The 47,907-nt window shown below is 69.3% G+C and carries 42 protein-coding genes and 2 pseudogenes; 24 read left to right on the forward strand and 20 right to left on the reverse strand.

What is annotated here, in order from left to right; all coding sequences use genetic code 11:
• Nucleotides 1–852 (forward strand): FGGY-family carbohydrate kinase (locus tag D3273_RS20470; protein WP_245501306.1); only part of this gene is annotated, 852 nt, incomplete at its 5' end.
• Between the two features lie 287 nt (nt 853–1,139).
• Here the strand turns inward: D3273_RS20470 and D3273_RS20475 are convergent.
• Nucleotides 1,140–1,772 (reverse strand): annotated as a pseudogene (locus tag D3273_RS20475) (tyrosine-type recombinase/integrase).
• 500 nt (nt 1,773–2,272) lie between these two features.
• On the opposite strand from D3273_RS20475, the gene D3273_RS29700 reads away from it, so the two are divergent.
• A complete protein-coding gene (locus tag D3273_RS29700; protein ID WP_281011356.1) occupies nt 2,273–2,407 on the forward strand; it encodes a hypothetical protein in 135 nt (44 codons plus the stop codon).
• 11 nt (nt 2,408–2,418) lie between these two features.
• Here D3273_RS29700 and D3273_RS20480 read toward each other — a convergent pair whose 3' ends face one another.
• A complete protein-coding gene (locus D3273_RS20480) occupies nt 2,419–3,135 on the reverse strand; it encodes a FadR/GntR family transcriptional regulator (protein ID WP_129228756.1) in 717 nt (238 codons plus the stop codon).
• 138 nt (nt 3,136–3,273) lie between these two features.
• Here D3273_RS20480 and D3273_RS20485 point away from each other — a divergent pair, with 138 nt between their 5' ends.
• The 6 genes from D3273_RS20485 to D3273_RS20510 all read left to right on the forward strand — a co-directional run bounded on the left by D3273_RS20485 (nt 3,274) and on the right by D3273_RS20510 (nt 10,332).
• A complete protein-coding gene (locus D3273_RS20485; RefSeq protein ID WP_129228757.1) occupies nt 3,274–4,206 on the forward strand; it encodes a dihydrodipicolinate synthase family protein in 933 nt (310 codons plus the stop codon).
• Between the two features lie 65 nt (nt 4,207–4,271).
• Nucleotides 4,272–5,648 carry an MFS transporter gene (locus tag D3273_RS20490; protein ID WP_129228758.1) on the forward strand — a complete coding sequence of 459 codons (1,377 nt, stop codon included), beginning with the start codon at nt 4,272–4,274 and terminating at the stop codon, nt 5,646–5,648.
• A gap of 30 nt (nt 5,649–5,678) precedes the next feature.
• Complete coding sequence (gene araD / locus D3273_RS20495) at nt 5,679–7,475, forward strand: L-arabinonate dehydratase (protein WP_129228759.1); 1,797 nt, start codon at nt 5,679–5,681, stop codon at nt 7,473–7,475.
• A 16-nt stretch (nt 7,476–7,491) separates the two neighbouring features.
• Entirely contained in the window at nt 7,492–8,208 is a 717-nt protein-coding gene (locus D3273_RS20500) for a ribonuclease activity regulator RraA (RefSeq protein ID WP_129228760.1), read from the forward strand.
• Nucleotides 8,209–8,326: 118 nt separating this feature from the next.
• Complete coding sequence (locus tag D3273_RS20505) at nt 8,327–9,490, forward strand: lactonase family protein (protein WP_245501307.1); 1,164 nt, start codon at nt 8,327–8,329, stop codon at nt 9,488–9,490.
• A 53-nt stretch (nt 9,491–9,543) separates the two neighbouring features.
• Nucleotides 9,544–10,332 (forward strand): HpcH/HpaI aldolase family protein, encoded by a 789-nt coding sequence (locus tag D3273_RS20510; RefSeq protein ID WP_129228761.1) that lies wholly within the window; start codon nt 9,544–9,546, stop codon nt 10,330–10,332.
• 457 nt (nt 10,333–10,789) lie between these two features.
• Here D3273_RS20510 and D3273_RS20515 read toward each other — a convergent pair whose 3' ends face one another.
• The 6 genes from D3273_RS20515 to D3273_RS20540 all read right to left on the reverse strand — a co-directional run bounded on the left by D3273_RS20515 (nt 10,790) and on the right by D3273_RS20540 (nt 17,015).
• The gene (locus D3273_RS20515; RefSeq protein WP_207210854.1) at nt 10,790–11,761 is read right to left on the reverse strand and encodes a CobW family GTP-binding protein; all 972 of its coding nucleotides are present in this window, start codon (nt 11,759–11,761) and stop codon (nt 10,790–10,792) included.
• Entirely contained in the window at nt 11,758–13,428 is a 1,671-nt protein-coding gene (locus D3273_RS20520; RefSeq protein WP_129228762.1) for an amidohydrolase, read from the reverse strand. Before D3273_RS20520 ends, D3273_RS20515 begins: the two co-directional genes overlap by 4 nt.
• Nucleotides 13,429–13,463: 35 nt before the next feature.
• Entirely contained in the window at nt 13,464–14,846 is a 1,383-nt protein-coding gene (locus D3273_RS20525; protein ID WP_129228763.1) for a sodium:solute symporter family protein, read from the reverse strand.
• A 58-nt stretch (nt 14,847–14,904) separates the two neighbouring features.
• Nucleotides 14,905–15,111 carry a DUF3311 domain-containing protein gene (locus D3273_RS20530; RefSeq protein ID WP_129228764.1) on the reverse strand — a complete coding sequence of 69 codons (207 nt, stop codon included), beginning with the start codon at nt 15,109–15,111 and terminating at the stop codon, nt 14,905–14,907.
• A gap of 82 nt (nt 15,112–15,193) precedes the next feature.
• Nucleotides 15,194–16,600: an NAD(P)/FAD-dependent oxidoreductase gene (locus tag D3273_RS20535; protein WP_245501308.1), complete on the reverse strand. Its 1,407-nt coding sequence runs from the start codon at nt 16,598–16,600 to the stop codon at nt 15,194–15,196.
• A gap of 16 nt (nt 16,601–16,616) precedes the next feature.
• Nucleotides 16,617–17,015, reverse strand: a complete 399-nt coding sequence (locus D3273_RS20540; protein ID WP_129228765.1) for a nuclear transport factor 2 family protein — start codon at nt 17,013–17,015, stop codon at nt 16,617–16,619.
• A gap of 384 nt (nt 17,016–17,399) precedes the next feature.
• On the opposite strand from D3273_RS20540, the gene tauA reads away from it, so the two are divergent.
• From tauA to D3273_RS20555, 3 genes are read left to right on the forward strand one after another with little or no spacing between them, the layout of a single operon-like run.
• Nucleotides 17,400–18,410, forward strand: a complete 1,011-nt coding sequence (gene tauA, locus D3273_RS20545; RefSeq protein WP_129228766.1) for a taurine ABC transporter substrate-binding protein — start codon at nt 17,400–17,402, stop codon at nt 18,408–18,410.
• 24 nt (nt 18,411–18,434) lie between these two features.
• Nucleotides 18,435–19,223 (forward strand): taurine ABC transporter ATP-binding protein, encoded by a 789-nt coding sequence (locus tag D3273_RS20550; RefSeq protein WP_129228767.1) that lies wholly within the window; start codon nt 18,435–18,437, stop codon nt 19,221–19,223.
• A gap of 1 nt (nt 19,224) precedes the next feature.
• A complete protein-coding gene (locus tag D3273_RS20555) occupies nt 19,225–20,142 on the forward strand; it encodes an ABC transporter permease subunit (RefSeq protein ID WP_129228768.1) in 918 nt (305 codons plus the stop codon).
• An 18-nt stretch (nt 20,143–20,160) separates the two neighbouring features.
• Here D3273_RS20555 and D3273_RS20560 read toward each other — a convergent pair whose 3' ends face one another.
• Nucleotides 20,161–21,633 (reverse strand): aminotransferase-like domain-containing protein, encoded by a 1,473-nt coding sequence (locus D3273_RS20560; protein ID WP_245501309.1) that lies wholly within the window; start codon nt 21,631–21,633, stop codon nt 20,161–20,163.
• A 191-nt stretch (nt 21,634–21,824) separates the two neighbouring features.
• Here D3273_RS20560 and D3273_RS20565 point away from each other — a divergent pair, with 191 nt between their 5' ends.
• Nucleotides 21,825–22,592: a sulfite exporter TauE/SafE family protein gene (locus tag D3273_RS20565; protein WP_129228770.1), complete on the forward strand. Its 768-nt coding sequence runs from the start codon at nt 21,825–21,827 to the stop codon at nt 22,590–22,592.
• Between the two features lie 719 nt (nt 22,593–23,311).
• Here the strand turns inward: D3273_RS20565 and D3273_RS20570 are convergent.
• Nucleotides 23,312–24,190, reverse strand: coding sequence for an aldo/keto reductase family oxidoreductase (locus D3273_RS20570; RefSeq protein ID WP_129228771.1), 879 nt, complete (start codon nt 24,188–24,190; stop codon nt 23,312–23,314).
• 94 nt (nt 24,191–24,284) lie between these two features.
• On the opposite strand from D3273_RS20570, the gene D3273_RS20575 reads away from it, so the two are divergent.
• The 7 genes and pseudogenes from D3273_RS20575 (at nt 24,285) to D3273_RS29715 (ending at nt 33,416) form a co-directional block, all read left to right on the forward strand.
• Complete coding sequence (locus D3273_RS20575; protein WP_129228772.1) at nt 24,285–25,193, forward strand: LysR family transcriptional regulator; 909 nt, start codon at nt 24,285–24,287, stop codon at nt 25,191–25,193.
• 416 nt (nt 25,194–25,609) lie between these two features.
• Nucleotides 25,610–25,666 (forward strand): annotated as a pseudogene (locus tag D3273_RS29830) (hypothetical protein); the annotation flags it as partial.
• Complete coding sequence (locus tag D3273_RS29835; protein WP_129228773.1) at nt 25,655–25,891, forward strand: calcium-binding protein; 237 nt, start codon at nt 25,655–25,657, stop codon at nt 25,889–25,891. The pseudogene D3273_RS29830 and the gene D3273_RS29835, both read left to right, overlap by 12 nt.
• A 103-nt stretch (nt 25,892–25,994) precedes the next feature.
• Complete coding sequence (locus D3273_RS29995; RefSeq protein ID WP_428977793.1) at nt 25,995–26,147, forward strand: hypothetical protein; 153 nt, start codon at nt 25,995–25,997, stop codon at nt 26,145–26,147.
• Nucleotides 26,148–26,381: 234 nt separating this feature from the next.
• On the forward strand, nt 26,382–27,854 hold the full coding sequence (locus tag D3273_RS20590; protein WP_129228774.1) for an MmgE/PrpD family protein: 1,473 nt from the start codon (nt 26,382–26,384) through the stop codon (nt 27,852–27,854).
• A gap of 371 nt (nt 27,855–28,225) precedes the next feature.
• Nucleotides 28,226–29,245 carry a helix-turn-helix domain-containing protein gene (locus tag D3273_RS20595; RefSeq protein ID WP_129228775.1) on the forward strand — a complete coding sequence of 340 codons (1,020 nt, stop codon included), beginning with the start codon at nt 28,226–28,228 and terminating at the stop codon, nt 29,243–29,245.
• Between the two features lie 214 nt (nt 29,246–29,459).
• Entirely contained in the window at nt 29,460–33,416 is a 3,957-nt protein-coding gene (locus D3273_RS29715) for a beta strand repeat-containing protein (protein ID WP_165359594.1), read from the forward strand.
• Nucleotides 33,417–33,975: 559 nt separating this feature from the next.
• On the opposite strand, the gene D3273_RS20605 is transcribed toward D3273_RS29715, so the two are convergent.
• The 6 genes from D3273_RS20605 to D3273_RS20630 form a co-directional block, all read right to left on the reverse strand.
• Nucleotides 33,976–34,809: an amidohydrolase family protein gene (locus tag D3273_RS20605; protein ID WP_165359595.1), complete on the reverse strand. Its 834-nt coding sequence runs from the start codon at nt 34,807–34,809 to the stop codon at nt 33,976–33,978.
• An 8-nt stretch (nt 34,810–34,817) separates the two neighbouring features.
• Nucleotides 34,818–35,807, reverse strand: a complete 990-nt coding sequence (locus D3273_RS20610; RefSeq protein WP_129228776.1) for an ABC transporter permease — start codon at nt 35,805–35,807, stop codon at nt 34,818–34,820.
• Nucleotides 35,808–35,838: 31 nt separating this feature from the next.
• Nucleotides 35,839–37,362 (reverse strand): sugar ABC transporter ATP-binding protein, encoded by a 1,524-nt coding sequence (locus tag D3273_RS20615; protein WP_129228777.1) that lies wholly within the window; start codon nt 37,360–37,362, stop codon nt 35,839–35,841.
• 75 nt (nt 37,363–37,437) lie between these two features.
• Complete coding sequence (locus tag D3273_RS20620) at nt 37,438–38,403, reverse strand: ABC transporter substrate-binding protein (protein WP_129228778.1); 966 nt, start codon at nt 38,401–38,403, stop codon at nt 37,438–37,440.
• A gap of 92 nt (nt 38,404–38,495) precedes the next feature.
• Nucleotides 38,496–39,509, reverse strand: coding sequence for a zinc-binding alcohol dehydrogenase family protein (locus tag D3273_RS20625; RefSeq protein WP_129228779.1), 1,014 nt, complete (start codon nt 39,507–39,509; stop codon nt 38,496–38,498).
• 34 nt (nt 39,510–39,543) lie between these two features.
• The gene (locus D3273_RS20630) at nt 39,544–40,584 is read right to left on the reverse strand and encodes an aldo/keto reductase (RefSeq protein WP_129228780.1); all 1,041 of its coding nucleotides are present in this window, start codon (nt 40,582–40,584) and stop codon (nt 39,544–39,546) included.
• A 172-nt stretch (nt 40,585–40,756) separates the two neighbouring features.
• Here D3273_RS20630 and D3273_RS20635 point away from each other — a divergent pair, with 172 nt between their 5' ends.
• Complete coding sequence (locus D3273_RS20635) at nt 40,757–41,449, forward strand: FadR/GntR family transcriptional regulator (RefSeq protein WP_129228781.1); 693 nt, start codon at nt 40,757–40,759, stop codon at nt 41,447–41,449.
• 351 nt (nt 41,450–41,800) lie between these two features.
• On the opposite strand, the gene D3273_RS20640 is transcribed toward D3273_RS20635, so the two are convergent.
• Together D3273_RS20640 and D3273_RS20645 are read right to left on the reverse strand one after the other, a co-directional pair.
• Nucleotides 41,801–41,989 (reverse strand): hypothetical protein, encoded by a 189-nt coding sequence (locus tag D3273_RS20640; RefSeq protein ID WP_129228782.1) that lies wholly within the window; start codon nt 41,987–41,989, stop codon nt 41,801–41,803.
• 206 nt (nt 41,990–42,195) lie between these two features.
• Entirely contained in the window at nt 42,196–43,239 is a 1,044-nt protein-coding gene (locus D3273_RS20645) for an aldo/keto reductase (RefSeq protein ID WP_129228783.1), read from the reverse strand.
• An 86-nt stretch (nt 43,240–43,325) separates the two neighbouring features.
• Here D3273_RS20645 and D3273_RS20650 point away from each other — a divergent pair, with 86 nt between their 5' ends.
• From D3273_RS20650 to D3273_RS20665, 4 genes are all read left to right on the forward strand, one after another.
• The gene (locus D3273_RS20650) at nt 43,326–43,985 is read left to right on the forward strand and encodes a TetR/AcrR family transcriptional regulator (RefSeq protein ID WP_129228784.1); all 660 of its coding nucleotides are present in this window, start codon (nt 43,326–43,328) and stop codon (nt 43,983–43,985) included.
• Between the two features lie 28 nt (nt 43,986–44,013).
• Nucleotides 44,014–44,427: a DUF1761 domain-containing protein gene (locus tag D3273_RS20655; RefSeq protein WP_129228785.1), complete on the forward strand. Its 414-nt coding sequence runs from the start codon at nt 44,014–44,016 to the stop codon at nt 44,425–44,427.
• Between the two features lie 7 nt (nt 44,428–44,434).
• Nucleotides 44,435–44,950, forward strand: a complete 516-nt coding sequence (locus D3273_RS20660) for a YdeI/OmpD-associated family protein (RefSeq protein ID WP_129228786.1) — start codon at nt 44,435–44,437, stop codon at nt 44,948–44,950.
• A gap of 92 nt (nt 44,951–45,042) precedes the next feature.
• Nucleotides 45,043–46,191, forward strand: coding sequence for a metallophosphoesterase (locus D3273_RS20665; RefSeq protein WP_129228787.1), 1,149 nt, complete (start codon nt 45,043–45,045; stop codon nt 46,189–46,191).
• A 97-nt stretch (nt 46,192–46,288) separates the two neighbouring features.
• Here the strand turns inward: D3273_RS20665 and D3273_RS20670 are convergent, their stop codons facing one another.
• Together D3273_RS20670 and D3273_RS20675 are read right to left on the reverse strand one after the other, a co-directional pair.
• Complete coding sequence (locus D3273_RS20670) at nt 46,289–47,041, reverse strand: SDR family oxidoreductase (RefSeq protein ID WP_129228788.1); 753 nt, start codon at nt 47,039–47,041, stop codon at nt 46,289–46,291.
• A gap of 42 nt (nt 47,042–47,083) precedes the next feature.
• The gene (locus D3273_RS20675; protein ID WP_129228789.1) at nt 47,084–47,554 is read right to left on the reverse strand and encodes a MarR family winged helix-turn-helix transcriptional regulator; all 471 of its coding nucleotides are present in this window, start codon (nt 47,552–47,554) and stop codon (nt 47,084–47,086) included.
• Nucleotides 47,555–47,907: the final 353 nt, after the last annotated feature.

A 47,907-nucleotide genomic window follows, 5' to 3' on the forward strand; every position in this document is an offset into this window, starting at 1 on the left:
GGCGGAGTCGACGCCGCTGTGGCGACTTACGCGGCCGGTGTGACCGAGCCCGGACACCACGTCGCCATGATCGGCACCAGCATGTGCTGGGGCTATGTCACTCCCTCGGCGGATGCCGGCCACGGCCTCATCGCCTTCCCCTACGTGATCGGGGACGACCTCTACGTTTTCGGCGGCGCCGCGACAGCTGGCGCTTCCGTCACCTGGTACCGCGAGCAGTTCTGCCAAGCCGAGGTCGCGGAAGGGCGCGCGACAGGCCGCGACCCGCATGCGATTCTTGAAGAACGTGCGGCCGCCGTCGCGCCGGGTTCGGACGGCGTGGTTTTCCTGCCCTACCTGATGGGCGAGCGCTCGCCCGTATGGGACGGTCAAGCCTCAGGCGCTTTCGTGGGGCTGAACCTGTTCCACACCCGCGCTCACCTGTATCGCGCCGTGCTGGAAGGCGTGACGCTAGCGCTACGGCATAACATGGAGTCGGGCGCGAAGGGCTCGGTTCCCCTCGAGCCGCGGCTCGTCGTGGTCGGCGGCGCGGCGCGTTCCGACCTCTGGATGCAGATCATCGCCGACGTCACCGGCTACCCGGTCTGGACGATTGAGGAAGACGTGGAGGCGGCGCTCGGCGCAGCACGGATGGCGGCATTGGGAGTGGGGCTGATCGCACGTGAGGACCGCGACAGCTGGATCACCCTCGTCGAGCGGGCCTCTCCCGACGCGGCCCGCAAGGCGCGCTACGACACGGTGTTCGGGATCTATGCGGGCCTCTATCCCGCGCTACGGAATTCCATGCATGCACTGGCGACCTTGCGCGGGATCGCTACACGGGAGGGGAGCCCCCCGCCGATGAGGAGCTGACTCATCGCCTTTTGCCACTTGGACATCTCCACACGCTGCGGAGAGCAATTTTTCGGGTCTTGCCGTCCGACGCCATCGCGGTCCTGAACGGCGAGCCGGTGAAGTGCAAAACGTCGTTCGTTCGAGCAACGCCTGCACATGAACCTCCGTTCCGATGGTCCAAATGCGCAGAAGCAGCCCTTTCGCTCTCCACACGTCCTCGCCTGTCATCACAGCCGAGCTATCAGTGGTCACGGATCAAGTAGGCTGCGCGGCCCGGACATGCATCCTGTCGGTCCGCGCAGGGTTCAGATCTCCGTTTTCTCCGCGAGCGCCAGGGCGTCTTCGACGTCGACACCCGGGTAGCGAACCGTGCTCTCGATTTTGGCGTGCCCGAGCAGGAGTTGCACGGTGCGTAGGTTACCCGTCTGCTTGTAAATCATTGCCGCCTTGGTCCGTCGCAGCGAGTGCGTGCCGTAGTCCTCGCGCCGAAGGCCGACCCCGTTGACCCACTCCTCCACGAGCCTGGCGTACTGGCGCGTGCTGATCGGCTTGGCATGGTCGATCCGGCTCGGGAACACGTAGTCGGTCACCGTGCCTCCCCGGCGCTCCAGCTACGCGTTCAGGCTCGCCTGGGCGTGGTCGAGCAGTTCGAACTGCACCGGCCGCTTCGTCTTCTGCTGGACCACGATGGCGCGGGAACGAACGCGTCCGCCCAGGACAATGTCACCGATCTTGATCTTGACGATGCTGCAGCCGCGCAGCTTGCTGTCGATCGCGAGGTCGAACATGGCGCGGTCGCGCATCCGCTTCTTGCTGTCGAGCCAGAACCGGATGGCCCAGACCTGCTGCGGTTTGAGGGCCCGCTTGGCCCCGAGCTTCCGTCCGGCATTCCAGGCAGGTTTCTCCTTCGCGCCCGGATCGTGTTCTGATTGTCCCATGGTGCATCCTCCCGTGGCCACATCGGCCATGAGGAGAACAGGACAGTCGTACAACGTCGGGGTGCGAAGACACTCTTTCTGCCGGGTCTACGTGCGCTGCTTTCGACCCAAGTCAGGCGTAGCAGGGCGGATGCAGAAAGCGCAGAAGCGGACATGCATGCAAAATCCGGCGGATCCCTTTGGAGTGCAGGTTTCGGCTTCGCTTAAACGCCGCGTGGGCTTGTGACACGAGATCCCAGCCTGGTCGACTGAACCTCCTAGCAGTATTTTTTACACTTTTCCTACGATCGACTTGGTTGCAGACATTCCAACCGACATCTCCGCATGGGTCCAACGTCAGGGTGAAGCCGCAAACCGTCTCGTGGATTCAGCATGCACCCAGCACATGGCTTCACTGCAGTGCAGCAAATTGTTGCAGCGCACGAACGGGCCCATTCTCATGATGCTGAAGGATGAGACGACCTGGGCTTTTGCGCCCTGCCTTCCCTTGGAGACGAGCCATGACCTCCTATCGAGCCACCGCGGACCGCCGCCTGCTCTCCGCCCCGCGCACCGAGGGCGTGATCGCCCGCATGGTCCGGCTGTGGATCGAACACCACCAGCGCATGATCGACCTCGGCCTTCGGCCGCACTGACCCACCAGGCTTCAAAGGTCCCGCTGACCATCGGTGAGGCGCTGGCGGGCCCGATGGATGTGATAGCGCATCGTCAGGGCGGCCGCTTCCGCGTCGCCCTGACGGATGGCCTCCGCCACCGCCTCATGTTCATCGAAAACGCGCCGTCCGCGCTCTTGCGAGCCGGCTCGGGTGATGCCGAGTGCCACCGCCATGATATGCTGGATCGTGCCGTTCAGGGTCTCCAGCATCTCGCCGAAGAGGGGGTTCCCGCTCGCCTCCGCCACCGCGAGGTGGAAGTCGAAGTCCATCCGGGCCGGCACGCTGCCGCCCGCGAAGGCACCCCGTAGCACATCGAGGGTCTTGAAGATGCGGTCGAGTTGCGCCGCCGTCCGACGCTGGGCGGCGAGGTTAGCCGCCTGCCCCTCCAGGCCCAGCCTCACCTCGAAGCAGCGTAGCATCTCGGCGATGTCCGAAGCCTTGGCGAGCCGCGTCAGGTGCTCGGAGGGACGGTGCTGAACGTAGGTGCCCGAGCCCTGCCGCGTGGTGACCAACCCATCGGCGTGAAGCCGCATCAGCGCCTCGCGCACGGTCGGGCGTGACACCTGGGACGAGCGGCAGATCTCGCTTTCCGAGGGCAGCTTGTCGCCCTCCTTCAACGCCCCCGAGAGGATCCGTTCCAGGATCTGTCCGTAGATCAGGTCGCCGAGCCGCTCCTTGCGGCGAGGCACCAGCTTTAACTCGCTCACCCGCCTTCCCTCCCGGCCCCGACCGCCCCCAACCTGTCAGACGAGTTGACAGGATTGCCGGCGCGGTGACAAGCTACACTCACTCCGACCCGCAGGCGGCACGATCGGCGGGCGAAACGCAAGGGTGGAACGAGGGTTATGCCTTCATCGACGCCAAACCTCGCTCCTCTCCTGTCAGGCATCTCGGGCATCCTCGTGACGCCCTTCGACGCCGACGACCGTCTCGCGCCGCGCCGCCTGAAGCCGGTGGTCGACCGCGCGGTCGCGGCGGGCGTCCACATCCTCACTGCCAACGGCAACACGGGTGAGTTCTACGGGCTCACGACGTCGGAAGCTGAGCGTGCCGTGCACGCGGCCGCCGAGCTGATCGACGGACGCGCGCCCTTGTTGGCGGGCGTCGGCCGTTCGGTCGGCGACGCCGTCGCCTTGGCGCGCGCATCCCGCGCCGCGGGTGCGGCGGGCCTCATGGTGCACCAGCCGCCGGATCCCTTCGTGTCACCGCGCGGCACGGTGGCCTACGTGGAGCGGGTCGCGGAGGCAGGGAGTGGACTGCCCATCGTGCTCTACCTGCGCAACGACGCCATCGGCTTCGACGCCATCGAGCGGCTCTGCGCCGTGCCGGGCGTGGTGGGGGTGAAATGGGCCTCCCCGACTCCGCTCCGCCTCGCCGAGGCCATGCGACGCTGCTCGCCGGACATCGTCTGGGTCGGCGGCCTCGCCGAGCCCTGGGCGCCCCCGCTCTGCGCCGTGGGGGCCAGGGGCTTCACCTCGGGGCTCATCAACGTGTGGCCAGAGCGTTCTGTGGCCATCCACGCCGCGTTGACCGCCGGCGACTACCGCCACGCCAACGCGCTCATCGCCGAGATGCGGGCTTTCGAGGATCTGCGCGCCGAAGAGGGCAACGGCACCAACGTCACGGTCGTGAAGTCGGCCCTGGCGCTGATGGGCGAGGATTGCGGTGCAGTGCGGCCGCCCGGCGCCTGGCCGCTGACGGATCGTCAGAACTCGGGCCTGCGCGACGCGCTCGCCACTTGGGGGCTCCTGGATCGCACGAGGGCCGCAGCCGAGTGACGACGCCGGATATGGGGCCGCACCGGTAACAGCCGGGCGGCGTGACTTCGGGGGGAAAGGACATCATGTCGAGCGCCGTCAAATCGACCACGACGATCGCCGCGGAGGCCGCCAGGGGGCGGGTGCGCTTCGGCATCGTCGGCATGCTGTTCGCCGTCACGATGGTGAACTACGCCGACCGCGCGACGCTGGCCATCGCCGGCCCGGCCATGTCGAAGGACCTCGGCATCAACGCCCTGCAGATGGGTTTCGTCTTCTCCGCCTTCGGCTGGTCCTACGTCCTCGGCCAGCTGCCGGGCGGGTGGCTGCTCGACCGCTTCGGCTCGCGCATTGTTTACTTCGGCAGCATCGTGGTCTGGTCGGTGTTCACCATGCTGCAGGGCGGGGTGGGTGTGTTCGGCCTCGCCACGGCGGTCTACGCGCTCTTCGCCCTCCGCTTCCTCGTCGGCTTCGCCGAGGCCCCCTCTTTTCCCGCCAACGCCCGCATCGTGGCGGCCTGGTACCCAGCCAACGAGCGCGGCACCGCCTCCGCGGTGTTCAACTCGGCGCAGTATTTCGCCACCGTGGTTTTCGCCCCCGTGATGGGGTGGATCACCTACACCTACGGCTGGCCGTCGGTCTTCGCCTTCATGGGCATGCTCGGCATCCTGGTCGCGCTGGTCTGGCTGAAAACCGTCTACGCGCCCCGCCAGCACCCGCGCCTGCGCCCGGCCGAACTCGACTACATCGCCGCGGGCGGCGCGCTGGTCGACCTCGACGGGCCCGCGGCGAACTGCCGGCCGGTGCGGGCCGCCGCGCCGGGCCCGGCGGTCAAGCCCGGGCAGCTCAAGCAACTGCTCGCCAATCGCATGATGCTGGGCATCTTTCTCGGCCAGTTCTGCATCAACGCGCTCACTTACTTCTTCATTACCTGGTTCCCGGTCTATCTCGTCCAGCAGCGGCACATGAGCATCCTCAACGCCGGTCTCGTGGCCGCCATCCCGGCCATCTGCGGCTTCACCGGGGGCGTGCTCGGCGGGGTCTGGTCGGATGCTCTGCTGCGGCGGGGCTTCTCGCTGACCGCAGCCCGCAAGACGCCGATCGTCGCCGGCATGGCGCTGTCGCTCGTCATGGTCGGCTGCAACTACGTCGAGGCGCAGTGGATCGTGGTGGCGCTGATGGCGCTGAGCTTCTTCGGCAAGGGCGTCGGTGCGCTGGGCTGGGCGGTGCTGTCCGACACGGCGCCGCGGGAGATCGCCGGCCTGTCGGGCGGCCTCTTCAACATGTTCGGCAACATCTCGTCGATCACCACGCCCATCGTCATCGGCGCCATCGTGCAGGCCACCGGCTCCTTCGACGGCGCGCTGGTCTTCGTCGGCGCCAACGCGCTCCTGGCCGTCCTGAGCTTCCTCGTCATCGTCCCCGACATCAAGCGGGTGGAACTGCGTCCGGCCACGGCCTGATGCATCCCCGATCCTCCAAGAGCCATGTCCATGTCAAACGTCCCGCTGTCCCCTCCCGAGCTCGAGCCCGGCGAGGTGCCCGCCCAGCCCCTGAAGGTCCGCAAGCAGTCTTCGGAGCTCCGCTCCGCCCGCTGGTTCGGCCCCGCCGACCTGCGCTCCTTCGGGCACCGGTCGCGTGCCATGCAGATGGGCTACGCGCCCGAGGAGTGGACCGGCAAGCCGGTGATCGCCATCCTCAATACTTGGTCCGACCTCCAGCCCTGCCACATGCACTTCAAGCAGCGCGTAGACGACGTGAAGCGCGGCATCCTGATGGCGGGCGGCTTCCCGGTCGAGCTGCCGGCGCTGTCCATGTCGGAAAGCTATCTCAAGCCGACCTCCATGCTCTACCGCAACATGCTCGCCATGGAGGCCGAGGAGCTGCTGCGCTCCCACCCGGTCGACGGTGCGGTGCTGATGGGCGGTTGCGACAAGTCCACGCCCGGCCTGCTGCTCGGCGCCACCTCCATGGACGTGCCGGCAATCTTCCTGCCCGCCGGCCCCATGCTGCGCGGCAACTGGCAGGGCAAGGTGCTGGGCTCGGGCTCCGACTCCTGGAAATACTGGGACGAGCTGCGCGCCGGAAAGATCACTGACCAGGACTGGCTCGGCGTCGAGGGTGGGATCGCGCGCTCCTACGGCACCTGCATGACGATGGGCACGGCGTCCACCATGACTGCCATTGCGGAAGCGGTCGGCATGGTGCTGCCCGGCGGCTCCTCGATCCCCGCCGCCGACGCCGGCCACATCCGGCTCGCCTCCGAGAGCGGGCGGCGCATCGTCGACATGGTGTGGGAGGACCTGAGGCCGAAGACGATCCAGACGCGCGCCGCCTTCGGCAACGCCATCGCGGTCGCCATGGCGATGGGCTGCTCCACCAACGCCATCATCCACCTCATTGCCATGGCGCGCCGTGCCGGCCACGATGTCGGCCTCGCCGACTTCGAGCACTACAGCCGTCGCGTGCCCGTCATCGGCAACGTGCGCCCGTCCGGCGACAAGTACCTGATGGAGGACTTCTTCTACGCCGGCGGCATCCGGGCGCTGATGAACGAGATCCGCGAACATCTCGACCTCGACTGCGTGACCGTTACGGGGCGGACGCTCGGCGAGAACATCGACGGTGCCAAGGTCTACGATGCGGACGTGATCCGCCCGACCTCCGATCCGATCTACGGCGAGGGCTCGCTGGCCGTGCTGCACGGCAACCTCGCGCCCGACGGCTGCGTCATTAAGCCGGCCGCCATGGACCAGCGCTTCCTCAGGCATTCCGGGCCGGCGCTGGTCTTCGACGACTACCCGAGCCTGAAGAAGGCCATCGACGACGAGGATCTCGACGTCACGGCCGACACGGTCCTGGTACTGCGCAACGCCGGCCCGCAGGGCGGCCCCGGCATGCCGGAATGGGGCATGCTGCCCATGCCGAAGAAGCTTCTCAAGCAGGGCCACCGCGACATGCTGCGGATGTCGGACGCGCGCATGTCGGGCACGAGCTACGGCGCCTGCGTGCTGCACGTGTCGCCGGAATCCTACGTCGGCGGGCCGCTGGCGCTGCTGCGCACCGGCGACATCGTCACGCTCGACGTCGACGCGCGCTCCATCCGCATGGAGATATCCGACGAGGAGCTGGCGGCCCGCCGGGCCGCCTGGACGCCTCCGCCGGTCCGCTACGAGCGCGGCTACGGCTGGGCCTTCTCGAAGCACATCCAGCAGGCCGACCAGGGTTGCGACTTCGACTTCCTCCGCACCGAATTCGGCGCCCCCGTGCCCGAGCCGGCCATCTTCTGAGCGACGAGGCTCTCCCATGCTCTCCGATTCCACCCGCGCCAAGCTCAAGGGCGTCAGCACCGCGACGCTTGCCTCCGCGCTCTACAAGCGCGGGCTGCGCAGCCAGATGGTGCAGGACGTGCGCCCGCTGTCCGCCCCGAATGGCGGCTCCATGGTGGGCGAAGCCTACACGCTCCGCTACATGCCAGCGCGCGAGGACCTGAACCCCATGACGGTGTTCCGCGACCCGTCCCACCCCCAGCGCCGGGCCGTCGAGGAATGCCCTCCGGGCTGCGTGTTGGTGATGGACAGCCGCAAGGACCCGCGCGCCGCTTCCGCGGGCGGCATCCTGGTGACGCGCCTGATGGTGCGCGGCGTGGCCGGCGTGGTCACGGATGGCGGCTTCCGCGACTCGGCCGAGATCGCCGGGCTCGACATGCCGTCCTTCCACGCCCGCGCCTCCGCCCCTACCAACCTGACGCTCCACCAGGCGATCGACCTGCAGGTGCCAATCGGCTGCGGCGACGCCCCGGTCTTCCCGGGCGACGTGGTGGTCGGCGACGCCGACGGCGTCATCATCGTGCCGGCGGAGATCGCCGACGAGATCGCCGACGAGGCCGTGGAGATGACGGCCTACGAGGACTTCGTGACCGAGCGCGTGCGCGCCGGCGCCCGGACGATCGGCCTCTACCCGCCGACCGACGATTCCAACCTCGCCGCCTTCGCGGCCTGGCGCCAGCATAACGGCCGCTGAGGGCGACTCTTTCGCCAAAGGCGGGAAAGGCGCCGCATCGACCTGCCCTTTCCCGTCGACGCGGCCGTCATCCGCGGCCGAGCGGACACGGCCATCAGAAACATCCAGGGAGACAAAGTTGCATAGATCGTCGTTCGCCGCCTCGTGCCTCGCCGCCTACCTGCTGAACTCCGCCCCGGCCATGGCCAAGACCTTCGTCTACGTGTCGGCCGCCGAGGACGGTGTAATCGACCGCTACGAGATGGACCGGTCGTCCGGTGTGCTGACGCCGCTCGGCGAGACCAAGGCCGGCAAGCTCGTCATGCCGACGGCCCTGAGCCCGACCCATCCCATGCTCTATGCCGTCGTCCGGTCCCTGCCGACCCACGTGGTCACCTACGCGATCGATCCCGCGACCGGCGACCTGAAGGAGTTCGCCAGCGCGCCGCTGCCCGACAGCATGCCATACGTGTCGACCGACCGGACCGGCCGTTTCCTGTTCACGGCCTCCTACGGCGGCGACAAGGTCGCTGTGAACCCGATCGACCCGGACGGCGCCGTGCGCTCGGCCTCTATCCAGGTCCTGCCCACGGGGAAGAACGCCCATTCCATCATGCCGGACCGCACGAACCGTTTCGTGTATGCGGCGAACCTCGGCAGCGATCAGGTGCTGCAGTACCGGCTCGACGTCGCCACCGGTTCGCTGACACCCAACGACCCGCCGCTGGTTAAGACGCAGCCGAACAACGGCCCGCGCCACCCGGCCTTCTCGCCGGACGGTCGATACGTCTACTACCTGTGCGAGCTGACCGGCATGGTCCTGCAGTTCGCCATCGATCCCGACAAGGGCACGCTGACGGCCCTCGATTCCGTCGCCACGGTGCCGGCCTATTCCGGCCTAGTGGCGGGCGTAGCCCGGGAGGCCATGGCGTCCACGGCGACGTCCGGCGCCAACACGGTCGCGGCGGGCGACGACGGGCGGCCCAAGATCTGGGCGGCCGACATCGCCCTGACGCCCGACGGCCGCTTCGTCTACACGACCGAGCGGACGAAGAGCCACCTCGCCCAGCTGTCGGTCGCGTCCAGCACCGGCAGGCTGACCTACGCCAGGAACTATCCCACGGAGGAGCAGCCGCGCGGCATCCGCATCGACCCGACCGGAAGCTACCTCGTGGCTACGGGCGAGACGTCGGACCGCGTCTCGACCTACCGGATCGACAAGGCTACGGGCGACCTGACCCTCGTGGGCCGCACGCCGGTGGGCCGCGACGCCAACTGGGTCGAGATCGTCGACCTGCCCTGACGACCCGGGCGCACGAACTTCCCCGCACGGACCACCATAGATCGAGGACGCACATGCTGCCGAACCGGCTGAGAATGCTCTGGGCCGACGGGAAACCCGCCCTCAACGGCTGGCTCTCGATCGGCGACGCCTTCGCGGCCGAGATCGTGGCGAACCAGGGCTACGATGCCGTCACGGTCGACCTCCAGCACGGCATGGTCGACGACGGGGCGGCGCTCGCCATGCTGCAGGCCGTGCGGGCGAGCGGTGCGTCGCCCCTGGTGCGGGTGCCGTGGCTGGCGCCCGCCCCCGTGATGCGGGCGCTTGACATGGGAGCGCACGGCGTGATCTGCCCCATGGTGGAGACGCCGTCCCAGGCGGCGGAGCTCGTCTCCTTCGTGCGCTATCCGCCGACAGGGACGCGCAGCTTCGGCCCAACGCGCGCCGCCGTGGTGGACGGGGCGGCCTACGGCGAGGGCGCCGACACGCACGTCCTGTGCTTCGCCATGATCGAGACCGCGCGCGCCTTCGCGGACGTGGAGGCCATCGCGGCGACGCCGGGACTCGACGGCCTCTACATCGGCCCGGCAGACCTGACGCTGGGCCTGACCGGCCGCCGCTACCGCACGGGCTTCGACCGCGAGGAGCCCGAGATGGTGGATGCCGTCCACCGCATCCTCGCCGCTGCCAAGGGGGCCGGTCTTCGCGCGGCACTCCACTGTGGCAGCCCAGCCTATGCGGCGAAGGCCGTGGGGTGGGGTTTTCACATGGTGACCCTGCCGAACGACGTGCGCATTCTGGCTCGAGGTGCCATGGCTGATGTGGTGGAGACCCGGACCATGTTGGACAATCGGAGGAGCTGACCCGAAGCCTTCGAGCGCCACCTGTTCAGGCACGTGACGGTCAGGGCGTGGGGCCTGCATTTCGAAAGGCTTTGGGTCGGTTGGAGGTTCAGGGTAGGTATCGGCGCTCTGTACCCGTGAGCAAATCAGCGGCATCTGACTCACCCTCGCCGCTTGACCGGCACCGGCGGATGTCGACCCGAGCATGTCGTTCCCGGCCCATTCGCCCCTGCCCGCAACCGGACCGTCGAGGCGCAATGCCTCGACCCGCATCCCCGCATCGCTGTCCCGTCGCATGTCGGCCCCCCGGTGGTCCACGGTGGGCCGAGCGACGCCGTCGGCACCGTGACATCCACAGCATAGATCCGCGTCGATACGGGCGGCGCACTTCGAACCGCAATGCAGGGCAAACCACGCGATGACAGGACGACGGCGCGATCAGTTCGCCACGGACCGAGCCTGCCGGGGGGCCACGGTGTCACGAGTGCTCGAACGCTCGTTCCAGGCTTTCACGTGGGAGACGGCCACCGATGCCGATCGCCACGATGGCAGGTTCGCCGCCCGGGGGAGGCGAGGACGGGCGCGCCGTCCCGCGGCGCCCCATGAACTGTACCTCGATCCAGCCGTCGTCCGGCGCTTGCACCCACCCCTTGAGCCGCAGCAGGCCGGGCAGTCCGCCGGCGAACCAGTCGCGCAGGTCCGCGACGGCGAAGCGGCGAGCCGGGCGGCAGGACCAGGACTCGAACACGTCGCCATGCCGCGGGTCGCCCGCCGGCGCGTGATCGTGGCGATGCGGGCCGGGCGCGGCGTCGTGGGGGACGGATCCGCCGTCCCACGGCGCGAGCCGACTGATGATCGCCAGGGGTACACGAGCCTGCGTGGTGCGGAGGGTCGGGACCCCGGGCGCCGCCTCGGCGATCCAGGCGTCGAGCCGCGCGTCCTCGGCAGCGTCGACCTCGTCGGTCTTGTTGACGACGAGGAGATCCGCGGAGCCCAATTGACGGAGCATGGTGTCGGCCAGCAGGGGATCGGCGGCGTCCCGCCGCGCCGTGGCGGCGTCGAGCAACACGATGACGCCGTCCGGGGTCAGGGCGGGATCGGCACGCGCATACTGGGCGATGCGTCCAGGGTCGGACACGCCGCTGGCCTCGACCACGACGGCGTCGAACGGCGCGGGCGCCGACAGCACGGCGATCAGCGCCGCCGCGAGGTCGTCGCCGATCTGGCAGCAAACGCAGCCGTTGCTGAGCGTGATCACGTCGGACCCAACGGCGGCGATCAGCCCGGCGTCGATGTCGAGGTCGCCGAAGTCGTTGACCAGCACAGCGATCCGCTGGCCGCCCGCTTCGCGCAGCCAATGGCTCACGAGCGTGGTCTTGCCGGAGCCGAGGAACCCGCCCACCACGGTCATCGGCAGGGGGCGCGGCGAGGGGCTGGGCGGCGCGCTCACGCCGCGGAGGCTCGATGGACGGCGCCGCCGAAGACCGTGCCCCACACGCGTACGTCCTTCAGCGCCATCGGGTCAACGGCGAGCGGGTCCTCCTCCAGCACGCAGAAGTCGGCGCGCTTGCCGGGCTCGATCGAGCCGACCTCGCCGTCGAGGCCGAGGGTCCAGGCTGCGCCGAGCGTCACGGCGTGCAGTGCCTGCTCGACGGTCAGGCGCTCGGTTTCGCCGAGCACTCGGCCCTTCGGGGTCACGCGGTTCACCGCGCACCATGCGACGTGCAGCGGCGACAGGGGCGTGACGGGCGCGTCCGAGTGGATCGCCAGCGGCACGCCGTGGGCGAGCGCGCTCGCGCAGGCGTTCAGGCGGGCCGCCCGGTCGGGGCCCATCGTGACCTCCGCGTGCTGGTCACCCCAGTGCCAGATATGGTTGGCGAACAGGTTGGCCGAGAGCCCCAGGGACGCCATGCGGCGGAACAGCGGGGCATCGATCATCTGCCCGTGCTGCAGCGTGTGCCGGTGTCCCGGCCGCGGCGCGCGGGCGAGAACCCGCTCGATGGCGTCGATGGCGACGACGCTGGCCTCGTCGCCGTTGGTGTGTGTGTGGATCGTCAGCCCGGCCCGGTGATAGGTTTCGAAATCCGCCTCGTATTGCGCCGGCGCCGTCACCCAGATGCCGTTGGGGGCGCCGTTGTGGTAGCCGGGCCAGCGCAGCCGCGCCGAGAAACCCTGGATGGAGCCGTCGAGCATCATCTTGACGAGGCCCAGGCGCAGCTTGTCGGTGCTCCGGCCGCGCAGCGTCGCCACGCGCTCCGCCCCGGCCGCCGCGCCATGCGTGCCGTGAAAGGCCTGGAACGCGGGCGCGATCCGCACCGCGCACCCCTCGTCGGCCAGCGCTTCCCCCAGCACGGCGAGGTCACGATCCGTCAGCTTGTTGACGAGGTCGGTCGCCGTGGTGACGCCTTCGCGGCAGGCGAGCCGGGCGAAGGACCTGACCCCTGCGACCGTCACCGGCGCGAGCACGCCGGTGTCGCCGACATGGCGCACGATCAGGAACATTGCGGCCGGCTCCTGCAGCTCGCCCGTTGGCTCGCCCGCCTTCGGCCCGTCCGGAAACTTGACCACGCCCTCGACGTCCGTGTCGCGGGTGATGCCGGCCATCCGGAGGGCCGCGGAATTGACGTTCATCAGGTGGCCGTTGGCGTGGCCGATCACGACCGCGCGCGCCTCGCCCGCGCGGTCGAGATGCTCGACCGTCATGCGCTGCCCGCCGAAGTAGATCGGGTCGAAGCCCCAGCAGATCAGCGGCGCGTCGGCGTCGGCGAGGTCCGCCGCGGCTTCGGCGACGCGGGCCACCACGGCTTCCATGGTGCGCAGCCCCGGCCACACCGTGCCGTCGGGGTCGCGGCGGTCGAACCAGCCGAGGTAGGGCATGTCCCACATGCCGCCCTCCTTGAGGTGGCAGTGCCCCTCAACGAGCCCCGGCATCAGCACTTGGTCGGCGAAGCGGTCGTCGAGGTCGTGCGGACCGTAGGCGGCGAGCGAGCCGAGGTCGCCCACGCCGAGGATGCGGCCGTCTCGCACGGCGACATGGGTGGCGAAAGGCTGGCGGGGGTTCATCGTCACGATGCGGCGCGCCGCGAAGACGGTCGTCCTGGAAGCGGGAGGGGCCATGTCACGGTGTCCGGGCGGTCGGGGGATGGAGCCGATCAGGCGTGGGCGACCTTCGGGCGAAAGCCCAGGCGGTCGGCCGCCACGACCACCACGGCGTTCGCGCCGAGGCACAGGAGTCCGAGGTTGAAGCCGTGCAGGTCGGGCGGCACGAGGTAGAGCGCGATGGCGGACGCCTGGCCGAACACGATGCCGGCGCCGATCGCGGCCGGCCGGACCCTCCATCCGAACAGGATGGCCAGGACCCCCGGCAGGAACTGCGTGATCCCGTAATAAGTCGTGTTGATCAGAGTCAGCATCAGGTTCGGCGCGGCGAGCGTCATGACGATCGAGGCGAGGAGGTAGACCACGATCGCCAGCTTCGCCCCGGTCTTCTGCCGCTTTTCGGACAGGCCGGGCAGGAGGTTGCGCGCCACGAGGGGCCCGATGGCGAGGCTGATGCCGGTGAGGACCAGCAGGCCCGACAGCGCGGCGCCGGCCGCCACCAGGCCCACCAGCGGGGGCGGCAGAAGGCGGACAACGGCTGCGAAGAAGGCGTCGTTGGGAGACGCGAGCTTCACGTCCTGGCTCAACGCGTAATAGGAGGCGAGCACCAGGAACGGGTACATCAGCATATAGAGCGGCATCGCGGCCTGGGTCCGCCGGATCGTGCCGGCGCTCTTCGCCGTGAAGAAGTTCTGCACCGCGAAGGGCATGAGGTAGAACCCGAGCGACTGGAACAGCATGGTGCTCATCGCGAAGGTGAGCTGGTCGCCGTTCATGTGATCGCTGACATGCAGGCTCGCGGCCTCGAACACGGGCTGCACGCCGACCTCCCACCCCACCGCCACGCCGGCGATCACGATGGCGACCACCATGAGGACGTCCTTCAGGATGGCGATGTAGGCGGACGCCCGCACGCCAGCGATCGCGATGTATCCGAAGGCGAGCGCGGCCGCGACGAGGACGAGGACCAGCGGCGGCAGGGACCAGCCCAGGCCGTTGAAGGCGGCCACGAGACCGGTGAACTGGAGCTGTCCCCAGGGCAGCAGGAACAGGATAGCCGACGCGGCCACGAGCCGCTCCAGGGCTTGGCTGCCGAAATACCCCCGGAACAGGTCGGGCAACGTGATGGCGTCGTAGCGCTTCCCGATCTGCCATATCTTCGGTCCGATGAAGTATCCGATCGGATAGGCGAGCACGATATAGCCGAGAAACCATACGCCATATGTGGGCCCCTTGGCGTAGATGCCGCCCGGAAAGCCCACCATCGTCCCGATGCTGTAGATTTCCCCGGCCGTCAGGAAGAACACGAGGTAGGAGCCGAACTGCCGCGAGGCGACGAAGAAATCATGAACCGATTGGGCGCCGTGCCCCCTCTTCGACAGCAGGGCCAGCGCGAGCGAGAGAAGGATGAAGAACAGAAAGATCGTTGTCGCCATGGCGGTCACCAGGTCCGGGTGCGTGTCTCGGGTCGACGGTGGACGGGGCTCGCGTCCGTCAGTCGACGGCGTCGAGGTGGCGGTCGAACAGCAGCCAACAGGAGAAGAGGCAGGCCGACGTCAGCACGAAGCATCCGAAGATCCAGGCGTAGACGAAAGGGACGCCGAGGATCGGACGGTCGACCGACGCCACCCATGGCAGCATGCCGGCGACCGTGCCGTAAGGGATCCCCAGTCCGACGAGGAGCTTCAACGGCGTTCTCATGGCGACCTCCGGTCGGTGGCGGTGGGAGAAGATGGTCTCGGAACGGGCGGCGGCGTGGGGCGCCGGCGAGGGCGCGCGGCCGTCAGGCCTGCTCGTCCCGCCGGGCGTACTGCCAGTAGAGAAAGCGCTGTCCGATCCGGCGGAAGGGCGCGAAGACGTGGCTCGGCAGTTCGCCGCGAAAGATCGGCACGCTGGCCTCGCCGGCGGGTTTGCCCGCCACCAGCGCCGCCATGCGGCGGCCGGCCTGGGCCGAATAGCTGACGCCGTTGCCCCCGTAGCCGAGCGCGTAGAACATCGCCCGGCCGGGCTCGGGCTGCACGATGCGGGGCATCATGTCGTGGCTGACGTCGACCCAGCCCCACCAGGAATAGTCGATCTCCACGCGGGCGAGGCTGGGGAACTTCGATCGCAGCCCGGCCAGCAGCAGGTCCAGGTGCTTCCTGTTGCCGGCGTCGGCCCCCGTGATGGCGCTGCGGCTGCCGATCTGCAGGCGATCGTCGGGCAGCAGCCGGTAATAGTGGCGCAGCGTGCGGGTGTCGGTGACGACCTGGCGGGTGCGGAAGTTCGTCGACGCGATCTCGTCCGGCGTGAGCGGACGCGTCACCACGGAGTTGGACAGGATCGGCATGATGCGGTTTCGCAAGCTGGGATCCAGCCACTGCCCGGTGTAGCCGCCCGTCGCGATCGCCACCGCGCGGGCCCGCACGGTCCCGCCCGGGGTCCGCACGCGGAAGGCGGCGCCGTCGCGCTCGATGGCGGTCACCGGGCTCGCGGTGTGGACCTTGACGCCGGCCGACCGCGCCGCCGCGAGATAGCCGAAGGCGAGCTTGGCCGGGTGGACGCCGATGCCGAGCGGCTCGTGCAGCGCACCGTGAGCCCCTTCCTCGGCCATCCAGTCGCGGCGCAACGCGTCGGGCGGCACCATGCGGGTGGCATAGCCAAAGACCCGGTTGCACACTTCGGATTCCGCCGCGAGCTTGTCGAACATCCGGGGTCGGTGGGCCACGTAGAGGTGGCCGCCCGGCTGCGGATCGCAGGCGAACTCGCGGGTGAGGTCCGCGAAGAGATCGAAGCCTTCGCGGATCTCGGCGTGGAGCTTCAACGCGGTCTCCTCGCCCCAGCGCGCGATCCACTGCGAGCGGCTGAGGCGGCCCGACGCGTTCTGGCCCTGGCCGCCGTTGCGCGTGGAACAGCCCCAGGCGACGCGGTTGGCCTCCAGCACTGTCGCCTTGATGCCGTGCTCGCGCGCGAGGAACAGCGCGCAGGCGAGACCCGTGAAGCCCGAGCCGACGATCACGACATCCGCGTCGCGGTCGGACAGGACGGGGCCGTCGTCGGGCGGGGGCGGGCCCGCCGACGCGACCCAATAGGTCGGCGCATAATCGCGGTTGCGGCCCGGACCACGGTCGACCAGCGGATCATAGGCGGGATCGTAGGGTTGGGTCGGGACGGCGGCGGGCGGGAGGCTTCTGGCGACTTCGATGTTCACGGCGGGACTCCCCGGCTCAGGCGGCTGCGGCGTCGGAAGCCGGTAGGGCGGGCCGATCCTTGCGGAAGGCGCTTTTCGAGGCGACCCGGTCGCCGTCGAAGGTGAACAGGTCGAGCCCCTCGACTTCGACGCGCGTGCCGTCGGGGCGTGTGCCGGTGAACAGCCATTCCGTCATGCCGCCGTCGGCGAAGACGCGAGACCGGTGCACGCTCCAGCGCACGTCGGGCATCTCGGTCCACACCGCCACGAAGGCCGACCGGATGGCGTCGAGCCCCGCGATCCTGCGGCCCGCGGCGGCCGGGCCGGCGGCGGTAAAGAACACGGCATCGGCGGCGAAACACGCCATCACGCCCTCCGCGTCATGTCGGTTGAAGGCGCCGAAGAGGCGGTCGAGCGTGGCGGAGCGGTCGTCCATCGGAGGTCCATCGATCGGCTGGCGGGGATCCTGCCGCGGTCTGGTCGGGATCCCGAGGGTTCGACGAGGTATGGCAGCGCTCGACGGGACCTCGATAGGGCCAGATGCCGGACGAACGCTGACCAGATCGGAGAAGAAATTGCATGGGTGAGCAAAATTGCGACATCCTGACGTCAGAATGAGCAAAAAATGACTTTGGTGCTTCGACATTCACCGATCAGTTTTGGTTCGTTGCTGCGGTGTTCGATACCTATCGCGCGTTAGGTCCAGATCACGACTGGAATGCGCCACGTCTGGACCAAGCGATCGGCCCGAAAGCTGCTTTAATTTTCGACGACGAGGGCCGATCGCTGCGGCGAGGCCGAAACCAGAAGGGTCCCCGACATGCGCATCCACCTTCATCCCACCGGCATGGCCGCGGCGGCGCTGGGCGCCCTGGCGACGCTCTGGGCGGCGCCCGCCGCGGCGGCCGACAAGGAGGTGACCTTCGCCTATCAGGACATGGTGGTGCCGTTCCGGGTCATCATGGAGAGTGGGGCCATCGAGAAGGCCACGGGCTACAAGATCACCTGGCGCAAGTTCGGCGGCGGCGGCGACGTCATCCGCGCCATGGCGTCGGGCAACGTCGCCCTCGGGGAAGCGGGGTCGAGCCCCATCGCGGCCGCGGCCTCGCAGGGCCTGCCGATCGAGCTGTTCTGGATCCTCGACGACATCGCCGATGCCGAGCAGCTCGTGGCGCGCGACGGCTCGGGCGTGACGGACGTGAAGTCCCTGAAGGGCCACACGGTGGCGACCCCATTCGTGTCGACCTCGCACTACCAGCTCATGTACGCGCTGCAGAAGGCCGGGCTCGGCGCCAAGGACGTCAAGGTCCTGAACATGCGCCCGCCCGAGATCGCTGCCGCCTGGGAGCGCGGCGACATCGACGCCACCTTCATCTGGGACCCGGTGCTGGCCAAGGTGAAGGCGAACGGCAAAGTGATCGACTCCGCGGCGAAGATCGCCGAGGAGGGCCGCCCGACCTTCGACGGGCTCGTGGTCGACAAAGCCTGGGCGGAGGGCAACAAGCCCTTCATGGTGGAGTTCGTGAAGCTCCTGTCGGGCGAGGACGCGCGATACGCGGCCGACAAGTCGAACTGGACGCCCGGCAGCGATCCCGTGAAGGCCGTGGCGAAATGGACCGGCGCCGACCCCGCCGACGTGCCAGCCGGCATGGCGGCTTACCGCTTCCCGACGCTGTCCCAGCAGGCGTCCGCCACCTGGCTCGGTGGCGGGGCCACGGCGGCGCTGAAGAACACCGCCGATTTCCTCAAGGAGCAGGGTAAGGTGCAGGACCTCGCCCCCGACTACGGCAAGTACGTCACCGACGAATACGTGAAGGCGGCCGCGAAGTAGCGCCCTAGCGCCGGAGCCGGCCCCATGCTCGAGATCCGCGACGTCAGCCTGCACTACGGCGAGGGGGAAAGCGGCACCGTCGCGTTGTCCCACGTCGACCTCCGCATCGCGCCCGGCGAGTTCGTCGTGGCGCTTGGCGCCTCGGGCTGCGGCAAGACCACGCTCCTGTCCTGCATCGCGGGCTTCCTGCGGCCCACCTCCGGCGAGATCCTGCTCGACGGCGCGCCCGTCAGGGCTCCGGGGGCCGACCGGGGGGTGGTGTTTCAGAAACACGCCCTGATGCCTTGGCTCGACGTGCGCGACAACGTCGCTTTCGGGCTCCGCATGCGGGGCATGGCTGGAGCGGAACGCCGCCGGGTGGCCGATGAGATGCTCGGCCTCGTCGGCCTCGGCGATGTCGCCGGCCGAAAGATCTACGAGCTGTCCGGCGGCATGCAGCAACGCGTCGGCATCGCGCGGGCGCTGGCCAGCGATCCCCGCGTGCTGCTCATGGACGAGCCGCTGGGGGCGCTGGACAGCTTCACGCGCGGGCAGGTGCAGGAACTCGTGCTGAGCGTGTGGCACCGCACCGGGAAGATGGCCTTCTTCATCACCCACGACGTCGAGGAGGCGATCTTTCTCGCCACCCGGCTCGTCGTCATGAGCCCGCGGCCGGGCCGGATCGTAGACGAGCTGGACCTGCCCTTCTCGCGCCGCTTCGCGGCCGGCGAGGGCGCGCGGGCGATCCGCGCCGACCCGGACTTCATCGCCGCCCGCGAGCGCGTGCTCGACCGGGTGCACGGCCGCGACGCTCGCTTCCGAGAGGATGCCTGACATGACCATCCTGGTGGACGACGCGGCCCACGACCTGTCCCTCGCGGATGCCGGCGACCTGCCGCCAGCGGCGATCGACGTGCCGGTGACCCGACTGCGCGATGCCGCCGCGAGCCGGCCAAAGGTCCGTCGCGGCCTACCGCAGGGCGCTCCGGGCGCCGGGATGCCGGTGCTGAGCGTCGTCACCGTGCTGGCGCTGCTGGCCCTTTGGGCGGGCGTGACGCAGACGGGTCTCGTCAAGCCGCTGTTCCTGCCGGGGCCCGCCGCCATCCTGAAAGCCTTCGGCCAGTCCTGGACGGGCGACTTCGACGGCAACCCGCTGCTCGTGCAGGTGGGCGCGAGCCTCGCCCGGGTGGTCGGCGCCTTTCTCCTCGCTTCGGCGATCGGCATCCCGGCCGGCCTCGCCATGGGGGTGAGCCGCCCCGCCCGCGCGGTGCTCGACCCCTTAATCGAGTTCTATCGCCCGCTGCCGCCGCTCGCCTACCTGCCCCTGATGGTGATCTGGTTCGGCATCGGCGAGACCGCCAAGGTGCTGCTGATCTTTCTGGCCTGCTTCGCTCCCGTGGCGCTGGCGACCCGCGCGGGCGTTCTGTCGGCCTCCGCCGATCAGGTCAATGCGGCACGCTCCATGGGGGCGAGCCGGTGGCAGGTCCTGCTCCACGTGGTGCTGCCGGCGGCGACGCCCGACATCCTGGTCGGCCTCCGCATCGGGATGGGCGTCGGCTGGACCACGCTGGTGGCGGCCGAGATGGTGGCGGCGAACGCGGGGTTGGGCCAGATGGTGCTGAACGCGTCCAATTTCCTGCGCACCGACGTGGTGGTCATGGGCATCCTGGTGATCGGGCTCTTCGCCGTGTTGTTCGAGGTGGGGATGCGGTGGCTGGAACGGGTGCTGGTGCCGTGGAAGGGCAAATCGTAGCGCCGGCCGCCGACGGGCTCATCCGACCAGACGCCCCAGCCGCCGCAGCCCTTCCTCGATCCGTTCCGTGCGGATCGACGAGAACCCCAGCCGGAAGCAGCGGCGCCCCCGCTCCGGATCCGCGAAGAATACATCCCCCGGCTCGATCAGCACGCCCGCGCCCCGCGCCGCCTCGACGAGGCGCCTCGCATCGAAGCCCTCCGGGCCGGTGATCCAGGCGCTGGCCGCGCCGGCGTTCCGCCGGGCCGCGAAGCCCGGGAGGTGGTGTGGCAGGGCGGCGTCGACGATCGCGGCGCGCTCCGACAGGGCGGCGGCCACGCGGCGGAGGTGGCCACGGTAATGGCCGAGGCCAATGAACATCGCCATGGCGCGCTGGTTGTTGGACGGCGGGTGGCGCAGCATGATGCGGCGCAGGACGCGCAGCTCGGCGATCACCGGCGCGGGCGCCACCACGTAGCCGAGTCGCAGCCCGGGTGCCAGGGCCTTCGACAGGCTGCCGACATAGACCACGCGCGCTTCCGTGTCCTGGCTCTTCAACGGCGGGGCGCGCTCGCCCTCGGCGAACATGTCGGCGTCGTAGTCGTCCTCGACGATCACCGCATCCTGGGCCCGGGCCGCGGCGAGAATCGCGCGGCGCCGCTCCGGGGACAGGATCGCGGTCGTGGGGCACTGGTGACCGGGGGTCAGGATAGCGAGCCGACACTCTGCCAGGCCCTCGTGCCACACCGCGCCCGCGCCGTCGACCGGCATCGGCCGGACGATCCCGCCCGCCAGGGCCACCATGTGGCGGGCGTCGGGATAGCCGGGATCCTCGACGGCGACGGGCGTGCCCGATCCGACCAGCAGACGGGTCACGAGGTAGAGCGCCTGCTGGGCCCCGATGGTGATCATGGCTTCGCCCTCGGCGGCCCAGATGCCGCGGCGCGGCAGCACCTGGGCGCGTAACTGCTCGAGGAGTTCGGGATCGTCGTCATCGATGAGGTCGCCCGCCCAATCGTTGATCGACGACACGGTCGAGGCCGCGGCGACGCTTTCCCGCCAGCTCTGCGTCGGGAACAGGGACGGGTCGAACTGCCCGAACAGGAACGGATAGGGATAGGATTGCCAGTCGCGGGGCTTGGCGATGTGGCGCAGCAGCGACGGGCGCAACGCGAAGCGGGCCGTCCATTCCGCGCCGTCGGGGCAGCGGGGCGCGGCCGCCTCCCGGGCGCGGCCGTCCAGGGAGGCCACGAAGACGCCGCTGCGTTCGACGCTGACAAGGTAGCCCTCGTCGATCAGTTGGTCGTAGGCGAACACGACCGTGTTGCGGGCGACCGCCAGCACGTCGGCGAGCCTGCGGCTCGACGGAAGGCGCGTGCCCTCGGACAGCGTCCGTCCCTCGATGGCGGCCACCAGCACCTGGCGGATCTGGGCCTGGAGGGCGACGTCCGTCCGGTTCAGGTCGCCGAACAGGTGCAGCCACGCGGGTCCGTCGGGGGCAGCCAGCGACACCTCGGGAATCCTCCTTCGAAGGCCTGGGAAGGTCAGGCATCGCACCGGCCTTTCGAGGCCATCCCTGGCAACCGCCGCGCCAACTCGGGCGCCGTGCCCCACCTTGGACCTCGCGGGCGAGCGCCGCTGGCCCTGTCCGGGACGGCTTTCCCGCGGCATCGTGGGCGCATCACCCCTGGGACCACATCTCCATGTTCACCGGCCTCCTCGACGCGAGTCCGCCCTGGCCCGTCCTGCTGGCCGGCGCCGCGATGATGTTCGCCGCCGGCACGCTGCGCGGCTACACGGGTTTCGGGTTCAGCATCGCGGCGGTCCCGCTGCTGAGCCTCCTCGGAACACCCGCGACCGTGGTCCCCATCGTGCTCATGCTGCAGCTCGTCGTCAGCGCCAACGGTATCCGAGCCGCCGCGCGGCTGAGCGATCGGCGTTCGATCGGGCTCCTGGCCGGCGGAGCCCTGGCGGCGACGCCGGTCGGGCTCTGGGCGTTGACGGAACTCCCCGACGCGGTGGTGCGGCTCACCATCGCCGGTACGGTGTCGGCGGCCGTGCTGGTGCTGGGCCTGGGCCTTCGCCCCGCTACTGCGCCGTCCGGCCCTCGCGTGCTGCTCTTCGGTGTGGCCTCGGGATTGTTCAACGGCGTCGCCGGCATGCCGGGGCCACCCGTGATCGCCTACTACCTGGGTACGCCGATCCCCGCTGCCACGGCCCGCGCTTCCATGATCGTGCTCTTCACCCTGACGAGCGCCTTCGCGCTGGTACCGCTCCTAGCGCTCGGGCGGCTTCATGTCGGATACTGCTTGCTGGCCGCAGCGGCCCTGCCGGTCGTTTGGCTGGGGTCGAGCCTCGGCGCCTGGCTGCATGCCCGAAGCTCGGAGCGGACATACCGGGCCGCGGGCCTCACTGTCCTGGCCGCCACGGCGGCTTTGGCCTCCGTCAGAGCCATCTCGTCGATCGTGTGATCGGCGATGGAGGGTCGGGGACTGCCCGATACGCCCACTATCGGCACTTCAGATAGGCCGGGCGGACCTGACTGGGACTGGGAACCATCGCGTCCGCAGTTCACGATCATCGCCGGTGTAAACGGTGTCGGCCGTGACCTGCATTGAATCCGTCGGCCCGCTCTCATGCGAGATCGAACGGCCGCTCCGGGACGCACCCTTTCGGAAGCAGCCGGTCCGCTGTCCACCCACTCCCGCTGTCAGGCAGGCGTCGACCCATGCTCGACGTTCCCGGGCCCCTCAACGGCCCTCCGACGCGGACGCTCGGGGGCCGACACCCCCGAGCCATGTATTTTAGTCGGTTCGCGTTGGGTACACCCCAAGCGAACCGGCCAGAGTCACCCTCGGTGAAGCTTCGCCTTGACCATCGGTTGTGGGTCGTCGACCCTTCACATACGCTTCAATGACACCCCATTGGACAGGCGCGTCATCCCGTGACGCCTCCTGCAGAGATCGCGGGCGCCGAAGCGATGGTCGCCGACCCGGGGTCGGCCCAAAGCGAACCGCTCCGGCCCATGCTGGCCGGGGCTGTAGCTCCGGTCTGATAAGGGTACATCTCAAGCGAACTCGCACGGTAGGCCCGCATCATCGCCTCGCGAGGGAGGGTACGCGCGGAAGCGACGCCGCGGGACACGCGCTGACAGGAGCGCTTTCGAAACGACCGCTCGCGCTGAGCCCTTTCACGCTGGCGCCCGCGCCGCGATTCCATCGAGTTCTGTCAGGGCATCGGACGGCAGCATGCACCCTCCCGCCGCGATGTTCTCGCGAAGGTGCACTACCGACGATGTGCCAGGGATCAGAAGGATGTTCGGCGAGCGCCGCAACAGCCAAGCCAAAGCCACCTGCAACGGCGTGAAGCCGAGCCGCGCTGCGATGTCGGACAGGGTTGTGGACTGCAGCGGCGAGAAGCCGCCGAGCGGGAAGTAGGGGACGTAGGCGATGCCGTCGCGGGCGAGGTCGTCGATCAGCTCGTCATCGGCGCGGTGTGCGAGATTGTAGTTGTTCTGCACGCAAACGATGTCGCAGATCCGCCGCCCCTCGGCGACCTGAGCGGGCGTGACGTGACTAAGCCCGATGTGGCGGATCAGGCCCTTGCGCTGAAGTTCGGCAAGGGCTGTCAACGGTGCCTCGATCGAGCCCTCGGCGGGATGGTGGGCGTCAAACATGCAGCGGAAGTTCACGACCTCGATCACGTCGAGACCGAGGTTGCGCAGGTTGTCGTGAACGGCGCTCGTCAACTCTTCGGCCGAGAAGGCCGGGATCCACGCTTTGTCGCCCCCGCGGCGCGCTCCTACTTTCGTGACGATCACGAGGTTCGGTCCGAAGGGGCGCAGTGCCTCGCGGATCAGGCGATTGGTGACGTGCGGACCGTAGAAGTCGCTGGTGTCGATATGGTCGATGCCGCTCTCGACCGCGGCATGCAGCACCGCCTGCGCGGCCTTGAGATCCTTTGGCGGCCCGAAGACGCCTGGGCCGGCGAGCTGCATAGCTCCGTAGCCGAGGCGGTGCACGCGGCGCAAGCCGAGTGCGAAGGTGCCTGATTGTTGGATCGGGGACATGGTCGCTCTCCTGTTGCGATGGAAACGATCTACCCCTTGCATCAGCGCGCGATAATCTAGGACGATCTGCACGGGCTGTGCGAAAGAGCGAACAATGCGGGTGGGTTTGGCAGATCTCGAGGCCTTCGTGGCGGTCGCGCATGCTGACGGTTTCCGCGACGCCGCCCGAGCGACTGGGTTCAGCGCCTCGGGCCTGAGCGAGGCGGTGCGCCGGTTGGAGGAAAGGCTCGGAGTTCGCCTGCTCCACCGCACCACGCGCAGCGTGACGCTGACAGAAGCAGGGGAGCGGCTTCTCACGCGCCTCGGCCCGGCGCTCGGCGAAGTGGAGGACGCGCTCGATGTCGTGAACGGCCTGCGGGACCGTCCGGCGGGTGCACTGCGGCTCAACGTGCCGATCAGCGCCGCGCGTCTGGTGCTGCCCCGCATCGTGCCGCCCTTTCTCGCCGCCTACCCCGAGATCCGCCTCGAGGTGGTCACCGAGGAAAGCTTCGTCGATGTGCTGGCAGCAGGTTGCGACGCCGGTATTCGTTATGGCGAGCGGTTGGAGCAGGACGTCATCGCAGTGCCGATCGGCCCTCGCGTACAGCGCGCCGCCGCGGCGGCCTCCTCAACCTACCTGGACCGCCATGGCCGTCCCGCGCATCCGCGCGACCTGCTCGCCCACTCCTGCCTGCGCAACCGCTTCGCCAGCGGGGCGACCGCCCCTTGGGAGTTCGAGCGGAACGGCGAAACGCTGCGGATCGAACCTTCGGGGCCGCTGGTGGTGCAAGCCGGCGGGGGAAGCGACCTCGCCGTCATGGCGGCGATCGCGGGGACGGGCGTCGTTTATCTGTTCGAAGACTGGCTGAAGCCGCATTTTGACGCGGGCACTCTCGAACCTGTGCTCGCTGGCTGGTGGCCGAGTTTTCCGGGACCGTTCTTGTATTATTCGGGTCACCGACTCGTTCCGCCGCCGCTGCGGGCTTTTGTCGACTTCCTCAAAACGATCGGCGAAACGAGGTAGAAGAGATCAACTCCACACCGACACCTCGGATACGCGGTGGTTGGGCCGCATCGTGCATCCGCACACGAGGCTTGCATGCTCAGGCTTCCGGAGTCGGGTGTACATTCGGTATCCCCGCTGCTTTTTTGAGTAGGCTCATGATGAACCGCTCTAGCGGTCTATTATGGGCCTCATGACCCCACCACCTGAATCGGATTTCGCAAACAGACCATCTTAGAAAGACTGGTGGTCATAGCTGCCCGTGCCGACATTCGAGCCTCGCCCGCCCAGCCGAGCGTCTGTTCAGGATCTTCGGACGAGCTTGCCTAGATGGTCTTCGACCTCGCTCAAAGCAGCGGCCTCGCCTTTCATAACCTCGGCAACTCCGAGCAAGGCCGCCACCATCGCCGCGTCGATCCAACCTCCTCTACCACAATGAGGGCTCGGACACGATCCAGGCCGGCAACGGTGACAACACCATCGTGGGCGGCCAGGACAGCACTGACAGGGCCGATCTCATCACCTCGGGGTCAGGAAATGACCTGGTCCTCGGTGACGGGGGCGACGATACGGTGGCGGCCGGCGGTGGGGCCGACACGGTCGTGGGCGGCTTCGGGCGGGACATCATCCTCGGGAACCAAGGCGACGACATCATCCTGGGCAACCAGGGTAACGACACGCTCGATGGCGGCCAGGGTGCTGATACGGCATCCGGCTGAATAGGCCGGAGCCGTATCACAAGCCCGCGCGGCGCTTGAGCGAAGCCGGCTTCCGCGCTGCGAAGCAATCTCGCGGAAGCCGTATGACACGCCGGTCGGAGGCATCGGCAACGACGTCCTCTACGGGAATGAGGGTGACGACGTCCTGTACGGGAACGAGGGCTCCAACCATCCGTGCTCTCCCCGTCGCAGTGGATCGAACATCCGGCCCGTCTCGGCTGGCGAGCGATCCCCGCCCCTGACATCATCGCCTTGATGGAACCCGCGCACCCCAGTCGAGCCATCAGAATTCCGAAGCATACCCGAACCTGTCGAGCGTCCTGAGCCCGTCACTCTGTCGAGCGGAACGATGAAGGACCTAAATTATTTCTTAATTTTTTGGCCGTGATCCGGCGGGACCGAGTTCGGCCGGGGCGTTGCATTGACACCGAGTCATCGAGAGCCGAAATACAGCCCCGCCGCGCACCAGATGCGGCTCGGGGAGGGCGACATGACACAATGGCACCGATCGAGCGGGCTCGATCGCCGTTCCCTCCTGGCCACCGCTGGGTCGGCCGTGGCGCTCGCCGCCCTGCCGCGGCGGGCCTTAGCGGCTCCCGTGCCCGTCGGCGCCGTGATGGCGACGCTCAGCGGCTACATGGCGGCGGCCGGCGGCCGGGCGTTGCCCGACGAGGTCGTGGAAAAGGCCAAGCACCACATTCTCGACACGTTCGCGGCCATGATCTCGGGCTCGGGCCTGCCCCCGGCGCGCGCGGCCCTCAAGTTTGCCCAGGGCTATGCGACCGACCCTACGGCGACGATCGCAGCCTCCCGCCTCACGACCAACCCGCTCGAGGCGGCCCTGGTCAACGGCATGCTGGCCCATTCGGACGAGACGGATGACTCCAACGAGTTCTCGCAGTCGCACCCCGGCTGCGCGGTGGTGCCGGCGGCGCTGGCGGTGGGCGAAAAGTTCGACGTCGACGGGATACGGTTCCTGCGCGCCGTGACGCTCGGCTACGACGTCGGCCCGCGCGTCACCATCAGCTTCGGCGCGGTGGAGTTCCGCGACGAGAGCCACAAGGCCACGCACGCCATCGCGGGCGGCTTCGCGGCCGCCGCCGCCGCGGGCTCGCTGGCGGGGCTCGACGCGCAAAGGATGCGCTGGATGCTCGACTACAGCGCGCAACAATCGGCTGGCATCGGCGCCTGGGCGCGCGACACGTCGCACATCGAGAAGTCCTTCGTGTTCGCCGGCATGCCGGCTCGCAACGGCGTGACCTCCGCCCTCGTGGTGCAGTCCGGCTTCACGGGCGTGGACGACATCTTCTCGGGGCCGGACAACTACTTCGAGGCCACGGCGCCAAACGCCAAGCCGGAGCTGCTGGTGGAGGGGCTCGGCCAGCGCTACGAGATCGCCCGCACCAACATCAAGAAGTGGACGGTGGGCTCGCCCATCCAGGCGCCGCTCGACGCCATGGCGGCTATCTTCGCCAAGCGGCGCGTCGCGCCCGACGACGTGCGGTCGGTCGTGGTCCAGTTGGCCCACACGGAGGCCCGGACGGTGAACGATCGCGACATGCCGGACATCAGCCTGCAGCATATGGTGGCCGTGATGCTGCTCGACGGCACGGCGTCCTTCGCGGCCGCGCACGACAAGGCCCGCATGGCCGATCCCGCGGTGCTGCGGCAGCGGGCCAAGGTGAAGCTCGTCGAGAGTCCGGAGTTGGAGCGGCTGGAGCCGGCCCGGCAGGCCATCGTCGACCTCACGCTGAACGACGGCACTGTGCTGAGCGAGCGGGTGACCGCGGTGCGGGGCACGGTCGACAACCCGATGCCGCGCGACGAGGTCGTGGCCAAGGCCCGAGACCTGTGCGAGCCGGTGATCGGCAAGGCGCAGACCGCGTCCCTCATCGCGATGGTGCTCGGGCTAGACGGCCTGCGCAGCGTCCGCGACCTGCGAGGCGTGCTGCAGACCGGGTGAAATCCCCGGCGTGCGGGAAGGTCGTACGGACGTCTGGTTCGCCGCATACTCACTCCGGAGCGGCCCTTCCGCTCCCCACCCTGTCTCGCCGTTTATCCGCCACCGGCCGGTTCCGACCCACTCCGGGCGTTCCTGATCCGGTCAGGCTATCTCCGAAGCCGCCGTTGCACTTCCGAAGCCAGCCGGCGTGCGAACGAAGCGAGGCGGAGCTATCGGAGCCGGCCCCATCCGCGATCGAGGATCCTGCGATCATCGGCCTACCGTGCCGCGCTCACCAGCGATGCGATGCGCGAATAAGGAGACAATCTCGGCCCTGCACTGGGTCGATTCCCTGCTTTTCGTGATGGCTCATCCTGGGCTATCTTCACGCTGTGACCCAAGGCCAGGACCGACTCTGCGACAGCAGCCGCGCCTCGACGGCGGCCGTCCCCGAACGGGAGCGCCTCGACGCGTGGCAGGCCCTGTTCAAGGGCGCCCACGCTATCAGCGCCGAGGAGCCCCGGCGCTTCCGCGGCGAGATCGCCAGCGTCGCGGTCGACGCCATGATGGTGCACCGGATGCGGGCGACCGCCCAGGCGGTCGAGCGCACCCCGGCGATGGTCCGCGGAGACGGGCTCGACCACATCGTGCTGCACCTCAGCGCCAGCCCCATGCTGGCCCGCTCGGGTGACGACGACATCGCGGTCCACGGCGGCGCCGTCAGCGTCAACGACTTGGCGCGCCCGCTCCGGCGCGCGGCCGCGCCCGACCTCGACTCGGTCAGCGTGGTGCTGTCGCGCGACCTCGTCGCCTCCGTGCTGCCGGACACGGACGCCCTGCACGGCGCGGTCCTCGGCCAGGGCGCGGGGGCGCTGCTGCGCGCCCACATGCGCGCGCTCGCCGAGAACGCCCATCTCATCACGCGCGAAGCCGCCGCCGCGACGGCGCGGGGCACCGCGGAGCTCCTCGCCGCCTCGATCCTGTCGACGCCCGACGCGGCGGAGCGCGCCCGCGAGCCGATCCAGGCCGCCGCCCTGGTCCGGGCCAAGCGCTACATCGACGCCCACATCGCCGCGGTGGACCTGACGCCGGACAGCATCGCGCGGGGCGTCGGCGTGTCGCGGGCGACGCTGTTCCGCGCCTTCGCGCCGCTCGGGGGCGTGGCCGCCTACGTCCAGGACCGCCGCCTCACGCTCGTGCGGCGGAGCCTGGCGCGCCGTCTGAAATCCGAGACGGTAGGCGAGATCGGCTACCGCTTCGGGTTCCGGAGCGACGTCCACCTCAGCCGGGCGTTCCGAAGGCGGTTCGGGATGGCGCCGAGCGACGTCCGCCCCCTGTTCGGCGCCGTGAGCCCGCCGGCGCTCGCGTCTGACGGCCGACTCATCGCGGGCTGGCTCGCCGAGCACGGCTGAAGGCAGCGCAACGCTGCCCTCCCGGCCCGCGAAAGGTGTGGCCTGAGACGGTCGGTTCAGAGGTTGAGACTCCCCCCGGCGAACCTTTCGTTAGGTTCGCGGCTGGAACGGGGGCGGCGAGCGGAGCCGCGCAGCGGCCGTCGGCCGCCTGCTCCCCCGAGGCGGCCAGGGCCGCCGGCGCCGCGGCGCCGGGCGGCCGCTCGCAGGGACAGCCATGGACACGATCACCATCACCGCCACGGGCGGCGCCACCTTCGACGTCGCGGCGAGCGCCTCGGTGCCGGTCTTCCAGCCCGCCATCGATGCCGCGGGCGACATCGGCGGCCTGACGATGGACGGCGCCGGCCCGCGCGTGGTCACGCAGGCCACGGGCGGGCGGGCCGTCTCGGCCGCACTGCCGGCCGGCGCCGTAAACGCCGGCATCGTGGGGATCGACGGCACAGGCGCGGTCTACGGCACGTACTTGCTCCCCGACCCCGGCGGCTCCTCCTATACCACCTACAGCTTCAAGGACGCGGGCGGCATCGTCGCGACGATCGCCAGGCCGAACGGGGCCGCGGACACGATCGTCGCCTCCGTGAATGCCGCCGGCACGGCGGCGGGCCTCTACACGGACGCGAGCGGCAGCACCCAGGCGTTCGTCCTGTCCGGCACGGACGCGACGCCCGTCACGGTCGACGGCCAAGCCCCGCCGTCCGTCCAGTCCCTGGCGCCCATCGACGCCGCGGGCGATGTCGCTGGGGTCTACACCGACGCGAGCGGATCCCCGCACATCTTCCTGGCGACCGGGGGATCGGCCGCGGCCGGGAGCGTCCCGCTGTTCGGCGGGTATACGCCGACGTCCGTCGTCGCGGTCCGAGACGGCGTCACGATGGGAACACTCGTCTACGGCGACCGGACCTACGGCTTCTACATCCTGGCGGGTACGACCCGCATCTTCAACGCCCCTACGAACGCGCTGAGCGCGCCGAAGCCGGTCGGGTTCGACGCACATGGCAACATCGTCGGCACGTACACCGACAACTATGGGAGGACGCAGAGCTTCGTCGAATTCGTCGCGCCCGACGGGGGGCAGCCGGCCTGGAATGCGAGCCCCCTCGCGTTCCCCGGCCCCGGCGTCAAATCCACGGCCGTCACCGGCGTCGACGGGGCCGGAACCGTCTTCGGCACCTACACGGATTCGAGCAACGCGCCCCACGGCTTCGTCGAGCGGGGAGGCACCTTCACGGCCGTGCCGGTCCCGGACGGCGTCGACCTCGCCACGCCGACCGGGGCCGACGCGGCCGGCGACGTCGTCGGGTTCACGACGAGCTCCACGCGCGAGACCGGGAACGCCGCCTTCACGGGCCGCGACGGCGCCGGCGCGTTGCTGACCGTGGCGGGGCGACCGCTGCCGGACGTCGCGCACGGGGCCGTCACGGTCGACGGCCTCGGGCGGATCGTCGGCACGGTGTCGGACTCCGCCGGCAACCACGCCTTCGTGGCGGGCCCCGGCTCGACCGCGAGCTTCGACGCCGCCCCGGGCGCGAGGAGCACGTCGGTCGACGGGACCGATGCGGCCGGCGACGTCGCGGGCTCCTACATCGACGCCCAGAACCAGAGCCACGTGTACCTGCGCACGGCGGACGGAACGGTCTTGCCGCTCGACCCGACCGCGTCGACCGGAGCCAATTTCGTAGGGATGAACGCCGCGGGCGCGGTGACTCTCACCTACTACGACGGCGACGGGGGGTCCCACGCGGCGCTCTACGCCGGCGGCCGGCTCACCACCATCACCCCGGACGGGGCGATCAGCTCCGACGTTGCCTTCATCGACGACGCCGGCGACGTCTTCGGGAGCTTCGACGACGGCGCCGGCACCCACCTGTTCGAGCGCGCCGCCGACGGCACGGTCACTCGGCTCGACCCGGCCGGGGACGACTATGCCACCTCCCCCTTCTTCGACGCCGCCGGCGACGCGGCGGGCACCTACAAAGACACCACAGGCGGCGGCATCGTCACGCTCGTCGGCGGCAAGCTCTCGACCACGTCGCTGACTGCTCCGCTTGGCGCCAGCCGCGTCCAATCCGTCGCGCTCGACGCGACCGGCGGCGCCTACGGCATCTATGAGAAGACTGGGCGGTACGACACCCACGCCTTCTACCAGCCTGCGGGCGGCGCGCCCGTCCGCATCGACCCGACGACGGACATCTCCGTCGACCACAACACGCTCCTGAGCGGCGGCGGCACCGTGGCGGGCATCGACACGGCTAGGAACAACAACACTCAGCAGGTCTACCAGCAGGTCTACGTCCACGCGGGCGGGACCACGAAGACCTACGACGTGCCGAACGGCTACAGCGTCGCGCTCGCCGGCATCGACGCCCGCGGCGACGTAGCGGGCACGTTCGGGAACGGGCGAATGGCAGGCAAGGCCCGCTCGATCGCCTTCGCGATCACGGGGGACGTGCTGTCGACGCTGGCGCCGCCGCCGGACGCGGACGCGCTCGCGGGGATGAGCGTCAGCGGCATCACCGCGTCGGGCCTCGTCGCCGGCACCTATACGGGCACGGACGGCGTGACCCACCTCTTCACGGCGCAGGCCGGCTCCCCAGCCGCGACGCGGCTCGACCCTGAGGGCAGCACGGACGCGTCCTTCGTCGCGGGCACGTTCGGCGAGGACGGCACGCCGGCCCCGGCCGACGGCGCTGTCGCGGTCAACTATACTGACGGATCGGGCGCGAGCCACGGGCTCGTGTATCTCGACGGCCGGGTCACGGTCGTGGAGGGCGCACCGGGCGCGACCTCGACCAGCATCGACAGGGTCGACGCGCAGGGCAACGTCGCGGGCACCTACACGGACGCTGCGGGCGGCACCCACAGCTTCGTGCGCTTCGCGGCCGCGACGCCGACGATCATGGGCACCCACACCGGCGCGACGGCGGGCGAGGCGCCGCTGGGGCCCTTCGCGGGGGTCCAGGTCGCCGACGCCAACGCGGGCGCCATCGAGACCCTCACGGTCGCGCTGTCGGGCACGGGCGGCACCCTCGCGGACGGCGCGGGCTATGCCGGCCTCCGGCAGAACGCCGACGGCTCCTATGCGCTGTCCGGCACGGCCGCGGCGGTGACGGCCGAGCTCGCCGCGCTGAGCTTCAAGCCGCGCGCGGCCGGCACCACGACCTTCACGCTCAAGGACGTGACGAGCGTCGGCGGGGTCTTCACGAACACGGCCACGGACGCGGCCACTGTGGTGACCGACACGGCAGCGGTGATCCCGCCCCCCGCACCCGCACCCGTTCTGACCCCCGCACCGGCGCCCGGCGGCTCCGCCCTGACCTCTCTACCGGCGCCCGGCGGTTCTGCCCCGCCCCCCGCACCGGCGCCCGGCGGCTCCGCCCTGACCTCTGTACCGGCGCCCGGCGGTTCTGCCCCGCCCCCCGCACCGGCGCCCGGCGGCTCTGCCCCGCCCCCCGCACCGGCGCCCGATGCGGTGTCGATCGCGCCGCAGGTGGGCTTCAAGCGCGGCGTATTCACCCTCTCCGGTGCGGCGTCGTCGTCGGTGGGGGTGTCCTCCGTCGAGATCACGGCCACTCTCGGCGATGGCACGGTCAAGGACCTCGGCGCTGCGGCGGTGAACGCGGACGGCTCCTTCACCTTCGCGGACCGGATCGGGCGCCGCACCCAGGGCTTCATCACCGCCACGTTGACCGATGGGGCGGGCGGCACGGCGACGGGCACGGCCGGCTTCTCGCTCTCGGGCTTCCCGGCCCGGGACGGGTTCACGGCCGAGCAAGACACCTACAACGTCGACGGCAGCGCGCCTCTGTCGACGTCGCAGTTCATGCCGGACGGCGAGCGAACCACAGGTGTCACGGCGCCGGGCCAGACGTTGAGCGCGGACTACACCGATGCGTTCGACGCCAACTACCAGGGCGGCAACACCTTCTTGTACCACGCGGGCCACGGCGCCAACGTGGTGGACGAATTCCGTCTCAGGGGCGCGCAGCACGATACGCTGAGCTTCGCAGGCTCGGATTTCGGCAACGATGTCGCCAACGTGCTGGCGCAGGCCCATTACGCCCAGGGCGGGGTCGTCATCACCGATGCGGTCACGCAGGACACGGTCCAGCTTATCGGTGTCACGAAGAAGCAGCTCGCCGCCAACGCGGGCGACATCGCCTTCCACGCGTGAGAGGCGCGAGGGGAGGCCGCGGCGCATGCGGCCTTCCCAAGTCGTCGATTTAGTGCAGTCCAGGTCGGCACGACGGATGAGGCATGATCAAGGTGCAGCGTCGCACTGCATAACGGTGTTTGAAAGTCAGCCGGACCGCAATCGTCAGGCGGCGGGCCAATGAACGTCCGCTCGACCTAAGCTCCTTCTCCAAACCAGCCGTTCCGCTCTCCACCCAAGGGCGAACCCGCTCTCGCGGGAGAGCGTTCTGAAAGGTAGGGCAAGACTGGAAACCAGCGCGAGCGCTTGAACGGGTTCCGCCAGCCTCCGAGATGAGGGTCCACCCCTCATCTCGCGAGGATCACGCGATGTCCCACCAACAAACCTCCATCTCGGTCAGCCCGCTCCGCCGCCACATGCTCGACGACATGGCCATGCGCGGCCTGCAGGAGGACGGCGGCCCTGACGATGCAGTCCATGATCCTGCCAGGCTCCGACGGGGCGCACGGATCGGTGCGCGCGCGCCGAGAGCGGAGTTGATCCTCGAGGTCGAAGAGACGTCCCCGACCCGAGCGAGGGGTCAGAGCCGCGCCTCCTCGATCCGGTAGAAGGACGCGCATGTCCTCCCGAGCAGGCACTCCCGCTCGTCGGACGACAGCCGCCCGCACCACGTTTCGACCGTCGCCATCGTGTCCCGGTAGGGGGCCGCCAGGGTCGACACGGGCCAATCGGATCCGATCATGCAGCGCGCCGGCCCGAAGGCCGCGAGCGCCGTGTCGAGGAAGGGTGTGATCGCGCCCGTGCCGGGCAGCGTGCCCAGTCCGGAAAGCTTGCACCAGACGTTGGGGCGGCGGCCGAGCGCCGCGATCCCGGCCTGCCACGCAGGCAGGTTCACGCCGTCCCGATGCGGCTTGGCGATGTGGTCGACCACGAAACGGACGCCAGGGCAGGCGTCGACCAGCGCCAGTGCCGCCGGGATGTGTTCGGTCCGGATCAGCAGGTCGTAGGCGAGGTCGCGCGACGCGAGGTGGGACACACCCCGGACATGAGCCGCCGAGGCGGCGAAACTGGTGTTCGCCCTGTCGTGGACCGCCATCCGCAGGCCGCGCAGCGACGGCTCATCGGCATGCCGGTCGAGGCGGGCTTCGACGTCGGGCGCGCAGAGGTCCACCCAGCCCACCACGGCACGGACGAAGGTGTGCCGGCGCGCGAGGGCGAGGAGCCAATCGGTCTCGGCCTCGACTTCGCGCGCCTGGACCACGACGCAGCCGTCATAACCCGCCTCGTCCATCAGCGGCGCGAGCTCGCCCGGGAGGTAGTCACGCCTGAGGGGGGCCTCGGCCGCGCCCATCCAGCCATAATCGCCCGCATGGGCGGCGTAGTCCCAGAAGTGCTGGTGGGCGTCGAGCTTCAAGGGCGGCCTCAACGTCGCTTGCGGCGGAGTTGGTCGAAGTAGACGATGACGATGATCAATCCCCCGGTGATGATGCGCTGCCAGAACGGGTTGACGTTGAGGAGGTTGGCGCCGTTGTTGATGGTCGTGAGGATGAAGGAGCCGAGCAGCGGCCCCTGGATCGATCCCACGGCGCCGAAGAGGCTGGTGCCGCCGATCACCGACGAGGCGATGGCCTGGAGTTCCCAGCCCTCGCCCTGGGTGGCGTTGCCGATGCCGATCCGGGCCGCCAGCAGGACGCCGACGAAAGCCGCCAGTGTCGCCGAGATCATGTAGGCCATGTAGAGGATGACCTTGACGTTGACGCCGGTCAGCCGCGCCGCCTCGGCGTTGGACCCGATGGCGAAGAGGTAGCGTCCCCAGCGGCTGTGCTGAAGCAGCAGGTAGGCCGGCACCGCCACTACCACCACCATCCAGAAGAGCAACGGCACGCCGAGAAAATTGGCCCGCGAGAAGTCGGTGAAGCCATCGGGTAGGCCCGAGATGGTGGCGCCGTTGGTGACGAGCAGGCCGATGCCCCGCAGCGCCGTCAGCGACGCCAGCGTCATGATGAAGGGCGGCAGGCCGAGTTGGACGATGCCGAAGCCGTGGAAGGCCCCGATCGCCATGCCGAGGAACAGCGTCAGCATCACGGAGGCGCCGATCGAGAAGCCGTGGACCATGAGCCAGGCCACCGCGACCGAGCAGAAGCCCACCACGGCTCCGACCGAGAGGTCGATGCCGGCCGTGATGATCACGAACGTCTGGCCGACCGCGATGATCGCCACCATGCTGCCCTGGCGGAGCAGGTTGGTGATGTTCTTCTCGGTGAGGAAAGTCTCTGTCGAGAGCGCCAGGCCGATGCACAGCAGCAGCAGCAGACCGACCAGGGTCAGGCTCAGGACGAGCCCCATGCGGGAGCCGCGGCGCCCCGCCGTCGTCGGCGCCGCAGCGACGGGGTCCTGGATCTGGACACTCATGGGCGTAACTCCGGATCTGGTCGGGAGGGGGTCAGACCCCGATGGCTTCGGTGAGGATGGTTTCCTGCGCGACCTTCGGGCCCGCATGGCTCGCCACGAGGCGGCCGCGGCGGAACACGTGGAGCGTGTCGCTGAGGTCGTAGACCTCGGGCAGGTAGGACGAGATCAGCACGATGCCGGCGCCCTCCCGCAGCAGGCGGGCGAAGATGCGGTAGATCTCGACCTTGGTGCCCACGTCGACGCCGACGGTCGGCTCGTCGACGATGAACAGCTTCGCCCCGTGGGCGAGCCACTTGCCGACCACGATCTTCTGCTGGTTGCCGCCGGACAGGCTCGCGGCATCGGCCTCGCGAGAGGCGGCCTTGATCTGCATGGCGCGGATCTGCCGGTCGGCGGCCTCCCGCTCGGCGCGCCAGCTCAGCCCGAGCCCACGGCTCAGCCGGTCGAAGATCGGCAGGTTGAGGTTGTGGGCCACGGGCAGGTTGAGGCAGAGGCCCTGGTCGCGCCGGCTCTCGGGCACGAGGGCCATGCCGCGGCGGATGGCGTCGGCCTCGTTGCGGACGGTGATCGGCTGCCCCTGCCACACGATCTCGCCGCCGGTCTTGGCATGGCGGCCGAAGATGGTCTGGACGCATTCGCTGCGGCCCGCGCCGATGAGGCCGTAGAGCCCGACGATCTCGCCTTCCCGGACCGACAGGGACACGTCCCGGAAGCCCGGCCCGGAGAGGTTCTCGACCCGCAGGATCTCGGCGCCGAACGCCACGCTCTCCTTGAAGTGGATCTGGGCGACCGAGCGGTTGATCATGCCGCGGATCAGGGAGGCCTCGTCGGTCTGGGCGACCGGCGAGGTCGACACCAGGGCCCCGTCGCGCAGGATCGAGACGCGGTCGGCGAGTTCGAAGACCTCCTCGAGCCGGTGGCTGATGTAGACGATGGTGACGCCCTGCGCCTTCAGCCGGCGGATCAGCGCGAAGAGCTGGGTGGCCTCCTGCCGGGTGAGATATCCGGTGGGCTCGTCGAAGATCAGGAACCGCGTGCCGCGCGTCGCCGCGCGGGCCGTGGCGACGAGCTGCTGCTGGCCGATGGTGAGATCGGACAGCATGGCGTCGGCGCGCAGCGCGAAGCCGAGGTCGTCGAGCACCGCCTGCCCCGCCCGCACCATCGCACCGTGGCGGAGCAGGCCGAAGCGGGTCGCCTCGTCGCCGAGGAAGAGGTTGGCGGCGACGCTCAGATGGCGGCAGAGCACCACCTCCTGGTGCACCGCGTTGATGCCGAGCGCGATGGCGTCCTGGGGCGTGGCGAGATCGACCGTGCGGCCCTCCCACAGGATCTCGCCGCCCGAGCGGCGGTGCACGCCGGTCAGCAGCTTGATCAACGTCGACTTTCCGGCGCCGTTCTCCCCCACAATGGCGTGGATCTCGCCCGACATGAAGGCGAGGTCCACCGCCTTCAGGGCGTGGGTGGCGCCGAAACGCTTGTCGAGCCCCTGCAGGGCCAGCAACGGCGACGCCGCATCGCGGGAGAGAGGAGCGTCGAGGAGAACCGCATCGGTCATGGGCGTCTCGCGATGGAGCGATGAGGGGCCGGCCGAGAGCGCTCCCGCGTCGGGCTGGGGCGCTCTCGTCACGGCTCAGTTGAGCTTGGGGTCCAGCAGTTCCTGGCTGCGGGCCGAGCCCATGTTGGCCTTGGTGATGACGTTGACGCCCGTGTCGACGGAGGCCGGCACCGTTTCGCCCTTCGAGGCCGCCAGGGCGGTCTTGATGCCGTCGTAGCCCATGCGGAACGGGTCCTGGACGATGAGGCCGTAGATGGAGCCGTCCTTCAGCAGGCCGACTAGCTTCGGGTCCGAGTCGAAGCCGATGAGGGTCAGCTTGTCGCCGACCTTGTTCTCCGCCACCGCCTGGCCCGCGCCCTGCGCCATGATGAGGTTCGAGGCGAAGACGCCCACGAGCTTCGGATCGGCGGTGAGCACGTCGGTCATGATGTTGAGGCCGGTCGTAGCCTGGCCGTCAGCCACCTTGTCCTGCGTGAGTTTCAGTCCGGGATACTTCTTCAGCTCCTCCCTGAAACCCTGCGCGCGCTGGTCGAGCGAGCCGACGCCGGGCAGCGAGGTGATGAGGGCGACATCGCCCTCCACCTTGCCGGTCTTCTGCTTGATCCCCTCGGCGAGCGCGTCCGCGGCGCCCCGGCCGCCCTGGACGTTGTCGGTCGTCAGGAAGGACGTGAAGGCCTTGGAATCGGCGCCCGAGTCGATGCCGATGATCTTGACCGACTTGGCGGCCTCGGTGATGGGCTTGCCGAGCGCGGCGAACTGCGTCGGCGAGATCACGACGGCGGCCGGCTTTCCCGAGACTGCGTTCTCCAGGATGGTGATCTGGCCGTCGATGTCGGATTCCGACTGGGCGCCGAGCTCGGGCACCTTGACGCCGAGGTCCTTGCCGGCCCTGCGGGCGCCGGCCAGCACGATTTGCCAGTAGTTCGACGTCGTATCCTTGACGATGATCGGGATGGTGGTCTCGGCGGCGCTGGCCTGGGATGTGGCCAGGGACGCCAGGGCTGTGGACAGGAGCAGGGCTGCGGCGGCGACGGTCTTCATGGTGGTCCTCCGGAGATCGATGATGGGGGGGCGCTCTTCGGCGCCTTGGCGGGGATGGTCCCCGCTGATGGAAGCGGGCGGTCGGGACTGCGCTACGGCAGGTGGATGACCGCCTTGACGACGCCCTCGGCGGCGTCGAGCAGCGCCGGGAAGCGCTCCGGGACGTCGGCGAGGGCGAGGCGATGGGTGTTGAGCGCCGCCGTCGGCACGAGGCCGGCCCGCATGGCCGCCATCACGGCGTCGAAATCCGCCGGCGTGGCGTTGCGGCTGCCGAGCAGGTTCGTCTCGCGCTTGTGGAACTCGGGGTCCGAGAAGCCGATCGTGGCGCTGACGATCGACACGAGAACATAGGTGCCGCCGTGGCCCACGAAGCCGAAGCCGCGCTCGATGGCGGCGGCGCTGCCGGTGGCGTCGAAGACCGCTTCGAAGAACTCCCCGTCGGTGATGGCCGACAGTGCCGTGACGTCGCCGTCGCCGACCCGCACCGTTGAGCCGATCCCGAGATGCTCGGCCGAGAAGGCGAGGCGGTCGGCGCGCGGGTCGACCAGCGTGACGTCGCCGCCGGCCAGCCGTGCGAAGAGCGCTACCGCCATGCCGATCGGGCCCGCCCCCACCACCAGCGTCCGGTCGCCCGGCCGCACGACGGCGCGGCGGACCGCATGGGCGCCGATCGCCAGGAACTCCACCAGGGCGGCCTCGTCGAGATCGAGGCCCGGGGCGGGACGCACGGCGGCTTCGGGGAGGCTCAGCAGCTCGGTCATGCCGCCGTCCCGGTGGACGCCGAGCACCTGGAGGGTGCGGCAGCAGTTGGTGAGGCCACGGCGGCAGGCGTTGCAGGTGCCGCAGGAAAGGTAGGGTAGGATCGCCACGACGTCGCCGGCCTCGAGGGCGGAGCCCTCCGGCGCTTCCTCGACGGTGCCGGAAAGCTCGTGGCCCATCACCCGCGGGTAGCTGAGGTAGGGTTGGTTTCCGGTGTAGATGTGGAGGTCGGTGCCGCACACGCCGATACGGCGCAGCCGCACCAGCACCTCGCCGTCCCCCCGGTGCGGGGCCGGGCGGTCCTCGGCGCGCAGCCGACCGGGCGCGTCGCAGACGATGGTCAGCATGGTGTCCGCCTTTCTCCATCAGGGCGCGCCATCGTCACACTCCGGCCGGCAGCGGTGCGGCGGGGGACACGAGCCCGCCCTTGACCAGCGCGGCCCAGAAGGCGGCCGGGATCGGCCGCTCGAAATCCGCCACGTTGGCGCGAAGCTGGTCGGCCGATTGAGCGCCCGCCACGACCGACACGACCGCCGGATGGGCCGAGGGGAACTGCAGCGCGGCCGCGGGAAGCGGGACACCGAACTCGGCACAGACCGCCTTCAGGGCCGCCACGCGCGCGACGACGGACGCCGGCGCGGCCGCGTAATCGAAGGTCGTGCCGCCGGCCAGTATGCCCGAATTGAACGGCCCCGCCGCCGCCACGGCGGTGCCGGCACGGGCGCAGGCGTCGAGCAGCGGCAGCGCATCTTGCTCCAGCAGCGTGTGCCGGCCCGCCAGCAGCACAGCGTCCAGGTCCGCCTCGCCCAGGGCATCGGTCACGACGGCGGCCTCGTTGACCCCGAGGCCGAAGCCGCCGATGCGTCCGTCCCGGCGCAGCTCCTCGAGCGCCCGGAACCCGCCGCCGCGCGTCAGCGCGTGCCAGTGGAGGTCGTGCCGGTCACCGTGCGTGGCACGGCCGATGTCGTGCACGTAGAGGAGTTCGACTCGGGCGAGCCCGAGCCTCTGCTGGCTGTCCTCGAAGGACCTCAGGATGGCGTCGTGGCTGTAATCGTAGCGGGCTGGAAAAGGCAGGGGATCGACGTAGCCGAACTCTTCCCGGCCCACGGCCTCGGCCGGGACCATGAGGCAGCCGACCTTGGTGCTGATCGCGAAGGCGGTGCGGTCGCGCTCCGACAGGAAACCGCCGACGCGCCGCTCGGACCGGGTATAGCCATAGTAGGGCGCCGTATCGAAGTAACGGATGCCGCTGTCCCAGGCAGCCTGGAGGGTCTCGACGGCATCGCCGGGCGACATGGCGCGGAAGAGGCCGCCGATCTGCGCGGTGCCGAGGCCGAGCGCCGACAGCATCGTGCCGGTCCGCGGGATCGCCCGCATCTCCGACGCCCTGGACGGCGTGCCCCGGCTCGCCCCGCTCCCCATGTCGTGTCCCCCGCTGGTCCGCCATGTGGTCTGGCCAATCCAACACGTTCAAGCTGTCTGACGCGTCAATCGGTGTCAAGCTACCCACGAGGTCCTCCGATTGACCCACGCCCCGCAAAAGGCCGATGGTCGCTCAGGAGATTGGTCAGGCCAAACGTGACGGTGATGCCGAATGGGCAAGGGGCGGGACGGCGGCGAGGTTCGGCGGCTCTACCAGGAGGTTGCGGACAGGATCCGCGGCCTCATCCGGACAGGGCAGTTCCCGCCCTTCAGCCGGTTGCCCGCCGAGCGGGACCTGGCCCAGCAGCTCGCCGTCTCCCGCCCCTCGCTGCGCGAAGCGCTGATCGCCCTCGAGATCGACGGCACCGTCGAGATCCGCATGGGCTCGGGCGTCTTCGTGCTGGCGCCCGCCGACCGCCTCGCCGCCGCGACGCGCGCCCTGGGCGAGAGCCCCACCGAGCTGATGCAGGCTCGCTTGGCCGTCGAGGGCTCGGTCGTGCTGCTCGCCTGTGCCCGCGTGACGCCGCCCTTCATCGCGCGGCTCGACGCGACGGCGGCGGACATGCGGGACGCGATCGAAGCGGGGGTCGACCCCATGACCCACGACCGCGCCTTCCACATGGAGATCGCCGAGCAGACCGGCAATTCCGTGCTGGCCCGCATCGTGGCGTCCCTGTTCGACGAGCGTTTCAGCCGCCTCTCGGCCCGCATCAGCTCGCGCCACGAGAACCGTGCCTCGTGGACCGCGGCCACGCAGGAGCACGCCGCCCTCGTCCGCATGCTGGAGGCGCGCGACAGCCTCGGCGCCCAGGCGGCGATGACGCGCCATCTCCAACTCTCGGCCGAGCGGTGGGTCGACCTGTGAGGTCGGTCCCATTCGTCTCTCGCCGTCGAGGCCGCGCCCCGGTCCAATCCATGACGTCCCGTCGTCGTCTTCCGCTTGGTGCGGCGCTACCACGCGTCACGCGTCGCCTTTGACGTGAATGCCCGTTCCATGCCGCGGGATCGGTCGACCAAGGGTCGCAGACTTCCAATTCGCGAGGAGCCGCGCCAATGCGGCGTCGCGGCCGGCAGGCGGACGCCACGCTTTCCAGACCGACGCCTCGCACCCGGCCTCCCGGTCGCGTGCCGCGATCACCTCACAGCCGGATCGGTGCCGCCACTCGTGCTTGGTTGACAGGCCGCCGACGGCGACGCCGAGTCCCGCCAATGTCCGCTACATGTGGCGGCACGCGGCGGCGCGGACTCGTCCGGGCGTGGTTGGATCGCCGTCCTTCAACACGTCGACGCTGGCGATCAGGAACGGCGACGGATAGGACAGCGCGACGTTCTCAACTTGGCCTCGCTTCGGCTGCCCGCGTGAGCCCTCGCGCTCGGTACACCAAGCCAGTTTCGTCACGGCCAACCCAAACGTCTCCTTCGGCGTTGTCGCGCTCCATACCGGCCGTTCCGCTTTCGACCCACTTCCGCTGTGCGGCCGGAGTCGACCCACATCGGGCGCACCGTAGTCAATGTAGCTCTTTTGAAAGCAAACATCCGGCGACTGGCCGTGGAAAAGGCCTCACCACTCAGAAAAAGACGACGTGCCCGTCTAGAATTTTCAATGCAGCCTCAATGAACCGCCGGCATCTCGCCCGTCAGCAGCAGTTCCGCCCGCGCCGCGCTCGATTGCGCCAGCATCCAGCCGGGGTATTCCGGTGCAGGTCCGCCAGCTTCGCCGAGCACGTCCATCTCCGCGGTGGTCAGGGTGATGTTGAGGCTCGCCAGGTTGGCGTCTAGCTGATCCACGCCCTTGACGCCGACGATGATGCTGGCGACGCCCCGCTGCCTGAGCCACGCGATCGCCACGGCCTCGTGCGTCGTGCCGTGCGCCTCCGCGATCCCATCCATCGCCGCGAGCACCGCGGATCCGCGCACGTCATCCACGGGAGGGAACGGCACGGTCGTTCGGCGACCGGCGTTGGACCCGTTCCGGTACTTGCCAGTCAGATATCCGCCTGCGAGAGGGCTGAACGCGATGAGGCCGAGCCCGTGCGCCACCAGCATCGGTATCACCTCGCGCTCGATGTCGCGGCCAGCGAGCGAGTAGTAGCCCTGGTAGGACTGGAATCGACTCGTCCCGATGCGGTCGGCGATACCGAGCGCGGTCGCCACTTGCCACGCCGCCCAGTTCGAGACGCCGAGATACCGCACCAATCCTTGCCGGACGAGATCGTCCAGGGCGCGCAATGTTTCCTCGATCGGCGTCGCGGGGTCGAAGCCATGCATCTGGTAGAGGTCGATATGGTCGGTGCCGAGCCGCCTCAGGCTCGCATGCACCGCTTCCACGATGTGGGCGCGCGAGCCTCCGCCGTCGTTGGGGCCGCTCCCCGTGGCGTGCTCGAACTTGGTCGCGATCACCACGTCCTTGCGGGCGATGCCAAGCGAGTGCAGCGACCGGCCCACGATCTCCTCGGCTTGGCCGCTCGCATACACATTGGCGGTATCGACGAAGTTGATACCCGCGTCGACCGCGCGTCTCAGGATCGCGTCGACGGCCTCCTGCCCGACACCGCTCGCGGCGGCGTAACGGCCGTCTGCCTGGCCGAAGGTCATCGTGCCGAGGCACAGCTCGGAGACGAACAGCCCTGTGCGGCCGAGAGCTTTGTAACGCATCGATGGTGCCTTTCGGTGAGAGGCGATCCGCCTAACAGCACAAAAAGAGACTTGCAAGTTTCGAAACTTAATAGTATCGAATTAACATGATTTCCGAAACGACACAGGACCGGACTGAGGCTGGCACCGACACCAGCGGCGGCGCGCGACCGAGCGCAACCGTCGGCCGCAAGCGCGACGCCTCACGGGACGCCACGATCCTCGATGCGGCGATCTCGATCCTCGCGGAGGTCGGCTATGACGGCATGACCATGGACATGGTGGCGGTCCGGGCGAAGGCGGGGAAGGCCACCGTCTACCGCCGCTGGGCGACCAAAGCCGACATGGTGCTTGAGGCGGTCGCCCGCATGAAGCGCGAGCAGGTCGACCTCGACAACCTGCCCGACACGGGCAGCCTGCGCGACGACCTGCTCGCCCTCTTCCGGCCGCAGCCGATGGAGGAGACCGAGCGCAAGTTGCGGGCGATGGCCGGCATGACCGCCCTGCTGTCGCAACACCCGGCGCTCGCCGACACGGCGCATGACGCCCTCGTCGCCCCGTGGGTGGAGGCGAACCGCGTGCTGATACGACGCGCCGTGGACCGCGGCGAGATCCCGCCGGATGCGGACATCGAGATGGTCGCGCAGGTCATGCCGTCGATGGGTGCCTACCGCACGTTGATCCGGCGCCAGCCGTTCGACCGTACCTTCCTGGTCGCGATGGTCGATGGGTTAGTGCTGCCGGCCCTCGGGCTTCCCTGCAAGTAACCCGATCCTTCACCACCGGAGCCTCGACGTGACATCCCTCACCCCGATGAACCTGCTCGGCATCTTCGCGGCCGGCTTCTCTGTGATGATGCTGGGCTGGCTCTGGTTCGACCTCCTGTTCGGACGGACTTACGCAGTCGTCCTGGGACGGGACCGACTCCCTCCGTCAAAGCCCGCCCCACTGTATTTCGTTGGTCCGTCGATCTGCATGCTCGTCACCACGGTGACGCTCGCCGTCCTGATGCGGTGGCTCGCCGTGCCGACGCTTCCGCAGGCGGCCGAACTGGGCGTCCTCGTCGGCGTCGGGCTGCTCGGATCGACGGCTGTGAACATGGGGATCAACCCCAACATCCCGCGCCCGCTTCCCTACGGCTTCTTGAGCGCGAGCTACTTCCTCGCGTCGAGCGTCCTGATCTGCATCATCCTGTTCTCGGTCGGTTGATCGAGCCATGGGCGTCGAGATGGACGGAAGCGATCCCGCGGCACCGGCGGCGACGAAGGGCGGCCTGCCCATCGTCGGATTCGTCGATGCGCCAGCGTTCGCAGCTTGGCTCCCGGGGCGGGACAAAACGGCGGCGGGTGCCTGGCTGAGGTTCGCGAAGAAGGGGTCGGGAGCTTCGAAACTCTCGCATCGGGAGGCCATCGACTGCGCCCTTTGCGAGGGCTGGATCGACGGGCAGGCGGCGCCCTGGGACGAGCGCTTCTTCCTCGTGCGCTTCACCTCCCGGCGGCCGCGCGGCAACGGGTCTCAGGTCAACCGGGTCCGGGTGACGGAATCAACTGCCGAGGGCCGAATGAGGCCGCGTGGATTGCGGGAAGCGGATGCCGCTCGGGCCGATGGCCGGTGGGACCGCGCGTATCCTTCTTCCAGCAACGCCACCGTCCCGGACGACCTCCGCGTCGCGCTCGAAGGGGGCCCCGCCGCCGCCGCGCGGTTCGACGGCCTGAACCGGTCGGAGCGGTAGGCCATGCTCCTTCCTTTCGCCACCGCCCGCAAGGACGAGACCCGCCGCCGAAGGATCACATCGTTCCTCGATGCGGCGCAGGCCTCGCGCTGATGTTCCACCTCGTCCCCTGCCTGCCGTTGGCCTACGTCGCCGTCAGGTTCGTCCTTCCCCTGTCCCTGCCGACGTGGGCGATGCTCGCCTCGGTCACAGTCCTCGCCGTGGGGTCGCAGTTCCACCTCTGGAGCCGGCTGTCCTCGGGATCGGTGTTCGCGCCGGAGTTCCCGCGAGGCGTCGTCATCGTCCTCAACGTCCTGTTCGGCCTGCTGCTGTTCCTGGCGGCGTTCCAACTCGCCCTCGACGTCGGCGCCGGCGTCCTCGGCATCGCCCGGGGTTCGTGGGTCTCCATACCGTCGCCCGTACGCCTCGCCGTCGCCTTCCTCGCCGGAGCGCTGGCGGTGCGGGGTGTCGCACAGGCGGTCCGACTGCCGGAGGTCAGGCGGGTTGCTGTCGGCATCGACGACCTTCCTTTGCAACTCGAGGGCTATCACGTCCTGCAACTCACTGATTTCCATGCCAGCCGGCTCTTTCCCCGTTCATGGATGGAAGAGGTGGTGTCGTTGGCGAACGGTCTCGGCGCGGACCTCGTCGCCGTAACGGGCGACCTTGCAGACGGGACGGTTGAGACGCGGCGCGCCGACGTCGAGCCGTTGCGTAGGCTCGTCGCGCCGGATGGGGTCTGGGTGATCCCAGGCAACCACGAATACTTCTTCGGCCAAGAGGCTTGGTCGAGGCATTCGCATGACATCGGTATGCAGACGCTGGCCAACGAGCATGCCGTGATCGAGCGCGATGGCGCGCGTCTCGTGCTGGCGGGGGTGACCGACCTCTCCGCACCCGAATCGGGATTGCCCGGTCCAGACCTCGCCCGCGCACTGGAAGGTGCGCCCCTGCAAGCACCCGTCATATTGCTCGACCATCAACCGTCCAGGGCGCCCCGCGCCGCCGAGGCGGGTGTCGCGCTTCAGCTGTCCGGCCACACCCACGGTGGGATGATCCTCGGGCCGCACTGGCTGGTGGCGAGGGCGAACGGCGGGTTCGTCTCCGGCTCCTACCAGGTTGGCCGCATGGTTCTCTACGTCGGCAACGGTACAGGCATCTGGCCGGGCTTCGCCCTGCGCATAGGAAAGCCCGCGGAGATGACGTTGTTCGCTCTCCATCACCGGGCACGCGACGGCAGTGCGGAGCTGTTTCCGCAGTGAAGACAATCGCCGCTCTGCCCCCGGGACGACGTCCATCGTCCGGCTCCGGCGATCAAAGGATGTTCGTGCGTGCAGGCATGCCCATCGACCGCAGGGGTCAATCGAGCGGCACCTTGTCCGCCTGCTTGTTGAGGGCGCGGAAGATGAAGCCGGGCGCGATGCGCGACATCGCGTAGAGCGCCTTGGTGTGGCCGGGCCGCACTTCCTCTCTGCCGGTCCGGAGGCCATCCAGCAAAGCCGCCGCGACCTTGTCGGGGCTGATCTTGGGTCCGTCATATCTGGCGGTCAGGCTGGTCGCGACGGCCGGGGGCAACAGGTCTACGACCTGGAGCCGGGTGTTGCGAGTTTGCCAACGCAGCGATCGCGTGAAGGCGTGAAGTCCCCCTTTCGCGGCGCTGTAGCCCGGTGTGTTCCCGAACGGTGCATAGACGAGCCCAGTGGTGACGTTGACGATGGCTGCCTCGGGACGCTCCAGAAAGCGTGGCAGCAGCGCGATGGCGAGGTGGATAGGGGCGTGCAGGTCGAGCGCCAATTCCCTGTCGATCCGGTCCTGGGCGTCGGGGCCGGTCAGGGCAAAATATTGCATCGTACCCGCGTTGTTGACGAGGATGTCGAGCGGCGGCGACGCGGCCGAAATGTGTGCGAGCAGCCGCTCGCGCTCGCGGGCATCGGCGAGGTCCGCCGCGAAGGTTTCGACCCTCGCGGTCGCGTTCCTGATGGCGTCCAGCTTGGCCCGGTCCCTCCCGACAACGAGGACGCTCGCGCCCGCCGCGATGAGCGCGCGCGTGATCTCGAGTCCGATGCCGGCTGCCCCACCGGTCACGAGCGCGTGCTTGCCTTCGATCTTCATCGCTGGTGTTCCAAAATCGAGAGTGGTGGTGGCAGAGGCCGATCAGGGCTCGCCGCCCGCGGGCGCGTCCAGGATCTGCGCCAGCATGGCCTGGAGAACGTCCGCCGCCGCAGTCATGCGCGTCCCGTCGAGGCCGCGAGTGATGCCCTCCGCCCAGATCCTTTGACGGTCGGCCGCCGTCGCATAGGCGCGCTCCCCTGCTGCGGTGGGCAGGACGAGATGGGCGCGCTGATGGTGCGGGTTGGAGGTCAAACGCACGAGGGCCGCCGCCTCCAGGTCCTTGACCGTGGTGCGCACGGTTTGGCGGGTCAGTCCCATGTTGCGGGCGATCGAGGCGACGCTGAGCGGCACCGGAGCCGTGACGGTGGCGCCGAGAACCTGCCAACGAGCGCTGGTCAGTCCGAGATCGGCGACGAGGCGATTGCCCGTGGCGAGGAGGCCACCGTTCAAGCGGAAGACGCTGATGACGAGCCGCTGGAACGGATCGTCGGGAAGGGACTGGATCGCAGGCATGTAAGATACTTCACATGATGACAGGCGACTATCAAATAGTTTGATCCCACATCGTCGTTGGCTACGGATATTCACTCAGCGTTCACGATCGATCCCGAGCCGTGGGACCGAGCGGCGACACAGTCCCGATGGAAAGCGTCTGCTCTTTCGGAAAAGCCATTTTGCTCGTGTTGGAAAGGTGGTGGGAGTCCTCGGACCGACGGTCGCGTTCGTCCGCCCTGATGGCGTGCTGGAAGGTCCGCTACGTCCGCGTTGCTGGTCGTGAGCAGCCGGACTGTAATTGCTCACGAGGTCGTGCTGCCGTTCAGGCCGGCACGGCGATTGGCTGGCCTCGCAGCGTGAGGCGGATGGCA

The sequence above is a fragment of the Lichenibacterium minor genome (genome assembly GCF_004137685.1).
Lineage (GTDB): Bacteria > Pseudomonadota > Alphaproteobacteria > Rhizobiales > Beijerinckiaceae > Lichenihabitans > Lichenihabitans minor.

Bases quoted from the DNA above. Each gene is read 5' to 3' on its own strand.
- D3273_RS20675 (WP_129228789.1), bottom strand. From the start codon at position 47,554: ATGCCTGCGATCCAGTCCCTTCCCGACGATCCGTTCCAGCGGCTCGTC.
- D3273_RS20665 (WP_129228787.1), top strand. From the start codon at position 45,043: ATGTTCCACCTCGTCCCCTGCCTGCCGTTGGCCTACGTCGCCGTCAGG.
- D3273_RS20530 (WP_129228764.1), bottom strand. From the start codon at position 15,111: ATGAGAACGCCGTTGAAGCTCCTCGTCGGACTGGGGATCCCTTACGGC.
- D3273_RS20615 (WP_129228777.1), bottom strand. From the start codon at position 37,362: ATGACCGATGCGGTTCTCCTCGACGCTCCTCTCTCCCGCGATGCGGCG.
- D3273_RS29715 (WP_165359594.1), top strand. From the start codon at position 29,460: ATGGACACGATCACCATCACCGCCACGGGCGGCGCCACCTTCGACGTC.
- D3273_RS29700 (WP_281011356.1), top strand. From the start codon at position 2,273: ATGACCTCCTATCGAGCCACCGCGGACCGCCGCCTGCTCTCCGCCCCG.
- D3273_RS20650 (WP_129228784.1), top strand. From the start codon at position 43,326: ATGATTTCCGAAACGACACAGGACCGGACTGAGGCTGGCACCGACACC.
- D3273_RS20630 (WP_129228780.1), bottom strand. From the start codon at position 40,584: ATGGGGAGCGGGGCGAGCCGGGGCACGCCGTCCAGGGCGTCGGAGATG.
- D3273_RS20570 (WP_129228771.1), bottom strand. From the start codon at position 24,190: ATGTCCCCGATCCAACAATCAGGCACCTTCGCACTCGGCTTGCGCCGC.
- D3273_RS20645 (WP_129228783.1), bottom strand. From the start codon at position 43,239: ATGCGTTACAAAGCTCTCGGCCGCACAGGGCTGTTCGTCTCCGAGCTG.
- tauA (WP_129228766.1), top strand. From the start codon at position 17,400: ATGCGCATCCACCTTCATCCCACCGGCATGGCCGCGGCGGCGCTGGGC.
- araD (WP_129228759.1), top strand. From the start codon at position 5,679: ATGTCAAACGTCCCGCTGTCCCCTCCCGAGCTCGAGCCCGGCGAGGTG.
- D3273_RS20525 (WP_129228763.1), bottom strand. From the start codon at position 14,846: ATGGCGACAACGATCTTTCTGTTCTTCATCCTTCTCTCGCTCGCGCTG.
- D3273_RS20635 (WP_129228781.1), top strand. From the start codon at position 40,757: ATGGGCAAGGGGCGGGACGGCGGCGAGGTTCGGCGGCTCTACCAGGAG.
- D3273_RS20670 (WP_129228788.1), bottom strand. From the start codon at position 47,041: ATGAAGATCGAAGGCAAGCACGCGCTCGTGACCGGTGGGGCAGCCGGC.
- D3273_RS20625 (WP_129228779.1), bottom strand. From the start codon at position 39,509: ATGCTGACCATCGTCTGCGACGCGCCCGGTCGGCTGCGCGCCGAGGAC.
- D3273_RS20485 (WP_129228757.1), top strand. From the start codon at position 3,274: ATGCCTTCATCGACGCCAAACCTCGCTCCTCTCCTGTCAGGCATCTCG.
- D3273_RS20565 (WP_129228770.1), top strand. From the start codon at position 21,825: ATGTTCACCGGCCTCCTCGACGCGAGTCCGCCCTGGCCCGTCCTGCTG.
- D3273_RS20540 (WP_129228765.1), bottom strand. From the start codon at position 17,015: ATGGACGACCGCTCCGCCACGCTCGACCGCCTCTTCGGCGCCTTCAAC.
- D3273_RS20550 (WP_129228767.1), top strand. From the start codon at position 18,435: ATGCTCGAGATCCGCGACGTCAGCCTGCACTACGGCGAGGGGGAAAGC.
- D3273_RS20510 (WP_129228761.1), top strand. From the start codon at position 9,544: ATGCTGCCGAACCGGCTGAGAATGCTCTGGGCCGACGGGAAACCCGCC.
- D3273_RS20610 (WP_129228776.1), bottom strand. From the start codon at position 35,807: ATGAGTGTCCAGATCCAGGACCCCGTCGCTGCGGCGCCGACGACGGCG.
- D3273_RS20590 (WP_129228774.1), top strand. From the start codon at position 26,382: ATGACACAATGGCACCGATCGAGCGGGCTCGATCGCCGTTCCCTCCTG.
- D3273_RS20620 (WP_129228778.1), bottom strand. From the start codon at position 38,403: ATGAAGACCGTCGCCGCCGCAGCCCTGCTCCTGTCCACAGCCCTGGCG.
- D3273_RS20555 (WP_129228768.1), top strand. From the start codon at position 19,225: ATGACCATCCTGGTGGACGACGCGGCCCACGACCTGTCCCTCGCGGAT.
- D3273_RS20575 (WP_129228772.1), top strand. From the start codon at position 24,285: ATGCGGGTGGGTTTGGCAGATCTCGAGGCCTTCGTGGCGGTCGCGCAT.
- D3273_RS20500 (WP_129228760.1), top strand. From the start codon at position 7,492: ATGCTCTCCGATTCCACCCGCGCCAAGCTCAAGGGCGTCAGCACCGCG.
- D3273_RS20660 (WP_129228786.1), top strand. From the start codon at position 44,435: ATGGGCGTCGAGATGGACGGAAGCGATCCCGCGGCACCGGCGGCGACG.
- D3273_RS20490 (WP_129228758.1), top strand. From the start codon at position 4,272: ATGTCGAGCGCCGTCAAATCGACCACGACGATCGCCGCGGAGGCCGCC.
- D3273_RS20520 (WP_129228762.1), bottom strand. From the start codon at position 13,428: ATGGCCCCTCCCGCTTCCAGGACGACCGTCTTCGCGGCGCGCCGCATC.